Genomic DNA, 56973 nt, shown 5'->3' on the forward strand with positions numbered 1-56973 from the left:
AGACCGAGCGCCGCCCGCGCGGCGCATCGCGGCACAAGGCCGCTCCTACATTTGTTGCAACGTGCCGAACCTGTCAGGCCATGGTTGCCAGCCTTGTTGGCACGACGCGGTTTCGGCGTGGGCACCACTGCCGCTCCGCACGACTTGAGGCATGCACCAAGGCAGGCGCCGCCTCACTCCCAGGAACAATTGGCCCGAAACAGATGTAGGAGCGGCCTTGTGCCGCGATGCGCCGCGCGGGCGGCGCTCGATCTCATAGGCGCCAGAGAATCTTCGGCGAACACCTCTGAGACACAACGCAACCCCAAGGCGAACACCTCGCACACAACCCAATCCCAAGACAGGCACCAACCAGCCCTGACACCTATATAAAGCAGCCCCAAAAACAAAAGCGGGAGACCTACCGGTCTCCCCGCTTCATATATCTATATAGAAAGCATCACAACACCCCAGCAACCCGAAGCCGCTGCACCGCCTCTCCATCCAACCCCAGCACCTCCCCCAGCACCACCTCGGTATGCTCCCCCAGCAACGGCGGCGCCTGCCGATACTCCACCGGCGTCTCCGACAACCGGATCGGGCTGGCCACCTGCGGCACGCTGCCCGCCAACGGATGAGGAACATTCACTGCCAGCCCACGGGCCAGCACCTGCGGATCCTGGAACATCTGCGCCAGGTCGTTGATCGGCCCACACGGCACGCCCGCCTTCTCAAGCTCACTCACCCACTCGGCCGTGGTCTTGAACACCGTGGCCTGGCGAATCAGCGGAATCAGCTCGGCGCGATTGGCCACCCGCTGTTTATTGGTGGCAAAGCGTGGGTCATCCGCCCAGTGCGCCTGCCCGGCCACTTCCGCGAACTTGCGGAACTGCCCGTCATTGCCCACGGTAAGAATGAAGTTGCCATCAGCCGTCGGGAAATCCTGGTACGGCACAATGTTCGGGTGCGCATTGCCCAACCGGCGAGGCGCGGTACCGGTTGTGAGGTAGTTCATGGCCTGGTTGGCCAGGCAGGCCACCTGTACATCCAGCAACGCCATGTCGATGTGCTGGCCAATACCAGCCTGGTCACGATGCGCCAGGGCCGCCAGGATCGCCACGGTGGAATACAGCCCGGTGAGGATGTCGGTCAGCGCCACACCAACCTTCATCGGCCCGGCACCCTCCTCTCCCTCCGGGCGACCGGTCAGGCTCATCAGCCCACCCAGCCCCTGGATCATGAAGTCGTAGCCGGCACGCTTGGCATACGGCCCGGTCTGGCCGAAGCCGGTGATCGAGCAGTAGATGAGCTTGGGATTGACCGCCTTCAGGCTCTGATAGTCCAGCCCATAGGCCGCCAGTCCGCCTACCTTGAAGTTCTCGATGACGATATCCGACTTCGCCGCCAGCTCACGCACCAGGCGCTGGCCTTCCGGCTGGGTGAAGTCGATGGTCACCGAGCGCTTGTTGCGGTTGGCCGACAGGTAGTAGGCCGCCTCGCTGGTGTTCTCGCCCTGGGCGTCGCGCAGGAAAGGCGGCCCCCAGGAACGGGTGTCGTCACCCGCCCCCGGACGCTCGACCTTGATCACATCGGCGCCAAGGTCGGCCAGGATCTGGCCAGACCAAGGGCCGGCCAGCACCCGGGAAAGATCCAGCACCCGCAGATGGGAAAGCGCGCCCATGGCCTGGCTCCTCTATTAATAGAACGCCTGGATGCCGGTCTGCGCACGCCCCAGGATCAGCGCGTGCACGTCATGGGTCCCTTCGTAGGTGTTGACCACCTCGAGGTTGACCAGGTGGCGGGCCACTCCGAACTCGTCGGAGATGCCATTGCCGCCCAGCATGTCGCGGGCCAGACGGGCGATATCCAGGGCCTTGCCGCAGGAGTTGCGCTTCATGATCGAGGTGATTTCCACCGCCGCGGTGCCTTCGTCCTTCATCCGCCCCAGGCGCAGGCAGCCTTGCAGGGCCAGGGTGATCTCGGTCTGCATGTCGGCCAGCTTCTTCTGGATCAGCTGGTTGGCAGCCAGCGGGCGGCCGAACTGCTGGCGGTCCAGGGTGTACTGGCGCGCGGTGTGCCAGCAGGCCTCGGCGGCGCCCAGGGCGCCCCAGGAGATGCCATAGCGGGCCGAGTTCAGGCAGGTGAACGGACCTTTGAGGCCACGCACGTCCGGGAAGATGTTCTCTTCCGGCACGAACACGTTGTCCATGACGATCTCACCGGTGATCGAGGCGCGCAGGCCAACCTTGCCATGGATGGCCGGCGCGCTGAGGCCGTCCCAGCCTTTCTCCAGCACGAAGCCGCGGATATCGCCAGCATCGTCCTTGGCCCAGACCACGAACACATCGGCGATCGGGCTATTGGTGATCCACATCTTGCTGCCGGTCAGGCGATAGCCACCGTCGACCTTGCGGGCGCGGGTGATCATCGAGCCCGGGTCGGAACCATGGTTGGGCTCGGTCAGGCCGAAGCAGCCGATCCACTCGCCGCTGGCCAGCTTCGGCAGGTACTTCTGCTTCTGCGCCTCTGTACCGAACTCGTTGATCGGCACCATCACCAGCGACGACTGCACGCTCATCATCGAGCGGTAGCCGGAGTCGATGCGCTCCACCTCGCGGGCGATCAGGCCGTAGCACACGTAGTTCAGGCCGCTGCCGCCGTACTGCTCGGGAATGGTCGCGCCGAGCAGGCCGACTTCACCCATCTCGCGGAAGATCGCCGGGTCTGTCTGCTCGTGGCGGAACGCCTCCAGCACACGGGGTGCCAGCTTGTCCTGGGCGAACTGATAGGCGCTGTCGCGAACCATGCGCTCTTCTTCAGTGAGCTGCTGATCCAGCAGCAGCGGGTCGATCCAGTTGAAGCTTGCCTTGCCAGCCATGTGCGGATTCCTCGAAAGATGGGAACGAATTGTTGTGCTGGATTGATCCTAGGCCTGATCGGCCTGCGGGACAAACGAGGATTGCGCACGGTTTAGTGATATTTTCTCACTTCGTAATCATCAAAATGCCCTGTTCAACGCCCTACAAGTGAGGTTGACGTACATGCGCCGTAAGATCCCCAGCACCACCGCCCTGGTTTGCTTCGAGGCGGCCGCGCGTCACGAGAGCTTCACCAAGGCCGCCCAGGAACTGGCCCTGACCCAGGGCGCCGTCTGCCGGCAGATCGGTGGCCTTGAGGCCTTCCTCAATGTCGAACTGTTCCGCCGCTCGCGCCGGGGCGTGAAACTGACCGAAGCCGGGCTCTCCTACAGCCGCCAGGTGGCTGCGCAGCTGGATGCGGTGGAGCGCGACACGCTTTCGGTGATGCGCCAGCAGGGCGCCAACGTGATCGAACTGGCGGTGGTACCGACCTTCGGCACGCAATGGCTGCTGCCGCGCCTGAAGGACTTCCAGCAGCGCCACCCCGAAGTCACGGTCAACCTGACCAACCGCACCCGCCCCTTCCTGTTCGCCGACACGCCCTTCGACGCCGCCATCTATTTCGGCGACGCCGACTGGTCCGGAACCCAGTCCCACCGACTGATGGGCGAGAACCCCGTGCCGGTGTGCAGCCCCGCGTTGCTGGACGGACAAGCCAGCCTCGACGCCCGGCGCATCGCCGAATTGCCCCTGCTGCAGCAGACCACGCGCCCCTATGCCTGGCGGCAATGGTTCGACGGCCTGGGCATGAGCGTCGAGCGCGACATGACTGGCCCGCGCTACGAACTGTTCTCCATGCTGGCCCAGGCCGCCATGCACGACATGGGCATCGCGCTGATTCCGCCGTTCCTGATCCAGCGCGAGTTGCAGGAATGTCGATTGCTGGTCGCTAACAGGCATGCCCTGTCTAGCGACAAGGCCTACCATCTGATGATCCCTGAGCGAAAGGTGGAGTCCGCTTCGCTGCGGGCGTTTCGCGACTGGCTGGTGGCGCAGGCACAGCAGTACACCGCCACCAGCTGAGGCCATAAAGCGACAACCTGACTCCGTAGTCAATTATTTTGAACACCTACAGATATATGGATTTGTCGCAAATTCGTAATCTGTTCCGTTTACCGGAAAAACCATAGCAACCCTAGTGACTGCGCGGGTTTGCGGCTTATTTTGCGACATTCACAACGCCGCGAACGAAAACGGCCGAATTTTTTTCATTTTTTCCCCTAAGCTGCGAATAGCGCGTACTTGACGGGCCCGATCGGAATCGTTGCGACATACGGTCACAGGGTGACTTGTAGTTTTAAGTTCGTTTCGCTTCAGAACCTGTTGAAGGCCCCTGGGTTCGTCTGCAAAATGCCTCTCCCGCCTCGAACCAGGCGGAGTCGTGCTCTACGGCCGCCCAGCCGCACCACCCGAAGTGCGCTGGTTTCCATAAAGACAATAAAGGTCACCGCAGGAGACATAGTCGTGCACATTGGTGTTCCTCTCGAGACGCAGACGGGTGAGACAAGGGTCGCCGCGACCCCGGAAACCATCAAGAAACTGGTAGGCCAGGGCCATCAGGTCACCGTGCAACGGGGGGCAGGGCTCAAAGCCAGCATTCCGGACAGTGCCTATGAAGCCGTGGGCGCCACCCTGGGTGAAGCCACCGACGCCTTCGGCGCGCAGCTGGTACTCAAGGTGGTCGCGCCCGATGATCAGGAACTGGCGCTGATCAACAGCACCAGCCTGTTGGCGGGCATGCTCAACCCCTTCAACAACGAACTGATCGGCAAGATGGCCGAACGCGGCATCACCGCCTTCGCCCTGGAAGCCGCGCCACGCACCTCGCGGGCCCAGAGCCTCGACGTGCTGTCGTCCCAGGCCAACATCGCCGGCTACAAGGCCGTGCTGCTGGCGGCCCACCACTACCCACGCTTCATGCCCATGCTGATGACCGCCGCAGGCACGGTGAAAGCCGCCCGCGTGCTGATCCTCGGCGCCGGCGTCGCCGGCCTGCAGGCCATCGCCACGGCCAAGCGCCTGGGTGCGGTGATCGAAGCGTCGGACGTGCGCCCGGCGGTGAAGGAGCAGATCGAATCGCTGGGGGCCAAGTTCATCGACGTGCCCTACGAGACCGATGAAGAACGCGAATGCGCCGAAGGCGTCGGCGGCTATGCCCGGCCGATGCCGGCCAGCTGGATGCAGCGTCAGGCCCAGGCCGTGCACGAGCGCGCCAGGCAGGCCGATATCGTCATCACCACTGCGCTGATTCCCGGGCGCAAGGCGCCGACCCTGCTCAGCGCCGAGACCGTGGCGCAGATGAAGCCCGGCTCGGTGGTCATCGACCTTGCCGCGGCCCAGGGCGGCAACTGCCCGCTGACCGTGGCCGATCAGGTCGTCATGCACAACGGCGTGACCCTCGTCGGCCCGACCAACCTGCCGGCCCAGGTCGGCGCCGATGCCTCGGCGCTGTACGCGCGCAACCTGCTGGACTTCATGAAGCTGCTGTTCGACAAGGACGGCAACCTGGTCATCAACCTCGAAGACGACATCGTCGCCGCGTGCCTGATGTGCCGCGACGGCCAGGTCGTGCGCAAGAACGGCTGAGGAGCACGACAATGGAAGACATGCTGATTTCCCACGGCATCTACAACCTGATCATCTTCGTGCTGGCCATCTACGTGGGCTACCACGTGGTGTGGAACGTCACCCCGGCCCTGCACACGCCGCTGATGGCGGTCACCAACGCCATTTCCGCGATCGTCATCGTCGGCGCCATGCTGGCCGCGGCGCTGACGGTCACCCCGGCCGGCAAGGTCATGGGCACCCTGGCCGTGGCGCTTGCCGCGGTCAACGTGTTCGGTGGCTTCCTGGTCACCCGCCGCATGCTGGAAATGTTCAAGAAGAAAACCAAGAGCGAGGGGCAGAAGTAAGCATGAGCATGAATCTGGTAACGCTTCTGTACCTGGTCGCCTCGGTCTGCTTCATCCAGGCGCTCAAGGGACTCTCGCATCCGACTACCTCACGCCGCGGCAACCTGTTCGGCATGATCGGCATGGGTATCGCCATCCTCACCACGGTCGGCCTGATCTACAAGCTTGGCGCGGAGCTTGCGACCGCCGGCATCGGCTACGTCATCGTCGGCCTGCTGGTCGGCGGCAGCGCCGGCTCGATCATGGCCAAGCGCGTCGAGATGACCAAGATGCCCGAGCTGGTCGCCTTCATGCACAGCATGATCGGCCTGGCCGCGGTGTTCATCGCCATCGCTGCCGTGCTGGAGCCGCAATCGCTGGGTATCGTCGCCGCCATCAGCGACCCGATCCCCACCGGCAATCGCCTGGAGCTGTTCCTTGGCGCGGCCATCGGTGCCGTCACCTTCTCGGGCTCGGTGATCGCCTTCGGCAAGCTGTCGGGCAAGTACAAGTTCCGCCTGTTCCAGGGCGCACCGGTACAGTTCGCCGGCCAGCACAAGCTGAACCTGATCCTGGGCCTGGCGACCATCGCCCTGGGGCTGCTGTTCACCTTCACCGGCCACTACAGCGCCTTTACCCTCATGCTGGCCCTGGCCTTCGTCATGGGCGTGCTGATCATCATCCCGATCGGCGGGGCCGACATGCCGGTGGTGGTGTCGATGCTCAACAGCTACTCGGGCTGGGCGGCGGCGGGTATCGGCTTCTCGCTGAACAACTCGATGCTGATCATCGCAGGTTCCCTGGTGGGCTCCAGCGGTGCGATCCTCTCGTACATCATGTGCAAGGCGATGAACCGTTCGTTCTTCAACGTCATCCTCGGCGGCTTCGGCGGCGATACCGATGTCGGCGCGGCGCAGGGTTCGAAGGAGCAGCGCCCGGTGAAGTCCGGCTCGGCCGACGACGCCACCTTCCTCCTGAGCAACGCCGACAGCGTGATCATCGTCCCCGGCTATGGCCTGGCGGTGGCCCGCGCCCAGCACGCACTCAAGGAGCTGACCGAGAAGCTGACCCACAACGGGGTGACCGTGAAGTACGCGATCCACCCGGTGGCGGGGCGCATGCCTGGGCACATGAACGTGCTGCTGGCCGAGGCCGAGGTGCCGTACGACCAGGTGTTCGAGATGGAGGACATCAACGCCGAGTTCGGCCAGGCCGACGTGGTGCTGGTGCTGGGCGCCAACGACGTGGTCAACCCGGCGGCGAAGAACGATCCGAAGTCGCCGATCGCCGGCATGCCGATCCTCGAAGCCTTCAAGGCCAAGACCATCATCGTCAACAAACGCTCCATGGCCAGTGGCTATGCGGGTCTGGACAACGAACTGTTCTATCTGGACAAGACCATGATGGTGTTCGGTGACGCCAAGAAAGTCATCGAGGACATGGTCAAGGCGGTGGAGTAATAGCAGGAGCGATGCTTTGTGGGAGCGGGCTTGCCCCGCGATGATGGCTTGAATGCAGCATCGCCATCGCGGGGCAAGCCCACTCCCACGAAACCGCTGCTGTCGAACAAACCCCGGGAAGTCATTCCCGGGGTTTGTCGTATTTACCTGATCCAGATCAACGGCTCTACTTCCGGCCTTCGCCTACGACCATGGTCGCGGGACGGTTCCGGGTGAAATCTCTAGACTGCGCTTCCAGTAGCTTCAGTAGCCTGAGATAACAATCCATGTACCGTGATCGTATCCGCTTGTCCTCCCTGCACAGCAAGGTTATGAGTGCGGCTGACGCCGCTGGCCTGATCCAGGACGGCATGACCGTCGGCATGAGCGGTTTCACCCGCGCCGGCGAAGCCAAGGCCGTGCCCCACGCACTGGCCGAACGTGCAAAACAGTCGCCGCTGAAGATCAGCCTGATGACCGGCGCCAGCCTGGGCAACGACCTGGACAAGCAACTGACCGAGGCCGGCGTGCTGGCCCGGCGCATGCCGTTCCAGGTCGACAGCACCCTGCGCAAGGCCATCAACGACGGCAAGGTGATGTTCATCGACCAGCACCTGTCGGAAACCGTCGAGCAGCTGCGCAACAAACAGCTCACCCTGCCGGACATCGCGGTCATCGAAGCGGTGGCGATCACCGAGCAAGGCCATATCGTGCCGACCACCTCCGTCGGCAACTCGGCCAGTTTCGCGATCTTCGCCAAGCAGGTCATCGTCGAGATCAACCTGTCGCACCATGCCAACCTCGAAGGCCTGCACGACATCTACATCCCGACCTACCGCCCGACCCGCACGCCGATCCCGCTGGTGAAGGTCGACGACCGCATCGGCAGCACCGCGATCCCGATCGACCCGGCCAAGATCGTCGGCATCGTCATCAGTGATCAGCCGGACTCGCCGTCCACCGTGCTGCCACCTGACCACGAGACCCAGGGCATTGCCGACCACCTGATCGCCTTCCTCAAGGGCGAGGTGGACGCCGGGCGCATGAGCAACAACCTCGGCCCGCTGCAGGCCGGCATCGGCAGCATCGCCAACGCGGTGATGTGCGGCCTGATCGAGTCGCCGTTCGAAAACCTGACCATGTACTCCGAAGTGCTGCAGGACTCGACCTTCGACCTGATCGACGCCGGCAAGCTGAGCTTCGCCTCGGGCAGCTCGATCACCCTGTCGAGCCGCCGCAACGCCGACGTGTTCGGCAACCTGGAGCGCTACAAGGACAAGCTGGTGCTGCGTCCGCAGGAGATCTCCAACCACCCTGAAGTGGTGCGTCGCCTGGGGATCATCGGCATCAACACGGCGCTGGAGTTCGACATCTACGGCAACGTCAACTCCACCCACGTCTGCGGCACCAAGATGATGAACGGCATCGGTGGCTCGGGCGACTTCGCCCGCAACGCGCACCTGGCGATCTTCGTCACCAAGTCGATCGCCAAGGGCGGCGCGATTTCCAGCGTGGTGCCGATGGTCAGCCACGTCGACCACACCGAGCACGACGTGGACATCCTGGTGACCGAGGTGGGCCTGGCCGACCTGCGTGGCCTGGCTCCGCGCGAGCGCGCCCGGGTGATCATCGACAACTGCGTGCACCCGGACTACCGCGCAGCGCTGAACGATTACTTCGAGCGCGCCTGCCAGCGTGGCGGGCATACCCCGCATATCCTGCGCGAAGCCTTGAGCTGGCATGAGAACCTGGAAGAGACCGGGCGGATGCTGGTCGGTTGATCATCTTCACGGTTTGAAATTGCCGGGGGCGCTTTGCGCCCCTTTTCGCGGCACAAGGCCGCTCCTACAGAAGACCACGATCCCCTGTAGGAGCGGCCTTGTGCCGCGAAAAGGCTGCATGAGATCTACAAGGTCTGCACCAGCCCAGGACTCGGCACCTGCAACAGGTACTCGATCAACGCCTCCACCGGTAACGGCCGGCTTACCAGGAACCCCTGCACCTGGTCGCAACCGAACGCCCGCAGCAGCGCCAGCTGCTCCTCGCTCTCCACCCCTTCGGCCACCACCTCCAGGTTGAGGTTGTGCGCCAGGTTGATCATCGCGTGCACCAGCTTGGCGTTCTCCTCGCGCTGCTCCATGCCGCCGACGAAACTGCGATCGACCTTGAGCAAGGTGATCGGCAGGCTGTTCAGGTGCACGAACGACGAGAAGCCGGTCCCGAAGTCATCCAGCGAGAAACGCACCCCCAGGCGCCCCAGGGCGTCCATGGTCTGGCGCACCAGCTCGTTGCGCCGCATCACCGCGGTCTCGGTCAGTTCGAACTCCAGCCAGCGGGCATCGACGCCGTGCTCGACGATCAGCCGGCTCAGGGTGGCCAGCAGCTGGCTGTCCTGGAACTGGCGAAAGCTCAGGTTTACCGCCATGTGCAGCGGCGCCAGGCCGCGCTCGCGCAGGGCCTGCATGTCGCTCAGCGCCCGGGAGATCACCCAGTAGCCCAGCGGCACGATCAACCCGCTCTGCTCGGCCAACGGCACGAATTCGCTGGGCGCGAGCAGGCCGCGCTCGGGATGGTTCCAGCGCACCAGCGCCTCGAGCCCGACGATGCGACCGTCGGCGAGGTTGAGCCGCGGTTGATAGTGCAGCTCCAGCTCGTCGCGGCGCAGGGCGCGGCGCAGCTCGCTCTCAAGGTCAGCCAGGCTGCGGGCGTTGCGGTTGATTCGCTCGTTGAACACATGGAAGGTGCAGCCCTGGCTGCTCTTGGCCTGGCGCATGGCGATGTGCGCGTGCCACATCAGCGGGTCGGCGCCGGCCTGGGCGCGGGCATGGGCGATCCCCAGGCTGCAACCGAGCAGCAGGCTCTCGCCGTCGATCCAGTAGGGCTCGGTGAGCGCTTCGGTGATGCGCTCGGCCATCCACTCGGCGCGATTGGGGTCGCGCCGGGTGTCGATCAACAGGGCAAACTCGTCGCTGCCCAGGCGTGCCAGCTGGTCGCTCGCTTCCAACTGGTGTTTCAACCGACCGACCACCTGCAGGATCAGCCGGTCGCCACCCTGGTGGCCGAGGGCGTCGTTGACGTGGCGGAAGTTGTCCAGGTCGAGGTGGCCGAGCGCCAGGCCGCGGCCTTCGTTCTCCGCCAGGCGCGCGGTCAGCAGGGCCTGGAAGCCCTGGCGGTTGGCGATACCGGTCAGCGGATCCTGTTCGGCCAGGCGCTGCAGGGTGGCCACCAGCACGCCGCGCTCGCGCACATGACGCAGCGAGCGACGCAGGGTGTCGGTGGTCAGCTGCGCCAGCACCAGCCAGTCGCTGACGCCCAGCGGCGCGCTGGCCGGCTCCTGCTCCAGCAGCAGGATGGTCGGCAGCTCGCAACGCCCCGGCGCCGGCTGCAGCTCGGGGGTGGCCAGCACCACGGCCTGGCGGTCATTGGCGAACAAGCTGTCAACCGCTGCCCAGTTGGGCGCGGTCAGCAGCACGACGCTACCGTCCATCGGCTGCAGGCACTCGCGCAGGTGCACGGCCCACTCCGGCTCATCAGCCAACAGCAGCAAACGCAGGGGTTCGACAGGCGTGGACAAGCGGGCTCCTTAGACATGGGCGGTGGAACGGCGAGCGCGGGCAATCCTACCCGATTAATTGGAAATGATTTTCACTTTTAGTCGTTGCCCTTCCCTGGCCGCCATCCCGACGCAATCTGACGTGCATCCTGCGCGAAAGTAGCAGATGCGGCAAATCCGATTCGCGCCCTGCATCACAACGTCAGACGGTCGCGCATTAACAGCCCCATGCCTGCTAGAATGCGCGGCTATTTTCTGGTTACCCCCGGTTTCTAGCATGTCCCGACTCAATCCCCGGCAACAGGAAGCCCGAGACTACGTCGGCGGCCCTCTTTTGGTGCTCGCCGGTGCAGGCTCCGGCAAGACCAGCGTGATCACGCGCAAGATTGCCCACCTGATCCAGAACTGCGGCATCCGTGCCCAGTACATCGTGGCGATGACCTTCACCAACAAGGCCGCGCGCGAGATGAAGGAGCGGGTCGGCACCCTGCTGCGCCCGGGGGAAGGCCGGGGCCTGACGGTGTGCACCTTCCACAACCTGGGCCTGAACATCATCCGCAAGGAACACGAGCGCCTGGGCTACAAGCCGGGCTTCTCGATCTTCGATGAATCCGACATCAAGGCGTTGCTGTCGGACATCATGCAGAAGGAATACTCCGGCGACGACGGCATCGACGAGATCAAGAACATGATCGGTGCCTGGAAGAACGACCTGATCCTGCCGCCCGAGGCCCTGGAAAAGGCACGCAACCCGCGCGAGCAGACCGCGGCCATCGTCTACACCCACTACCAGCGCACGCTCAAGGCGTTCAACGCGGTGGACTTCGATGACCTGATCCTGCAGCCGGTCAAGCTGTTCCAGGAACACCCCGACGTGCTCGAACGCTGGCAGAACCGCGTACGCTACCTGCTGGTGGACGAATACCAGGACACCAACGCCAGCCAATACCTGCTGGTGAAGATGCTGATCGGCATGCGCAACCAGTTCACCGTGGTCGGCGACGATGACCAGTCGATCTACGCCTGGCGCGGCGCCCGCCCCGAGAACCTGATGCTGCTCAAGGAGGACTATCCCTCCCTGAAGATCGTCATGCTCGAGCAGAACTACCGCTCCACCAGCCGCATCCTGCGCTGCGCCAACGTGCTGATCGCCAACAATCCCCACGCCTTCGAGAAGGAGCTGTGGAGCGAGATGGGCGTCGGCGACGAGATCCGCGTGATCCGCTGCAAGAACGAGGAAGCCGAGGCCGAGCGCGTGGCCATGGAAATCCTCACCCTGCACCTGCGCACCAACCGCCCGTACAGTGACTTCGCCATCCTTTACCGGGGCAACTACCAAGCCAAGCTGATCGAACTGAAGCTGCAGCACCACCAGGTGCCGTACCGCCTCTCCGGCGGCAACAGCTTCTTCGGCCGCCAGGAGGTCAAGGACCTGATGGCCTACCTGCGCCTGCTGGTGAATCCGGACGACGACAACGCCTACCTGCGGGTGATCAACGTGCCGCGCCGCGAAATCGGCTCGACCACCCTCGAGAAGCTCGGCAACTATTCCACCGAGCGCGGCATCTCGATGTACGCCGCCAGCGAGGAGCTGGGCCTGGGCGAGCACCTGGATGCCCGCTACACCGAGCGCCTGCAGCGCTTCAAGCACTGGCTCGACGGGGTGCGCCACAAGGTCGCCCTGGAAGATCCGATCGCCGCGCTGCACGAGATGATCCGCGACATCGACTACGAGAACTGGATCCGCCAGCAGACCGCCAGCGACAAGGCCGCGGAGTTCCGCATCAGCAACGTCTGGTTCCTGGTCGAAGCGCTGAAGAACACCCTCGAGAAGGATGAAGAGGGTGACATGACCATCGAGGATGCCATCGGCAAGCTGGTGCTGCGCGACATGCTCGAGCGCCAGCAGGAAGAGGAAGAGAACGCCGAAGGGGTGCAGATGATGACCCTGCACGCCTCCAAGGGCCTGGAGTTCCCCTACGTGTTCATCATGGGCATGGAGGAGGAGATCCTCCCCCACCGCTCGAGCATCGAGGCCGACACCATCGAAGAGGAACGCCGCCTGGCCTACGTGGGCATCACCCGCGCGCGCCAGACCCTGGCCTTCACCTTCGCCGCCAAGCGCAAGCAGTACGGCGAGATCATCGACTGCACCCCGAGCCGGTTCCTCGACGAACTGCCGCCGGACGACCTGGCCTGGGAAGGCCTGGACGATGCGCCCGTGGAAGTGAAAGCCGCGCGCGGCAACAACGCCCTGGCCGATATCCGGGCGATGCTCAAACGCTGATCAACCATTACTCTTAAACTTTGCCGCTTCTTGCGGCCACGGTGGCTTGTATGGCCGATTTGTGAGCTCAAATTCGAGTGCCAGGGTTCGGCACACAAGGCGCCGCGACGAGTCGTAGCCCAGCTACGGCGAGGAGCGGCAACGCAGTGTGACGAAGGCTGGCGCCGAAGTTGGGCTTACAAATCGGCCATACAGGCCACTATCTACATCGAGGAAAAAACAGTGGAAGCACTGCAGCAGAAGATTCGCGAAGAAGGCATCGTGCTTTCCGACCAGGTTCTCAAAGTCGACGCGTTTCTCAACCACCAGATCGACCCGGCGCTGATGCAGCTGATCGGTGACGAGTTCGCCCGCCTGTTCGCCGATTCGGGCGTGACCAAGATCGTCACCATCGAAGCCTCCGGCATCGCCCCGGCGGTAATGACCGGCCTGAAGCTCGGCGTGCCGGTGATCTTCGCCCGCAAGCACCAGTCGCTGACCCTGACCGAGAACCTGCTGACTGCCTCGGTGTACTCCTTCACCAAGCAGACCGAGAACACCGTGGCCATCTCGCCGCGCCATCTCAACAGCAGCGACCGCGTGCTGGTGATCGACGACTTCCTGGCCAACGGCAAGGCGTCCCAGGCGCTGATCTCGATCATCAAGCAGGCCGGCGCCACCGTGGCCGGCCTGGGCATCGTCATCGAGAAGTCGTTCCAGGGCGGCCGTGCCGAGCTGGACAGCCAGGGTTACCGCGTCGAATCGCTGGCCCGGGTCAAGTCGCTTGAAGGCGGCGTGGTCACCTTCATCGAGTAAAGCCTTGCGCGTACCCTGTAGGAGCGGCCTTGTGCCGCGAAAGGGGCGCGCAGCGGCCCCAGCATTTCAGCGTTCATGCACAGATCGCCGGGGCCGCTTTGCGGCCCTTTCGCGGCACAAGGCCGCTCCTACAGGGGGCCAGGAATGCCCGTCATTGCCGCGTGGCCTGAAGCGCCGCCAACAGCAACCGCTGATACAACTCCTCCTTCAACCCCTGTGGCTCACCCAGCCCCATCCTCGCCAACGCTGCCCCATACCCCTCGGGCCCCGGCGCATCCAATGCCGCCTTGCCCAACTCCAGAACCTCGCTCAGCTTGAACTTGCTCTTCAACCAGTTCAGCGCCCGCAACAGATCCCGCTCCTCTGCCGTGAAGTCAGTGCCCAGCGGATACTCAGGGAACAGCCGCGCATGCCGTGCCCGAATAGCCTCGAGCCGCTCAGGCGTGTTGTCCATGAACCGCGCATCCAGCTCGAAGTCCTTGGCCAGCTTGCCCGCCGCCTTGGCCTGCTCCATCAGCTCGCGCTGAAAACGTGAGTCACTGATCGCCAGCAACCGTGCGATCACCTCGCTGTCGGTCTGCCCACGCAAGTCGGCGATGCCGTACTCGGTGATCACGATGTCCCGCAGGTGCCGGGGAATGGTGCAGTGGCCGTAGGTCCAGTAGAGGTTGGAGGTGACCTCGCCACCGGCCTCGCGCCAGCTGCGCAGCAACAGGATCGAGCGACCGCCTTCCAGCGCATGTCCCTGGGCGACGAAGTTGTATTGCCCGCCCACGCCGCTGAGTACCCGGCCATCCTCGAGCTGGTCGGCAACCCCCGCACCCAGCAGGGTCATGCCGAATACTGTGTTGATGAAGCGCGCATCCCGCCGCTGGCGACGCTTGCGCTCCTCCTGGCCATAGAGCTCGTTGATGAAGCTGATGGCGCTCATGGCGAACCGTGCGCGCTGCTCCAACGGCATCTCGCGCAGGCGCTGGTAGAACGCCCGTGGCCCGAGGAAGAACCCGCCATGGATCAGCACCCCCTGCTCGTCGGCAGGGCGGCGCACCACCCCGGCGTCGGCCAGTGCCAGCAGGCCATTGACGAACATCTCGCTGCAGCCGTACAGCCCCTGGGCGAAGGTATCCAGACCCCCTTCCCGCTCGATCAGCGCCTGCCATGGGCCGATATCCAGCTCATCGAGCAGCGCACGATAGCCCTCGTTGTCGCCCTGGCGCGCCAGCAGTGCCGCCGTGATCGCATCACCCATGGCACCGATGCCGATCTGCAGGGTGCCGCCGTCACGCACCAGGGCGCTGGCATGCAGGCCGATGCAGTGGTCCTGGGTGTTCACCGGCATGTTCGGCGTGGAGAACAGCCGACGTTGTTCGGGCTGGTCGATCAGCAGGTCGAACTGCTCCAGGCCCAGCTCCGAGTCCCCAGGCATGTAGGGCAGTTCGTCGTGGACCTGGCCGAGTACCAGGATGGTCTCGCCGGCGGCTCGGCGCCGGGCGACCATCGGCAGCAGGTCAAGGGTGATGTCGGGATTGCAGGCCAGGCTCAGGTGGTCGGGCCGCTCGGGCGTAGCCGCCACCAGTTGCGCAACCAGGTTCAGGCCCTTGGCGTTGATGTCGCGGGCAGCGTGGCTGTAGTTGCTGCTGACGTAGTCCTGCTGCGCCGCCTCGCTGTGCAGCAGACTGCCGGGCTGCATGAAGAACTGCTCGACACGGATGTTAGGCGGGAGTCGGTTGGCACGCAGGTCGGCCAGGTAGGTGAGCTCTTCGTAGTCGGCGAATACACGCTCGATGAAGGGTTCGAGGAAACGACGCTGCAGACCGTCGCCCAGCGCGGGGCGGCCAAGGGACAGGGCGGTGTAGATCGTCAGCCGACGCTCGGGGAGATCGCGAACCCGCGCGTACAGCGCGTTGACGAAGGCATTGGGTTTGCCCAGGCCAAGCGGCAGGCCCACATGGATATGGCTCGGCAAGCTAGCCAGGACGTGCTCGACGGCCTGCTCGATTGAACAACGGTGCATCTGGGCCTCCTGAATTGTCCGCGGGCTCAGGGGTTGGACATGAATACAAACGGTTTGGTTGCTTGGCTAGGTTCCTTCCCAAACAAGCGTGGGTTTTACTCTGTCCGCTCGGAGCGCTGCGGAAACTCTCTAAGGCCTTGAGTTTACTCAGATCTTAGAATATAGGGTTTTTGCCCTTCTTGGATCTCAAACAGCACCACAACATCCTTGAACCCTTCAGGCTTGATCATGGGAGTACCAAAGGCATCTTTCTTATACTCGACCCCGTAAGTCCATTTTCTGATATCCGCAAAGACGAAGTAGATATGGCCTTTTCCTCCGGCCTTGTCAATCTGAGCGGAGTACTCATTGGCGTGCCCAGTAGTCGTTGCATAATAGAATCCACGCCCTTGAGAGGCTCTGAATGAATAATTCAGACTCAATCCGCGTTCCAATGAGCCCCTATGGATTTCTTCACTGGCGTGAAAGCCAAGAAATGTTAAAGTGCTCGACATCTTGTCAGGCCCACTGGGCACTGCGACCTGCTTGGTTTGAACCGCACCACCTAGAGGTAGTCTAGATGTACCAGACAAAACCCTAGAGAAATACGGTCGAGCCATGCTGAAAACGAACTCAAATAGACCATGGCCACTTGGGTCGCAACGAGTGACTGGATTTCCCTGACAGTAAGCATATGCGTTCTCCCCCCCTAAATCGAATGGGCTCATAGAATCTGAACTATTGAATCGCATCAGTATTGGATTAAATGCACGATAGCCATTACCCAAAAGATAATACCCGGTTATCGGTTCTAATCGCTCCCCATTAAAACCGAGGGTAATCGTCAGCTCAGGATGGTAGCCGTAAGGTGAATAGGCAACGCTCTGCAGCGAACAGCAGGGGTTGACTCTAGTCAGCGTCGAACGCTGCTGAGCCACGGCCAATAATGTACTAACTCTTTTGTCGACCATCATGATGCACCCTCTGCCACGGCTGGGTGCATTATTATCATGACCACACTTGGAGCAGAGTACTGGTAAAAATACCAGGAATCGGCCTATAGGACTCCAGGTGCAAAAACAAAGCCCGCCAGGATAGGCGGGCCTTGTGTATTCCATCTATGGCTTACAGCCCGGACATCTTCTTGATCGCACCCTTCAGGTCTTCATCCGAGCAATCGGCGCAGGTGCCCTTCGGCGGCATGGCGTTGATCCCGGTGATAGCCTTGGCCAGGATGCCGTCAAGGCCGCCCTGGTGATCGGCACGCTCTTTCCACGCCGCGGTGTCGCCGATCTTCGGCGCGTTCAGCAGGCCGGTGCCATGGCAGGCGTTGCAGTGCTTGGCGATGATCTCGTCCGGGGTCTTGGCACCGCCGCCGCCGGCAGTGGCGGCCACTTCCATGCCCTTGCATTCCTGGCCCTGGACGCACACCTGGCCAACCGGCTCGAGGCGCTTGGCGATGTCGTCGTTGGTTGCAGCGGTTGCGCTCATTGCCCAAAGGGCGAATACGGCTGCTGGTATGGCCAGCATCTTCTTGATTTGGTTCACGCGAACACCCTCATGGTGGCTAATCACGCCCGCGGCCACGGAATTGCGAGCGTTGAAAAGTATAGCGGGAACCCGGAAGGCGTGAAACGACCACACTCAGGGAAAGGGTATTGGCGAATCAATGCACTGCGCTGGATCAAAAGTTCGACGGGGTCGCCGCGCTGATCAAACGTGCCGGCTCCTCGAACGGGTTGCGAAAGCGGTGTGGACGGGTGCTTTCGAAGTAATAGCTGTCGCCGGCTTCGAGAATGAAGATCTCGGTACCGACCACCAGCTCCAGGCGGCCTTCGAGCAGGATGCCGGTCTCTTCGCCGTCGTGGGTGAGCATTTCCGCGCCAGTGTCGGCACCCGGCGGGTAGACCTCGGTGAGGAAGGCGATGGCCCGGTTGGGATGCGACTTGCCGACCAGTTTCATGGTCACCGCGCCGTCGGAGATGTCGATCAGCTCGTGGGCCTTGTAGACGATCTGGGTCGGGCTTTCCGGCGCCAGCTCCACCGAGAAGAACTCGACCATGGACATGGGGATACCGCTGAGCACCTTGCGCAGGGAGCTGATTGACGGGCTCACGCTGTTCTTCTCGATCATCGAGATGGTGCTGTTGGTCACCCCCGCGCGCTTGGCGAGTTCACGCTGGGACAGGCCCTTGAGCTTGCGGATGGCTTGCAGTCGTTCACCGACGTCCAAAGCTGGAGCCTCCTGAATCGGTCGAGATGGGGGTAGTGTGAACGATATGATGGCAATGCCGTTCAGTATTTACAACACACAGCCCCGCAGCCTGTCCGCTTCAGCGCCTTATTCGCCGATATAGTCCAGTGGCACGCGTTTGAGATTGCAGAAAATCTGGTACGGAATGGTCCCGGCCTGCATCGCCACGTCGCTGGCCAGGACTTGCTTGCCCCACAGCTCCACCGGGCTGCCGACGGTGGCCTCGGGCACCTCGGTGAGGTCGACGCAGAGCATGTCCATCGACACCCTGCCGATCAGCTGGGTGCGCTTGCCGGCCACCACCACCGGGGTGCCGGTGGGCGCCTGGCGTGGGTAGCCGTCGGCATAGCCCATGGCGACAACGCCCACGCGGGTCGGGCGCGGACTGAGGAACTTGGCGCCGTAGCCCACCGGTTCGCCGGCCGGCAGCTCGCGCACGCTAATGATCCGCGATTGCAGGGTCATCACCGGTTGCAGGCGGGCCGCTTCGGCCTGCGCCACCTCGAACGGCGTGGCGCCGTAGAGCATGATGCCCGGGCGCACCCAGTCGCTCTTGATGCTCGGCCAGCCCAGCACGGCCGGTGAGTTGCGCAGGCTGCACTCGGCAGCCAGGCCCTGGCGTGCGGCCTCGAACACGGCGACCTGCTGCTCGGTGGCGGCGGCATCGAGCTCGTCGGCGCGGGCGAAGTGACTCATAAGCACGATGCGCGACACCTTGCCGCTGGCCAGCAGGCGCTGGTAGGCGTCGTGGTAGTCCTTGGGGTGCACACCGACGCGGTGCATGCCGGTATCCATCTTCAGCCAGATGGTCAGCGGCTTGCGCACCGAGGTCTGCTCGAGCGCTTCCAGCTGCCACAGCGAATGCACCACGCACCACAGGTCGTGCTCGGCGATCAGCGCCAGCTCGCTGGCCTCGAAGAAACCTTCGAGCAGCAGCAGCGGTGCCTTGATGCCCGCCGCGCGCAGCTCCAGGGCTTCCTCGATGCAGGCCACGGCAAAACCGTCGGCCTCGGGCTCGAGCGCCAGGGCGCAACGCACCGCGCCATGGCCGTAGGCGTCGGCCTTGACCACGGCCAGGGCCTTGGCGCCGGTCAGCTCACGGGCCAGACGGTAGTTGTGACGGAGGGCTTGGAGGTCGATCAGGGCACGGGCGGGACGCATGGCGGCAGCCTTCTGGCAGTTCTGGTTATCGATAAAGCCCCGGCGCGGCAGATGGGGGTAGGTACCCACCGCGCCGGGGTGAGGGAACAGGTCAATCGGTGTGAACTTCTTCGCGGGTAAACCCGCTCCCACAGGGGGCAGCACAAACCTGTGGGAGCGGGTTTACCCGCGAAAGGGCCGGCGCAGACGCCCGCTTACTGGTGCGCAGGCGCCGGCTGGCCATGCTTGGCGATCTCGCGGCTGTTGCCATAACGCGAGATGTCCAGGCCTTCGGCACTGATCTGCGGCTTCTTGCGCGCGATCAGGTCCGCCAGCAGGCGACCGGAACCGCAGGCCATGGTCCAGCCCAGGGTGCCGTGACCGGTGTTGAGGAACAGGTTACGGAACTTGGTCGCCCCGACGATCGGGGTGCCGTCCGGGGTGGCCGGGCGCAGGCCGGTCCAGAAGCTCGCCTGGCTCAGGTCGCCGCCGCGAGGATAAAGGTCGTTGACGATCATCTCCAGTGTTTCGCGCCGACGCGGGTTCAGCGACAGGTCAAAACCGGCGATCTCGGCCATGCCGCCGACACGGATGCGGTCGTCGAAACGGGTGATGGCGACCTTGTAGGTCTCGTCCAGGATGGTCGAGGTCGGCGCCATGTCGCCGTTGGTGATCGGCACGGTCAGTGAGTAGCCCTTGAGCGGGTAGACCGGGGCCTTGATGCCCAGCGGCTTGAGCAGCTGCGGCGAGTAGCTGCCCAGGGCCAGCACGTAGCGGTCGGCGGTTTCCAGCTTGCCGTCGATCCACACGCCGTTGATGCGGTCGCCGGCGACGTCCAGGCGCTGGATGTCCTGGCCGAAGCGGAACTCGACGCCCAGCTTGATGGCCATCTCGGCGAGCTTGGTGGTGAACAGCTGGCAGTCGCCGGTCTGGTCGTTGGGCAGGCGCAGGGCACCGGCGAGGATGTCCTTCACCCCGGCCAGGGCCGGTTCGACGCGGGCGATGCCGTCGCGGTCGAGCAGCTCGTATGGCACGCCGGATTGTTCCAACACGGCGATGTCCTTGGCCGCGGCGTCGACCTGGGCCTGGGTGCGGAACAGCTGGGTAGTGCCCAGGCTGCGGTTTTCGTAGGCAATGCCGGTTTCGGCGCGCAGCTCGTCGAGGCAGTCGCGGCTGTACTCGGACAGGCGCACCATGCGCTCCTTGTTCACCGCATAACGGCTGGCGGTGCAGTTGCGCAGCATCTGCGCCATCCACAGGTACTGGTCGACGTCGCCGGTCAGCTTGATGGCCAGGGGCGCGTGGCGCTCCAGCAGCCACTTGATGGCCTTGAGCGGCACGCCCGGGGCGGCCCAGGGCGAGGCATAGCCGGGCGAGATCTGGCCTGCGTTGGCGAAGCTGGTTTCCATGGCCACCGCCGGCTGGCGATCGACCACCGTGACCTCGAAACCTTGCCGGGCCAGATAGTAGGCACTGGCGGTACCGATCACACCGCTACCAAGTACCAGAACTCGCATCGTTGTATCCCTCGCACGCGGCTCGCCGCAGTCTTTTGTTGAAATGGCATGGATGCGCGCAGTATATGAATCTCAAGCCAGTGCTATTCACTATATAAGCAGCTATATTTGGCGAGAATTCTCGGCAAAATCGCCTTTCACGGAGGGGCATCCCCTATGAGAACCCAGCACCAGAGCAAACGTGAACTGGACAAGATCGACCGCAACATCCTGCGGATCCTGCAGAATGACGGGCGTATTTCCTTCACCGAACTGGGCGAGAAGGTCGGGCTGTCCACCACCCCTTGCACCGAGCGCGTACGGCGCCTGGAGCGCGAGGGGATCATCATGGGCTACAACGCCCGACTCAATCCGCAGCACCTGAAGGGCAGCCTGCTGGTGTTCGTCGAGATCAGCCTGGACTACAAGTCCGGCGACACCTTCGAGGAATTCCGCCGCGCCGTGCTCAAGCTGCCCCATGTGCTGGAATGCCACCTGGTGTCGGGCGACTTCGACTACCTGGTGAAGGCGCGGATCTCGGAGATGGCCTCGTACCGCAAGCTGCTCGGCGACATCCTGCTCAAGCTGCCCCATGTGCGCGAATCGAAGAGCTACATCGTGATGGAAGAAGTGAAAGAGAGCCTGTGCCTGCCGATCCCGGACTGACCCCTCAGACCAGCACCTGACGGGTCGTGGCGATGAACTGGTGGACCAGTTGCTCGGCCGCAGGCTCGATAGGCTGCGCCGGCCCTCGGCCACGGGGGCAGGCCAGGCGCGGGGTGGTGCCGAACAGTCGGCAGATCATCGGGCGCTCTTCATAGACCGTGCAGCCGTTCGGCCCCAGGTGCACGCAGTCCAGGCGCTCCAGGGCGGCGTCCTGCTCGGCCTGGGTCTTGCGCGGCAGGCGGGCCATCTCCTCGGCGGACGTGGTGACCGGGCCGCAGCAATCGTGGCAGCCGGGCTCGCACTCGAACGAGGGAATGAGTTCGCGCAGGAAGTGGATCTTGTGGCGGTTGCAGGACATGACCGAGGACAGTGCGATGAATGAGGTTGAATTATAAGCCCAATCGCGGGGCAAGCCGGCTCCCACGCCAGTACGTAAGCGTGGGAGCGGCGGTGCGCCGATGCGACTTGCCCCGCGATTGGGCAGTTGCCTATCCTTCCCCCTTTCGTCCCAACCCAGGAATCACCCCATGGTCCACAGCGCGCAGCACGCCGCCTCTTACTACGCCGCCAGCAGCGCGCCACACCCAGACCATCCGTTTCTGCAAGGCGAGCACAGCGCCGACGTATGCATCGTCGGCGGCGGCTACTCGGGCCTGAACACCGCCATCGAACTGGCCGAGCGCGGTTTCTCGGTGATCCTTCTGGAAGCCCGCAAGCTCGGCTGGGGCGCCAGCGGCCGCAACGGCGGCCAGCTTATCCGCGGCGTCGGCCACGGCCTGGAGCAGTTTCTCCCGGTGCTCGGTGAAGACGGTGTTCGCAGCCTGAAGCTCATGGGCCTGGAGGCCGTGGAGATCGTCCGCGACCGCGTCGAGCGCCATGGCATCGACTGCGACCTGACCTGGGGCTACTGCGACCTGGCCAACAAACCCGCCGAACTGCAAGGCTTCGCCGAGGACGCCGAGGAACTGCGCAGTCTGGGCTATCGCCACGAACTGCGCCTGGTGCAGCCCGGCGACATGCACTCGGTGGTGGGCTCCGACCGCTATGTTGGTGGCCTGGTCGACATGGGTTCGGGCCACCTGCACCCGCTCAACCTGGCACTCGGCGAAGCCGCCGTGGCCAGCCGCCTGGGCGTTGGCCTGTACGAGCAGTCTGAAGTAACCCGCATCGAGTACGGCTCCGAGGTGAAGGTGCACACCGCCCAGGGCCGGGTGCGCGCCAAGACCCTGGTGCTGTGCTGCAACGCCTACCACAACGACCTCAACCGCGAGCTGGGCGGCAAGGTGCTGCCCGCCGGCAGCTACATCATCGCCACCGAGCCCCTGGGCGAAGAGCGCGCCCGCCAGTTGCTGCCGCAGAACATGGCGGTGTGCGACCAGCGCGTGGCGCTGGACTACTACCGGCTGTCCGCCGACCACCGATTGCTGTTCGGCGGCGCCTGCCACTACTCAGGCCGGGATCCGCAGGACATCGCCGCCTACATGCGACCGAAGATGCTCCAGGTGTTCCCGCAACTGGCCGATGTGCGCATCGACTACCAGTGGGGCGGCATGATCGGCATCGGCGCCAACCGCCTGCCACAGATCGGCCGCCTGGCCAGCCAGCCAAACGTCTACTACGCCCAGGCCTATTCCGGCCATGGGCTCAACGCCACCCACCTGGCCGGGCGCCTGCTCGGCGAGGCCATCAGCGGCCAACAGGGTGGTCGTTTCGACCTGTTCGCCAAGGTGCCGCACACCACCTTCCCCGGCGGCAAGCTGCTGCGCTCGCCGCTGCTGGCGCTGGGGATGCTTTGGTACCGGCTCAAAGAACTGGTTTGAGTCGAATTCAGCACGCCCCTGTAGGAGCGGCCTTGTGCCGCGAAAGGGCCGCAGCGCGGCCCCAGGGTCTCGAATCAGACTGAAGATGGCCGGGGCTGCTGTGCAGCCCTTTCGCGGCACAAGGCCGCTCCTACAGGAGATCGGCTCAATCCTTCCAGAAGGGTTTGCGCCCTTCCTGTCGCGCCTGTTCCCAAGTCAGCCCGATATCGCGCAACTGCCGATCATCCAGTTGCAGCAGCGCCCTGCGGGTCCGCCAGCGATGCAGCATCAGGCCCCAACGACTCAAGCCAGCCGGCGCATTGAATACCCTGGGCCGCTGACCAGCCTCGAGTTCACCAGGCAACAGTTGCAAGCGCACATCGCTCAAGCCACCCATCACTGCGTTCTCCCATCAGTTGATACCGTGGAGAAAGCATGCGCGCTCGCACCTTCGACAATACAGACCCAACAATGACTTATTATTCCCATACAGAATTGGCGAAAAGTCGGCTGAATGAAGTATTTTCCAGCCATCTGTATCGGTCATCGACCCGCAAAACGCGCAGGAGTATGCCGTGACGCTCTACCTCAACCTCGCCGAACTGCTCGGCTCGCGTATCGAGCAAGGCCTCTACCGCCCCGGCCAGCGCCTGCCCTCGGTGCGCGCCCTGAGCGTCGAGCACGGCGTCAGCCTGAGCACCGTACAGCAGGCCTACCGCCTGCTGGAGGACAACGGCCTGGTATCGCCACGGCCCAAGTCCGGCTATTTCGTCGCCGAGGATCGCCAGCTCCCGGCCCTGCCCGACATCAGTCGCCCGGCCCAGCGGCCTGTGGATATCTCCCAGTGGGAACAGGTGCTGGAGCTGGTCCGCGCCACCCCGCGCCCGGATGTGATCCAGCTCGGTCGCGGCATGCCCGACGTCGACAGCCCCACCCTCAAACCTCTGCTGCGCAGCCTGGCGCAGATCAGCCGGCGCATGGACATGCCTGGCCTGTACTACGACAACATCCACGGCAACGCACAGTTGCGCGAGCAGATCGCCCGACTGATGCTCGACTCCGGCTGCCGCCTGGGCCCAGCCGACCTGGTGGTAACCACCGGCTGCCACGAAGCGCTGTCGTGCAGCATTCGCGCGGTGTGCCAGCCCGGCGACATCGTCGCGGTCGATTCGCCCAGCTTCCACGGCGCCATGCAGACGCTGAAGGGCCTGGGCATGAAAGCCCTGGAGATCCCCACCGACCCGATCACCGGCATCAGCCTGGAGGCCCTGGAGCTGGCCCTGGAACAGTGGCCGATCAAGCTCATCCAGATCACCCCCAGCTGCAACAACCCGATGGGCTACATCATGCCTGAGGCGCGCAAGAAGGCCCTGCTGACCCTCGCCCAGCGCTACGACGTGGCGATCCTCGAAGACGATGTGTATGGCGACCTGGCCTACACCTATCCACGTCCGCGCACCATCAAGTCGTTCGACGACGATGGCCGCGTGCTGCTCTGCAGTTCATTCTCCAAGACCCTGGCCCCTGGCCTGCGGGTCGGCTGGGTAGCCCCGGGGCGCTACCTGGAGCGGGTGCTGCACATGAAGTACATCAGCACCGGTAGCACCGCCTGCCAACCGCAGCTGGCGATCGCCGACTTCATCGCCGAAGGCCATTACCAGCCGCACCTGCGGCGCATGCGCAGCCAGTACCAGCGCGGCCGCGACCAGATGTGCGACTGGGTGACCCGCCACTTCCCGCCGGGCACCCGCGCCAGCAGGCCCCAAGGGGGCTTCATGCTGTGGGTTGAATTGCCGGAAAGTTTCGATACGCTGCGCCTGAACCGCGCTTTACTGGAGCAAGGCGTGCAGATTGCCGTGGGCAGCATCTTCTCGGCCTCGGGCAAGTACCGCAACTGCCTGCGCATGAACTTCGCCGCCCGGCCCACGGCGCAGATCGAAGCCGCCGTGCGCAAGGTCGGTGAAACCGCCCTTCGTCTACTGGAGGCCGAGCACGGCGGCGGGTAACTTTGCGCCGCCTTCCACGGTCCAACCCCATAAGCCCTTGCTGCACAGGACGATCCACCCTTGAGACTCCAGCGAGCCCTGCCTCTGCTGCTGGCGCTCGGCCTGTTTGGCTGCGCCAGCGTCGGTACACCGCGTGAAGTCAGCCAGGCATTACCGGCAGCCGACTCGGCGTTCGGTCGCTCGGTGCAGCGCCAGGCCGCGCCTTACGAGGGGCGCTCGGGCTTCCGTCTGCTGCCCAACAGCAACGAGGCGTTCCGCGCCCGCGCCGAGCTGATCCGCAACGCCCGGACAAGCATCGACCTGCAGTACTACATCGTCCACGACGGCCTCAGTACCCGCGCCCTGGTCCACGAACTGCTGCGCGCCGCCGACCGCGGCGTGCGTGTGCGCATCCTGCTCGACGACACCACCAGCGACGGCCTGGACAGCCTGATGGGCACCCTCGCCGCCCACCCGAACATCCACATCCGCGTGTTCAACCCGCTGCACCTGGGGCGCAGCACCGGCGTCACCCGCGCGGTAGGGCGACTGTTCAACCTGTCGCGCCAGCACCGGCGCATGCACAACAAGCTGTTCCTGGTGGACAACAGCATGGCCATCGTCGGCGGTCGCAACCTGGGCGACGAGTACTTCGACGCCGAGCCCAACCTCAACTTCACCGACATCGACCTGCTGGGCGTGGGCCCGGTAGCCGAGCAGCTCGGCCACAGTTTCGACCAGTACTGGAACAGCGCCCTGAGCCGCCCCATCGGCGATTTCCTCTGGCGCCAGCCCGATGCCGACGACCTGTTCGCCAGCCGCCAGCGCCTGGAGGTGTCGCTGGCCGAGGCGCGGGTCGAGCGCAAGGCGCTGTACGACCGCCTGATGGCCTACCAGTCGCTGCCGCGCCTGGACGTATGGCGCAACGAGCTGATCTGGGCCCACAGCCAAGCCTTGTGGGATGCGCCAAGCAAGGTGCTGGCGGACGACGAGCCGGATCCACGATTGCTGATGAGTCGGCAATTGGCCCCGGAGCTGAACGGTGTTCACAAGGAATTGATCCTGGTCTCGGCCTACTTTGTTCCAGGCGAACCGGGGCTGCTGTACCTGACCAGCCGCGCCGACGCCGGCACCTCGGTCAAGCTGCTGACCAACGCCCTCGAAGCCACCGACGTACCGGCCGTGCACGGTGGCTACGCGCCCTACCGCCGTGCCCTGCTCGAGCATGGCGTGCAACTGTACGAGCTGCGTCGCCAGCCCGGCGCCCCTCGGCCACGCCTGGGCTTGCATGGCAGCTCCGATTCGAGCCTGCACAGCAAGGCCATGGTGTTCGACCGGCGCAAGACCTTCATCGGTTCGTTCAACTTCGACCCGCGCTCGGTGCTGTGGAATACCGAGGTCGGGGTGCTGGTGGACAGCCCGGAGCTGGCCGAATACACCCGCGACCTGGCCGTGCAGGGCATGGCGCCGGCGCTGAGCTACGAGGTGAAGCTGGTGGACGGGAAACTGGCCTGGGCGACCGAGGACAATGGCCAGCGGCATATGCTGCTGACCGAGCCGGGGGGGATATGGCGACGCTTCAATGCCTGGATCAGCAAGGCGGTCGGGCTGGAGAAGATGTTGTAGCTGGGATTTCCGGGGGCGCTTTGCGCCCCTTTCGCGGCACAAGGCCGCTCCTACAGGGGACCGCGATCTTCTGTAGGAGCGGCCTTGTGCCGCGATGGGCTGCGCAGCAGCCCCAGGATGGCTCAGGCCGACGCCGGCTCGAAGGCATCCCGCCGCCGGGTCAGCACCACCAACCCCGCCGCCCCCACCGCCATCAGCAACGGCAGCGCGTGCCCGCTGATCCACTGGCTCCCCGCCCCGGCCAGCAACGGCCCAAGCAGGCAACCGATGCCCCACAGCTGCGCCACATGGGCATTGGCCCGCACCAGCTCGTCGTCCCGGTAGCGCTCGCCGATCAGTACCAGCGACAAGGTGAACAAGCCACCCGCACTGGCACCGAACAGCACCCACAGCGGCCAGATCACCGGTGTGTGCAACAGCAACGGAATCGCCAGGCTGGAAACCAGCAAGGTCAGCGCGCAACCACTGAACAGCGTGCGTCGCGACATACGGTCGGCCAGCGCGCCAATCGGCAATTGCAGTACCGCATCGCCCACCACCACGGTACTGACCATGAACAGCGCCACCTCCGTGGTGAACCCCTGTTGCAGGCAATACACCGGCAGCAGGGTGAGGATCATCGCTTCGAACGCCGCGAACAGCGCAATGGCCCATGCGATCACTGGCAAGCGCCGACAGAACCCGAACAGGTCGCGGAAAGTAACGCTACAGGCCTCGGTACTCGGTGCCCCACCTCGGCCCAACAGGATCAACGGCGCAACCAGCAACAGCCCGGTCGCCGCCCAGAAACCAAAGTCGTCGTCCGAACCGAGAAAGCCCAGCACCAGCGGGCCGGCCAGCTGGCTCAGGGCATAGCTGCTGCCGTACAGCGCCACCAATCGGCCACGCCACTGCTCGACCACCAACTGGTTGATCCAGCTTTCGCCGAGGATGAACACCACGGTCAGTGACATGCCGATCATCAGGCGCAGCAGCAGCCACAAGGGGTAGCTGGGCAGCAGCGCCACCAGGGCGATAGAGACCGCACCGCCCCACAAGCACAGACGCATGGCCGCAGGCACGCCGACCCAACCGGCCAGCCGACTGGCTACCGCAGCCCCCACCAGCACGCCCAGCGCCGGCATCGCCGCCATCACGCCGATGGCGAACCCGCCGTAGCCCCAGCCCTCCAGGCGCAGGGACACCAGCGGCATGCTCACACCGAGCGCGAGCCCGACACTGAGCACCGACGCCAGGACGGCAAAGTAGGTTCCCCAACGCATAGCGGCCTCCGGAAAAAATCTGGCAAAAAGCATCGCGGGGCAAGCCCGCTCCCACGACTGACGTGGGAGCGGGCTTGCCCCGCGAAAAGACGCTACCTGATTACAGCTTGATCCAGGTCGCCTTCAGCTCGGTGTACTTATCCAGCGCATGCAGCGACTTGTCACGGCCGTTGCCCGACTGCTTGAAGCCACCGAACGGCGCGGTCATGTCGCCGCCGTCGTACTGGTTGACCCAGACGCTGCCGGCGCGTACGGCACGGGCGGTCTTGTGGGCCTTGGAGATGTCAGCGGTCCAGATGCCGGCGGCCAGGCCATACGGCGTGTCGTTGGCGATGGCGATGGCTTCCTCGGCGGTGTCGAAGGTGATCACCGACAGCACCGGGCCGAAGATCTCTTCCTTGGCGATCTTCATGGCGTTGGTCACGCCGTCGAAGATGGTCGGCTCGACATAGGTGCCACCGGTCTCTTCGAGGATGCGCTTGCCACCGGCCAGCAGCTTGGCGCCGTCCTGGTGACCGGCGTCGATGTACGACAGCACGGTGTTCATCTGCTGGGTGTCGACCAGCGCACCGACGGTGGTCGCCGGATCCAGCGGGTTGCCCGGTTTCCAGGCCTTGAGGGCCTCGACCACCATGGGCAGGAACTTGTCCTTGATCGAGCGCTCGACCAGCAGGCGCGAACCCGCGGTGCAGACCTCGCCCTGGTTGAAGGCGATGGCGCTGGCGGCGGCCTCGGCGGCGGCCTGCAGGTCAGGCGCATCGGCGAAGACGATGTTCGGGCTCTTGCCGCCAGCTTCCAGCCAGACGCGCTTCATGTTCGACTCGCCCGCGTAGACCATCAGCTGCTTGGCGATCTTGGTGGAACCGGTGAACACCAGGGTGTCGACATCCATGTGCAGGGCCAGGGCCTTGCCCACGGTGTGGCCGTAGCCTGGCAGCACGTTCAGCACGCCTGCCGGGATACCGGCCTCGATGGCCAGTTGGGCGATGCGGATGGCGGTCAGCGGCGATTTTTCCGACGGTTTCAGGACGATGGAGTTACCGGTGGCCAGGGCCGGGCCCAGCTTCCAGCAGGCCATCAGCAGCGGGAAGTTCCACGGTACGATGGCACCGACCACGCCTACTGGCTCACGGGTCACCAGACCCAACTGATCGTGCGGGGTCGGGGCGACTTCGTCGTAGACTTTGTCGATGGCTTCGGCAGTCCAGTGGATGGCCTGGGCCGCGCCCGGAATGTCGATGGAGGAGGAGTCACCGATCGGCTTGCCCATGTCGAGGGTTTCGAGCAGGGCCAGTTCCTCGACGTGCTTGCGCAGCAGGTCGGCGAAGCGGATCAGCTTGGCCTTGCGCTTGGCCGGGGCCAGGCGCGACCAGACGCCGGATTCGAACACGGCGCGGGCGTTGTCGACGGCGCGGTTGGCGTCGGCCAGGTCGCAGCTGGCGACCTTGGCCAGGAAGCGTCCGTCCACCGGGCTCAGGCAGTCGAAGGTTTCACCGGATGCGGCATCGGTGTATTCGCCGTTGATGAAGGCGCGGCCTTCGATCTTCAGTTGCTGGGCACGCTGTTCCCAGTCCGCACGAGTCAGGGTGGTCATAGGAAACTCCTCTCTTGTTAAGGTGCAACGCCGCACTGAGGACTCACGGGCGCTGTCAGAAATTCTGGCCGGGCGACGAACGCACACCGGCATCCGACACCCTAAACCAGGGCGGACAAACTATCAATATATTTGACACGAATGGCCTAAACGCCTACTGATGTGCATTTTATTAAACAACAACAGGGTAATCACCATGAGCATCGCCAGTATCGTCGACTTTGCCCAGGTTCTCACCGAGGCCGAACGCTACCGCCCGGCGGCGGAGAAAATCCTCAAGGGCGAGCCTGACCAGGCTGTCTACAACCACTATTCCAGCCCTTGCGGCCAATTCGCCGCCGGCGTCTGGGAGGGCGAGGTGGGCCAGTGGACGGTGAGCTATACCGAACACGAGTACTGCGAGATCGTCCAGGGCGTGTCGGTGCTGCGCGACCAGGAAGGCAACGCCAAGACCCTGCGTGCCGGTGATCGGTTCGTCATCCCGGCCGGCTTCAAGGGCACCTGGGAAGTGCTGGAGCCCTGCCGCAAGATCTATGTGCTGTTCGAGCAGAAGTAACCTTGTGGGAGCGGGCTTGCCCCGCGATTGCCGATTCGCAGGCATAAAAAAACCCGCCACCTTGCGGTAGCGGGTTTTCTCAGGTCGCCGATCAATTACTTGATCTTGGCTTCCTTGTACACCACGTGCTTACGGACGACCGGATCGTATTTCTTGATCTCGATCTTGTCCGGGGTGGTGCGCTTGTTCTTGTCGGTGGTGTAGAAGTGGCCGGTGCCGGCACTCGAAACCAGACGGATCAATTCACGCATGACGTTCTCCTTAGAACTTTTCGCCGCGAGCGCGCAGCTCGGCCAGCACTACGTCGATACCACGCTTGTCAATGACGCGCATGCCTTTGGCGGATACGCGCAGACGCACGAAACGCTTCTCGGACTCAACCCAGAAACGGTGGTGCTGCAGGTTCGGCAGGAAACGACGACGGGTTTTGTTGTTTGCGTGGGAAATGTTGTTCCCGGTTACTGGACCCTTACCAGTAACTTGACAGACTCTCGACATGACTCAGCCCTCTAAAACCACATGCCCAACCCGGCATGGGTTGGCCGCTTAATCTCTCAGTCTTTGGCGCCAGGCGCCGTGATTCTGGAGGTCTTATCGACCGGATTCGCTGATGCGACAGGCCGAGCCCCTAGAAAAGAGCGCTGCTTTATACCAGAAAGACTACGCCGCAACAACAGAAAGTGAGCATCCACCTGCTGCAAATTGCGGGGGAGCAGCATAACGACTCGCCCGCCACACTGTCGACCGCTCGTCGCCAAGCACCTGAAAAAGAGGGTGGTCATTTCTTGTAGCGCACACTAGGGTAGGGCCATTTCCAGACTGCACCGGCAGATGGGCCACCGACCAGCCAAGGAGTCACCATGCGTGCCGCCGCCCTTTCCTTGTTTTTCACTGCCCTGTGCGCCGCCGGTCTGGCCCAGGCCGCACCACTGTCGGTGTGCACCGAAGCCAGCCCGGAGGGCTTCGACGTGGTGCAGTACAACTCGCTGACCACCACCAATGCTTCGGCTGATGTACTGATGAACCGCCTGGTCGAGTTCGACGCCGGCCTCGGCAAGGTGGTGCCGAGCCTGGCCGAAGGCTGGTCGGTATCGCCCGATGGCCTGATCTACGACTTCAAGCTGCGCCAGGGCGTGCAGTTCCACACCACGGCGTACTTCAAGCCGAGCCGCGAGCTGGACGCCGACGACGTGCTGTTCAGCTTCCAGCGCATGCTCTACCCCGCCCACGCCTGGCACAAGACCGCCCCGGGCGGCTACCCGCACGCCCAGTCGCTGCAACTGGGCAGCCTGATCAAGGCGATCGACGCCCCTGATCCGCACACCGTGCGCTTCACCCTGACCCACGCCGACGCCACCTTCCTGGCCACCCTGAGCATGGGCTTCGCCTCGATCTACTCCGCCGAGTACGCCGACAAGCTGCTCAAGGCCGGCACCCCGGACAAGCTCAACAGCCAGCCGGTGGGTACCGGGCCGTTCGTCTTCCAGCGCTTCCAGAAGGACGCCGTGGTGCGCTACCGCGCCAACCCCGACTACTTCGCCGGCAAACCGTCCGTCGACCCGCTGATCTACGCCATCACCCCGGACGCCAACGTACGCCTGCAGAAGCTCAAGCGCGGCGAGTGCCAGGTGGCCCTGTCGCCCAAGCCGCTGGACATCGCCGAAGCCGGCAAGGACGGCAACCTCAAGGTGGTCACCACGCCAGCGTTCATGACTGCCTTCGTCGCCATCAACAGCCAGCATCCGCCGCTGGACAAGCCCGAGGTGCGCCAGGCGATCAACCTGGCCTTCGACAAGGCCGCCTACCTGAAGGCGGTGTTCGAAGACACCGCCACCGCCGCCAACGGCCCTTATCCGCCGAACACCTGGAGCTACGCCAAGGACTTGCCCGGCTACGTCCTGGACCAGAAGAAGGCCAACGCGCTGCTGGCCAAGGCCGGCCTGGCCAAGGGCTTCGAGACCACGATCTGGACCCGCCCGGCGGGCAGCCTGCTCAACCCCAACCCCAGCCTCGGCGCGCAGATGCTCCAGGCGGACCTGGCCAAGGTCGGTATCAAGGCCGAGATCCGCACCATCGAATGGGGCGAGTTGATCCGCCGCGCCAAGGCCGGCGAGCACGACCTGCTGTTCATGGGCTGGGCCGGTGATAATGGCGACCCGGACAACTTCCTCAGCCCGCAGTTTGCCTGCGCGGCGGTCAAGTCCGGGACCAACTTCGCGCGCTTCTGCGACAGCCGCCTGGACCAACTGATCAATGCCGGACGCACCACCAACGACCAGAGCGTGCGCAGTCGCCTGTACCAGCAGGCGCAGACGCTGATCCAGCAGCAGGCGCTGTGGCTGCCGCTGGCGCATCCGACGGCGGCGGCGCTGCTGCACAAAGGGGTCGAGGGTTATCAGGTGAGCCCGTTCGGGCGGCAGGACTTCAGCAAGGTCTCCGTCAGCCGTTGAGGCCTTTTCGCGGGTAAACCCGCTCCCACAGGTTACGCGCAAATCCTGTGGGAGCGGGTTTACCCGCGAGAGGCCGGTGCAGCTTGCCCACGACTAACCCGCCAACCACCCATGCTCGAGCATCGACAGCGGCTCGCCATCACCGACGATGACATGGTCCATCACCCGCACATCGATCAGCGCCAGCGAGCGCTTGAGCATCAGCGTCAGATGCACGTCATCCTGGCTCGGCTCGCAATTGCCCGACGGATGGTTATGGCAGAGGATCAGTGCCGCCGCGTTGTGCAGCAATGACCGGCGCACGACCTCGCGTGGGTAGATGCTCGCGCGGTCGATGGTGCCGCGGAACAGTATTTCGAACGCCAACGGTCGATGCTTGGTATCCAGGAACAGGCAGCCGAACACCTCGCTGGACTCGTGCCGCAGCATGGACTTGAGATAACGCCTCACCGAGGCCGGGCTCTCCAGGACCGAGGCACGCTCGATGTGTTCGTCCAGATAGCGCCTGCCGATCTCCAGCAATGCCTGCAACTGCGCATACCGCACCGGCCCAAGGCCTGGCTCGCGCAGCACCTTGGTCCGGTCCGCCTCGAGAAACTGCCGAAGCCCGCCGAACTTCGCCAGCAGGCCACGGGCGAGATCGAGCACATTGCGCCCGGCAACCCCGAGCCCAGCAGCACGGCCAGCAATTCCGCGTCCGAAAGAATCGACGCCCCGCGCTGCAACAGCTTTTCCCTCGGCCGCTCCTCAGCCGGCCACTCCCTGATGTTCATTTCCCCTCCTCGCCTGCCACTACGGCCCATTTGGGCGCTGTGTTAATCTAGTTCGCTTCGAAAATGCGACGATCTGCCGCAGGCAGCTATCGTCGCCACCCGCTTTCACTGGAATAAGGCAAGGCCTATGCAGCGGTTGTATCGCAAGCGCATCGTTCTCGGCGTGGGTGGCGGCATCGCCGCCTACAAGAGCGCCGAGCTGATTCGCCGACTCCTGGAACACGGCGCGCAGGTGCGCGTGGTCATGACCCGTGGTGGCGCCGAGTTCATCACCCCGCTCACGCTGCAGGCGCTGTCCGGCCACCCGGTACACATGGACCTGCTCGACCCCGCCGCCGAAGCGGCCATGGGCCATATCGAGCTGGCCAAGTGGGCCGACCTGGTGCTGATCGCCCCGGCCACCGCCGACCTGATGGCGCGCATGGCCCAAGGCATGGCCGACGACCTGCTGACCACCCTGGTGCTGGCCACCGACGCCACCGTGGCCGTCGCCCCGGCGATGAACCAGGCCATGTGGCGCGACCCGGCCACCCAGGCCAACCTCGAGCTGCTCAAAAGTCGCGGCATCCAGGTGTTCGGCCCGGCCTCTGGCAGCCAGGCCTGTGGCGACGTCGGCCTGGGCCGCATGCTCGAAGCCACGGACCTGGCCTGGTGCGCCGCCGAGAGCTTCAAGCGCCAGGCCCTGACCGGCAAGCACGTGCTGATCACCGCCGGGCCGACGCAAGAGAACATCGACCCGGTGCGCTACATCACCAACCATAGCTCAGGGAAAATGGGCTTCGCCCTGGCCGAGGCCGCCGCCGAAGCCGGGGCCCGGGTGACCCTCGTCACCGGCCCGGTGCACCTGCAGACGCCCGACCGGGTCAACCGCATCGACGTGGTCAGCGCGCGGGACATGCTCGCGGCCTGCGAGGCGGCCATGCCCTGCGACCTGTTCATCGCCTCGGCCGCGGTCGCAGACTACCGCCCGGAAGTCGTCGCCCCACAGAAGCTCAAGAAGGATCCCACCACAGGCGACGGCATGCTGCTGCAGATGGTGCGCAATCCCGATATCCTTGCGACCATTGCCGGTCGGCCTGATCGCCCGTTCAGCGTGGGCTTCGCCGCCGAGACCGAGCACCTGCTCGACTACGCCACGCGCAAGCTCAAGGACAAGAACCTCGACCTGATCGTCGCCAATGATGTGGCCAACCCCAGCATCGGCTTCAACAGCGAGGAGAACGCCCTGACCGTGATCGACCGCCAGCAGCACCAGACCCTCTTCGCGCAGACCAGCAAGGGCAAGATCGCCCGCCAGCTGGTTGCCTTCATCGCCGAACGGCTCAACCAGGTTCAATAAGTTACATGCACGCTCTTCAAGCCAAGATCCTCGACCCACGCCTGGGCACCGAATTCCCCCTTCCGCAGTACGCCACCCCCGGCTCCGCCGGCCTGGACCTGCGCGCCCTGCTCAAGGAGGACACCGTCCTCGAGCCGGGCCAGACCCTGCTGATTCCCACCGGCCTGTCGGTGTACATCGGCGACCCGGGCCTGGCGGCCATGATCCTGCCGCGCTCGGGCCTGGGCCATAAGCACGGCATCGTGCTGGGCAACCTGGTCGGCCTGATCGACTCGGACTACCAGGGCGAGCTGATGGTCTCCTGCTGGAACCGCGGCAATACGCCGTTCACCATCACCGTCGGCGAGCGCATCGCCCAGCTGATCCTGGTGCCGGTGGTGCAGGCGCACTTCGACATCGTCGAGCAGTTCGACGAGACCCAGCGCGGTGCCGGCGGCTTCGGGCACTCCGGCACCCGCTGAGCCGACAGCAGACCGCTCGGGCCATGGATGGCGAACTCTCTGGCGAAACCGCCGTCCAAGCGTTCAGTTTGCGCTTGCCCAGAAGCCTTTGACTTATGGAGTCCCCAGAGATGAACGACATGGCCCAGCTGGTCCCCGCACTGCCCGACAGCATCTTCCGCGCCTATGACATCCGTGGTGTGGTTGGCAAGACCTTGCATGCCGAGACCGCCTACTGGATCGGTCGCGCCATCGGCGCCCAGACCCTCGCCCAGAGCGAGCCACAGATTTCGGTCGGCCGTGATGGCCGCCTGTCCGGCCCGATGCTGGTCGAGCAACTGATCAAGGGCCTGGCCGACGCCGGTTGCCAGGTCAGCGATGTCGGCCTGGTACCCACTCCGGCGCTGTACTACGCCGCCAACGTGCTGGCCGGCAAGTCGGGGGTGATGCTCACCGGCAGTCACAACCCGTCGGACTACAACGGTTTCAAGATCGTCATCGCCGGCGACACCCTGGCCAACGAGCAGATTCAGGCCCTGCTGACGCGCCTGAAGACCAACGACCTGACCCGCGGCGAAGGCCGTGTGGAAAAAGTCGAGATCCTCGACCGCTACTTCCAGCAGATCACCGCCGACGTGAAGCTGGCCAAGCGCCTGAAGGTGGTGGTCGACTGCGGCAACGGCGCCGCCGGCGTGGTCGCCCCGCAACTGATCGAGGCCCTGGGCTGCGACGTCATCCCGCTGTTCTGCGAGGTCGACGGTAACTTCCCCAACCATCACCCGGACCCGGGCAAGCCCGAGAACCTGGAAGACCTGATCGCCAAGGTGAAAGAGACCGGTGCCGACATCGGCCTGGCCTTCGACGGCGACGGCGACCGCGTCGGCGTGGTGACCAACACCGGTAGCATCGTCTATCCCGACCGCCTGCTGATGCTGTTCGCCCAGGACGTGCTGTCGCGCAACCCGGGTGCCGAGATCATCTTCGACGTCAAGTGCACCCGCCGCCTGACCCCGCTGATCGAGCAGCACGGTGGCCGTGCGTTGATGTGGAAGACCGGCCACTCGCTGATCAAGAAGAAGATGAAACAGACCGGCTCGCTGCTGGCCGGCGAGATGAGCGGACACATCTTCATCAAGGAACGCTGGTACGGTTTCGACGACGGCATTTACAGCGCCGCGCGCCTGCTGGAGATCCTCAGCAAGGCCGGGCAAGACGCCGAAAGCCTGTTCGCCGCGTTCCCCAATGATATTTCCACGCCGGAAATCAACATTGATGTGACCGACGAGGGTAAATTCAGCATCATTGATGCACTGCAACGCGACGCCGACTGGGGCGAAGCCAACCTGACCACCATTGACGGTGTGCGGGTCGACTATCCCCACGGCTGGGGCCTGGTCCGCGCCTCCAACACCACGCCGGTGCTGGTGCTGCGCTTCGAGGCCGACAGCGCGGCAGAGCTCGACCGAATCAAGGCTGTATTCCGCACGCAGTTGCTGCGGGTCCAACCCGGCCTGCAACTGCCGTTCTGACGACTATACGTTCCTTACCTGGAGCCCTGCATGACCCTCGATCGCGATGCCGCTTCCCATGTAGCCGAGGTTTTGTCCGAAGCACTGCCTTACATCCGCCGCTTCGTCGGCAAGACCCTGGTGATCAAGTACGGCGGCAACGCGATGGAGAGCGAGGAGCTCAAGACCGGCTTCGCCCGTGACATCGTGCTGATGAAGGCCGTGGGCATCAACCCGGTGGTGGTGCACGGCGGCGGGCCGCAAATCGGCGACCTGCTCAAGCGCCTGTCGATCGACAGCCACTTCATCGACGGCATGCGCGTCACCGACGCGGCGACCATGGACGTGGTGGAAATGGTCCTGGGCGGCCAGGTGAACAAGGACATCGTCAACCTGATCAACCGCCACGGCGGCAGCGCTATCGGCCTGACCGGCAAGGACGCGGAGCTGATCCGCGCCAAGAAGCTGACCGTCACCCGTCAGACCCCGGAGATGACCACCCCGGAAATCATCGACATCGGCCATGTCGGCGAGGTCGTGAGCGTCAACACCGACCTGCTGAACATGCTGGTCAAAGGCGACTTCATTCCAGTGATCGCACCGATCGGCGTGGGCGCCAACGGCGAGTCGTACAACATCAACGCCGACCTGGTGGCCGGCAAGGTGGCCGAGGCGCTGAAAGCCGAGAAGCTGATGCTGCTGACCAACATCGCCGGCCTGATGGATAAGCAGGGCGAGGTCCTCACCGGCCTGACCACCGAGCAGGTCAACGAACTGATCGCCGACGGCACCATCTACGGCGGCATGCTGCCGAAGATCAAATGCGCGCTGGACGCCGTCCAGGGCGGCGTCAACAGCTCGCACATCATCGACGGCCGCGTGCCGAATGCGGTGCTGCTGGAGATCTTCACCGACAGCGGCGTGGGCACCCTGATCACCAACCGCAAGCCACGCTGAGTGATCGGTTAGCCTGTTCTGGCCTCTTCGCGGGTAAACCCGCTCCCACAGGGATAGCACCGCCTTTGAGGGCTATGGCGATCCTGTGGGAGCGGGTTCACCCGCGAAAGGGCCGGAACAGGCGACACAAAAAAGGCGACCTTCACAAGAAGGTCGCCTTTTTCATTTCCAGGCCAGGATCAGATCCCGTACTGCGCCCGATACGCCTCTACAGCCGGCAGGTGCTGCTTGAGCTGCGGATCGTCAGCCAGGAACTCCAGCACCTGGGTCAGCGAAACGATGCTGACCACCGGGATACCGAAGTCGCGTTCCACTTCCTGGATCGCCGACAGCTCGCCATTGCCACGCTCTTCGCGGTTCAGCGCGATCAGCACGCCGGCGGCCTTGGCCTGCTGGGCGTTGATGATCTGCATGACCTCGCGGATGGCGGTACCGGCAGTGATCACGTCGTCGATGATCAGCACGTCACCGGCCAGCGGGGCGCCGACCAGGCTGCCGCCCTCGCCGTGATCCTTGGCCTCTTTGCGGTTGAAGCACCACGGCACGTCGAGCTGGTGCTGTTCGGCCAGGGCCACGGAAGTGGCCGCCGCCAGGGGAATGCCCTTGTAGGCCGGGCCGAACAGCACGTCGAAGGGGATCTTGCTGTCGACGATGGCCGCCGCGTAGCAACGCCCCAGCTGGGCCAGCGCGGAACCTGTGTTGAACAGGCCGGCATTGAAGAAGTACGGGCTGGTACGCCCCGATTTCAGAGTGAACTCACCGAAGCGCAGAACGCCGCGATCGATGGCAAAACGGATGAAGTCGCGCTGATACGGCTGCATGAAAGGTCCCGGACACCACGGATTTAGCTAAATGTGTTGAGCTCGGGTATCATACACGCACGAGATTTTTGGGGCCATTTATGCGGATCATCAGTGTGAACGTAAATGGCATTCAGGCTGCGGCCGAGCGTGGATTGCTCAGCTGGCTGCAAGCCCAGAATGCCGACGTCATCTGCCTTCAGGATACCCGCGCCTCGGCCTTTGAACTCGACGACCCAGCTTTCCAGCTCGATGGCTATTTCCTTTACGCCTGCGACGCGGAGGTGCCCACCCAAGGTGGCGTGGCACTGTACTCGCGCATGCAGCCCAAGGCAGTCATCACCGGCCTGGGCTTCGAGACAGCCGACCGCTACGGGCGTTATCTGCAAGCAGATTTCGACAAAGTCAGTATTGCCAGCCTGCTGCTGCCTTCGGGCATGAACGGCGACGAAGACTTGAACCAGAAGTTCAAGTTGATGGACGACTTCGCCAAGTACCTGGACAAGCAGCGTCGCAAGCGTCGCGAATACATCTACTGCGGCTCGTTCTACGTGGCGCAGCAGAAGCTCGACATCAAGAACTGGCGCGACAGCCAGCAGTCGGTCGGCTTCCTGCCGCCGGAACGCGCCTGGATGGACGCCATCGTCGGCGACATGGGCTATGTCGACGCCCTGCGCGAAGTCAGCCGTGAAGGCGACCAGTACAGCTGGTGGCCGGACAACGAGCAGGCCGAGATGCTCAACCTGGGTTACCGGTTCGACTACCAGATCCTCACCCCAGGCCTGCGCCGCTTCGTGCGCAACGCCCGTCTGCCGCGCCAGCCGCGCTTCTCCCAGCATGCGCCGCTGATCGTGGACTACGACTGGACGCTGACCATCTGAGTGCTGTCCAGACACGAAAAAGCCGACATTGATGTCGGCTTTTTCGTGTCTACAGGAACAGTCAGTCAGCCAATGCGGCCTGCTGCAGTTCGAAGATCTCGGTCATGCCCTTCTGCGCCAGCGCCAGCATGGCGTTGAAGTCTTCAGGCTGGAACGGCGCGCCTTCGGCGGTGCCCTGCACTTCGATGAAGCCACCGGCGCTGGTCATGACCACGTTCAGGTCGGTCTCGGCGGCGGAGTCCTCGAGGTAGTCGAGGTCGAGCACGGCCTCGCCCTGGTACATGCCCACCGACACTGCGGCGATCATGTGCTTGAGCGGGTTGCCGCCCTTGAGGCCGCCACGCTTCTTGATCACCGCCAGGGCGTCGCACAGGGCGACCATGGCGCCGGTGATCGAGGCGGTACGGGTACCGCCGTCGGCCTGGATCACGTCGCAGTCGACGTACAGGGTGATGTCGCCGAGCTTGCTCATGTCCAGCGCGGCGCGCAGGGAGCGGCCGATCAGGCGCTGGATTTCGAGGGTGCGGCCACCTTGCTTGCCGCGGCTGGCCTCACGCTGGTTACGCTCGCCGGTCGAACGCGGCAGCATGCCGTATTCGGCGGTGAGCCAGCCTTGGCCCTGACCTTTGAGGAAGCGGGGAACACCATTCTCGACGCTGACCGTGCAGATGACCTTGGTGTCACCGAACTCGACCAGTACCGATCCCTCGGCGTGCTTGGTGTAGTTGCGGGTAATGCGGATCGAGCGGAGCTGATCGGCGGCGCGACCACTTGGACGTTTCATCTGGGATACCTGTACCGGGACTTTGAATCTGCCGAGCATTATAGAGCCCGCCGCCCGCCGAAGGCACGCCTGTCGTCGTACCCGCGCAGCCTGTCGCCTTTTCCGACAGGCCAGAAGAGGGTCGGTAGCATGGGTGGATTGGGCGCCCGGGCCGCACTGCGCTACAATCCTGCGCCTTGCAGCCGACAGGCTCCCCGTTCACCTGAATACGCGAGGTACTCCCCATGGTGCATAGCATGACCGCTTTTGCTCGTGTCGAGCGCGCTGGCAGCCAAGGCACCCTGGTCTGGGAGCTGCGCTCGGTCAACCACCGCTATCTCGAACCCCACCTGCGCCTGCCCGAAGCGCTGCGCGACCTCGAAGGCGCGGTACGCGAGGGCCTGCGCCAGGGCCTGTCCCGCGGCAAGGTCGAGTGCACCTTGCGCCTGAGCGAGGACAACGCCGGCAAGCCGTTGCAGGTCGACCGCGAGCGCGCCGCGCAGCTGGTGGCCGCCGCCGAGACCGTCGCCGGCCTGATCAAGCAGCCAGCGCCGCTCAACCCGCTGGAAGTGCTGGCCTGGCCAGGCGTGCTGGTGGCCGACGCCAGCGACCCGCAGGCGCTCAATGCCGAAGCCATCGCCCTGTTCGACGAGGCGCTGGCCGAACTCAAGGCGGGCCGTGAGCGCGAAGGCGCCGAGCTGGCCCGGCTGATCAACGAACGCCTGGACAGCATGGCCGGCGAAGTCGCCACCCTGCGCACCCTGGTGCCGCAGATGCTGGCCGCGCAACGGCAGAAGGTCCTTGATCGCTTCGGCGACATGAAGGCCGAGCTCGATCCGCAGCGCCTGGAGCAGGAAATGGTCCTGCTGGCGCAGAAGAGCGATGTCGCCGAGGAGCTGGACCGCCTCAGCACCCACGTCACCGAGGTGCGCCGGGTGCTCAAGTCCGGCGGCGCCGCCGGCCGGCGCCTGGACTTCCTGATGCAGGAGCTCAACCGCGAAGCCAACACCCTCGGTTCCAAGGCCTTCGACCCGCGCAGCACGCAGGCGGCGGTCAACCTGAAGGTGCTGATCGAACAGATGCGTGAACAAGTACAGAATATCGAGTAAGGCCACCCCCACCATGAACCACAGCAGCGGCACCCTCTACATCGTTTCGGCCCCGTCCGGCGCCGGCAAGACCAGCCTGGTCACGGCCCTGATCAAGGACGACACCAACGTGCGCGTCTCGGTCTCCCACACCACCCGCGCCATGCGTCCGGGCGAGGAGCACGGGGTGAACTACCACTTCGTCGTCCACGAGGAGTTCAAGGCATTGATCGCCCAGGGCGACTTCCTCGAGCACGCCGAAGTGTTCGGCAACTTCTACGGCACGTCGCGCAGCGCGTTGCAGGAAACTCTCGACCAGGGCTTCGACCTGATCCTGGAAATCGACTGGCAAGGCGCCAAGCAGGTGCGCAAGCTGATGCCCGAGGCGCGTTCGATCTTCATCCTGCCGCCAAGCCAGGAGGCCTTGCGTCAACGGTTGGATGGCCGTGGGCAGGACAGCGAGGAGATCATCGCCGGGCGTATGAAGGAAGCGGTCAGCGAGATGGTGCACTACGACGAGTACGACTACGTCATCATCAACGATGACTTTGACGTGGCGCTGGACGAGTTGAAGGCTGTGTTCAAGGCCAACCGCCTGCTGCTGAAGAAACAGCAACAGCGCCATGGTGGCCTGCTAAAAGAACTGCTGAACTGATAGACCGAGGGGCCGCTCTGCGGCCCTTTCGCGGCACAAGGCCGCTCCTACAGGCGATCGCATCAGTCCATATTGACGCGATCCCTTGTAGGAGCGGCCTTGTGCCGCGAAAGGGGCGCAGAGCGCCCCCAGCTTCATTCCTGCAACTGAATGGTCGCCTGCTGACGCAGGGTAGCCCCCAGGAAATACGCCGGCGCCCGCAGCCGCGACAGCATCATCAGCACGATCCCCAGTGCCGAGATGATCGCCGCAATCACGAACACCAGCCCCAGCCCGCCCACATGCGAGCCGCTGCCGAAGTCCGGCGAAGCGCTGTCGATCGCCGTGCGCATGAAGATCACCGACAGGATCACCCCACCCACCAGCGGGCAGACGCCGCGCATGAAGAAGTGGCGCACGCTGTCGAACAGGCTGCGGCGGAAGTACCACACGCAGGCGAACGCGGTCAGCGAGTAGTAGAAACAGATCATCATGCCCAGCGCGGTGATGGTGTCGGCCAGCACGTTCTCGCTCAGGGTACGCATGGTCACGTAGAACAGGCCCGCGGCAATACCGGCGCAGATGGTTGCGTAACGTGGCGTCTGCGAACGCGGGCAGACCGTGGCGAAGCGCTGCGGCACGGCGCCGTAGTAACCCATGGCGAGCAAGGTGCGCGCCGGCGAGACGAAGGTCGACTGCAGCGAGGCGGCGGTGCTGGCCAGCACGGCGATGGACATCAGGATCGCCAGCGGCCCCATGACCGGGCCGGCCAGGTGGGCGAACACGTTCTCCTGGATGCGCGGATTGCCCAGGCCCAGGCCATCCTCGCTGATCCCGGCGAACTGCAGGGTGGCGATGGCGGTGAGCAGGTACAGGCCGAGAATCAGCAGCACGGTCCAGGTGGCGGCCTTGCCGGGCACTTCTTCACTGCCGACCGACTCTTCGCTGACGGTCAGGCACACGTCCCAACCCCAGAAGATGAAGATCGACAACGACAGGCCCGCAGCGAACGCCGAGAACGACTCGACGCCGAACGGGTTGAACCAGGCAAGATCGAATGCCAGCGGCGGCGGCGCGGTGGTCTCGCCGAAGGCGGCGAAGGCGAAGCCGATCAGCACCAGCAGTTGCAAGGCCACCAGGCCGTACTGCACGGTCATGGTGGTGGCCATGCCGCGACAGCAGATCCACACCGCCAGGGCAATGAACACGCAACAGGTGGTGACGTTGACCAACAGGTTGTCCGCCAGTGCCGCCAGCTCCTGGTTGCCGGTGATCTGGGCCAGGAACAGGTAGAAGAAGTCCACCGCCACGCCCGCCAGGTTGGACAGCACGATGGTGGTGGCGACCACCAGCCCCCAGCCGCCGATCCAGCCGATCATCGGGCCAAAAGCCCGGGCCGACCAGGTGAAGGAGGTGCCGCTGTCGGGCTCTGCCGAGTTCAGCTCGCGGTAACCCAGGGCCACCAGCAGCATCGGCAGGAAGCCGACGATGAACACCGCCGGCAGGTGGGCGCCGACTTCGCGCACGGTCGGGCCGAGCGCGCCGGTCAGGGTGTAGACCGGGGCGATGGTGGAAATGCCCAGCACGACGCTGGCCAGCAGGCCGAGGCGGCCCTTGGCCAGGCCCTTGCCGCGCTGGGTGTTGCCCGAGTCGGACGCCACGTCGGGTGGGCGTCCGGCTTCTGTGTAATCGCTCATGAGTATTTGCCGTAACTATTGGAATTGTTGTCACAGACCCGCCGTAGAGGGCCCGCTTCCACTCATTGAAAGCTCGCTTTGGGGGTGAGTCATCCGAGACTTTCGGGTGACGTCAGAATCGCTCCTGGCGCGCACCCTCCCGTGCAGCATGGGCAATGCAGGCCTCGCGGAACGCCTCGAACAGGCGCAGCGAAACCGGGTTTTCGGCGAAACGCCATTCAGGGTGCCACTGCACGCCGACAACAAAGCCCGGCGCATCAGGCATCGACACCGCTTCGATCAGGCCATCCGGGGCCCGTGCTTCGACACGCAGGCCCGGGGCCAGACGGTCGATGCCCTGACTGTGCAGCGAGTTGACCTCGAACCGCGCAGCCAGGCCCAGGCGCTCGAACACCCCACCCGGCTCGATGCCGACAGGGTGACGAGGGCCGTATTGCACCTCCAGGGGTGCGTCCTCAGGTTCACGGTGGTCCAGGTAGCCGGGCAATTCCTGCACCCGCTGGTGCAGGCTGCCGCCAAGGGCCACGTTCAGTTCCTGGAAGCCACGGCAGATGCACAACACCGGCACACCGGCGGCAATGGCCGCCTGCAGCAGCGGCAAGGTCAGGCGGTCACGTGCAAGATCGTGCCGGGTACCTTCCGCGCTGGGGGCGCCATTGTAATGATGCGGCTCGACATTTGAAGGCGAACCGGTAAAAAGAATGCCATCGAGCCGGGCCAGCAGCGCCTGGGTGTCGCTGCCGCCATCACGCGCCGGCAGGATCAGCGGCAGCCCGGCAAAGCCTGCGGCCTCGACATACTTGTCGCCCACCGTGTGCGACGAGTTCTTCCCCACCTGCTGGCGGCAGGCGCTGACACCGATCAAGGGGACCGCAATTGCGCTCATGGGCTTACACCGTGTGCAGGTACCAGTTGTACTCGAGGTCGGAGATCGACACTTCGAATTCGGCCAGCTCGCTCTCCTTGCAGGCCACGAAGATGTCGATGTAGTCCGGGCTGATGTATTGGTTGAGGACTTCACTGTCGTCCAGCGCGCGCAGGGCGTCGCGCAGGTTGTTCGGCAGGCTCTGTTCCAGCTGTTCGTACGAGTTGCCCTCGATTGGCGCGTCCGGCTCGACCTTGTTGGTCAAGCCGTGATGGATGCCAGCGAGGATCGCCGCGAGCATCAGGTACGGGTTGGCGTCGGCGCCGGCCACGCGGTGCTCGATGCGCACGTTCTCGCTGCTGTCGGTCGGCACGCGGACCGCCACGGTGCGGTTGTCCAGGCCCCAGCTCGGTGCGTTGGGCACGTAGAACTGGGCGCCGAAGCGGCGGTAGGAGTTGATGTTCGGGCACAGGAAGGCCATCGACGCCGGCATGGTCTCCAATACGCCGCCGATGGCGTGGCGCAGGGTGTCGCTCTGCAGCGGGTCGTCGTTGGCAAAGATGTTCTTGCCGGTCTTCTTGTCCAGCAGCGAGATGTGCACATGCAGGCCGTTGCCCGCCTGGCCCGGATAGGGCTTGGCCATGAAGGTGGAGTCCATCTCATGGTCGTAGGCGACGTTCTTGATCAGGCGCTTGAGCAGGATCGCGTAGTCGCAGGCCTTCATCGGGTCGGCGACGTGGTGCAGGTTGACCTCGAACTGCGCCGGGGCGCTTTCCTTGACGATGGCGTCGGCAGGCAGGCCTTGCTCCTTGGCGGCTTCGAGCATGTCCTGCAGGCAGTCGGCGTATTCGTCGAGGTCGTCGATCAGGTACACCTGGGTCGACTGCGGGCGCTTGCCCGAGATCGGCGAGCGCGGCGGCTGCGGACGGCCGTTGAGGTTGTCCTGGTCGATCAGGTAGAACTCCAGCTCGAACGCGGCGCAGATATCCAGGCCCAGGTCGTCGAACTTGCTCACCACCTGGCGCAGCACCTCGCGCGGGTCGGCGAAGAACGGCGCGCCGTCCAGTTCGTGCATGGTCATCAGCAACTGCGCGGTCGGGCGCTTCTGCCATGGCTCGTCGCAGAGCGTGCCGGGAATCGGGAAACAGATACGGTCGGCGTCACCGATGTCCAGGCCCAGGCCCGTGCTTTCGACGGTCGAGCCGTTGATGTCCAGGGCGAAGAGCGAGGCTGGCAGGTTGATGCCCTTCTCGTACACCTTGTGCAGGCTGGCGCGCTCGATGCGCTTGCCGCGCACCACCCCGTTCATGTCGGAGATCAGCAGGTCGACGTACTGGGTATCCGGATGGGCATCCAGGAACTCATTCATCTCGCGGGAAGAACTGGCGCACGGGGAGACCGACGTCATGGCTGTACATCCTTCGATTTGGAGCGGCGATGTGGGGAACTGCGGATGACGCCTTGGCAGGCGACGATGGTGCTGCTGTTGTTCTTTTAACTGGCCCATCGTGGGGGGCTTGTTGCCGACCGGCTGCATTGATTCCCGGGGGCCGTTCCACTATAAAATGGCCTCAACGCAACAGACATTGGCATTTTGGCAAGCAGAGCGTGCACCGATGCAATATCAGATCAACCATGCAGACCTATCACTGGTCCTGGCGCTGGAGCGCGGCCGCTCCCTGGCCAAGGCCGCCGAACTGCTCAAGGTCGACGTTTCCACGGTCTTCCGCTCGATCCGCCGGCTGGAATCGGCGCTGGGTACCGCGCTGTTCGTCAAGAGCCGCAAGGGCTACCTGCCCACCGATACCGCCCAGGCCCTGGCCGAGCAGGCCGAGCGCGCCGAACAGGCGCTGGACGCGGCGCGCATCGCCCTGACCAGCGGTGAGCAGGTGGTCAGCGGCACCGTGCGCCTGACCTGCACCGAGGCGGTGCTGCACAGCCTGCTGCTGCCGGCGCTGGCCGAGTTCATGCCCAACTACCCGGCGCTGTCGCTGGAAATGGGCACCTCCAACACCTTCGCCAACCTCAGTCGCCGCGATGCCGACATCGCCCTGCGCCTGACCAACACGCCGCCGGAACACCTGGTGGGCCGCTGCCTGGGCTCGACCTCCTACGTGGTCTGCGGCCTGCCGGTGCTGCGCGAGCGCCTGCAGGAGTCCGCCGCCAACGTGCCATGGATCGCCCCCGACGATTCCATGCAGGACCACGCCACGGTGGTCTGGCGTAACCAGCATCACCCGGGGCTGATCCCGCGCTACCAGTGCAGCGGCATGTCGACCATCGCCCAACTGGTGACCACCGGCCTGGGCGTGGCGGCACTGCCCGACTACATGGTCCACGACCTGCCCGGCGTCGAGGCGCTGAGCGGCCCGCTGCCCGGCTGCGACACCCAGTTGTGGCTGCTGACCCGACCCGATTGCCGCGCCCTGCGCTCGGTGCAGACGCTGTTCGAGGAGCTGACTCCGCGCCTGCGCGACGCAATGTTGCGTTAACGCGTCAGGGGCGGTTGTGTCGGCGATGGACGGCACGCTATTGTCGGGCATCGGCGGTTGGCTCCAGTTGTCTGGATCGGCCCTATCGCGGGGCAAGCCCGCTCCCACGAATGTGTTCCCGAAACGGGCAACGTGGGAGCGGGCTTGCCCCGCGATAGAAGCGCCACAGGCACACCCGACAAAACAGCCCTTCCCTATTGGCTGGTGATTTTTTAAACTATCGAGTCCGCCTGCCCATTCTGGGCGCACGCCTACCGCATTTGCTACTGAGGAAGACCATGGCCCGCGTAACTGTTGAAGACTGCCTGGAACACGTGGATAACCGCTTTGAGCTGGTCATGCTCTCGACCAAGCGCGCCCGCCAGCTGGCTACCGGCGGCAAAGAGCCACGCGTTGCGTGGGAAAACGACAAGCCGACCGTCGTCGCCCTGCGTGAAATCGCCGAAGGCATCGTCACGCCAGAGTTCATCGCCGCCGAAGAGATCGTCACCGAGGATCCGGTATTCGCCGCGTTCGAGGACGAGAACAACGAGGCCGTCTGATTGATGCCCAGTCGACACCGTGCGGCGCAAGGCCCTCTTCTTCAGCAAGAGGTGAAACCATGCCGGGTATAGAAGCCCTCGCCGAACGGCTGTCGACTTACCTGGGCCCCGAACAGGTCAACCTGGTTCGCCGGGCCTACTTCTACGCCGAGCAGGCCCACGATGGCCAGCGCCGCCGCAGCGGCGAGCCCTACGTGACCCACCCGCTGGCGGTCGCCAGCATCCTCGCCGACATGCACATGGACCATCAGAGCCTGATGGCGGCCATGCTGCACGACGTGATCGAAGACACCGGCATCGCCAAGGAAGCCTTGAGCCAGCAATTCGGCGAGACCGTCGCCGAGCTGGTCGACGGGGTCAGCAAGCTGACCCAGATGAACTTCGAGACCAAGGCCGAGGCGCAGGCCGAGAACTTCCAGAAGATGGCCATGGCCATGGCCCGCGATATCCGCGTGATCCTGGTCAAGCTGGCCGACCGCCTGCACAACATGCGCACCCTGGAAGTACTGTCCGGCGAAAAACGCCGGCGCATCGCCAAGGAAACCCTCGAAATCTACGCCCCCATCGCCAACCGCCTGGGGATGCACACCGTGCGCGTCGAGTTCGAGGACCTCGGCTTCAAGGCCATGCACCCGATGCGTTCGTCGCTGATCCACCGGGCGGTCAAGAGCGCGCGAGGCAACCGCAAGGAAATCGTCGCCAAGATCGAGACCTCGCTGGCCAACTGCCTGGCCGCCGACGGCATCCAGGGCGAGGTCAGCGGCCGGCAGAAACACCTCTATGGCATCTACAAGAAGATGCGCGGCAAGCGCCGCGCCTTCACCGAGATCATGGACGTGTACGCCTTCCGCATCATCGTCGACAAGGTCGACACCTGCTACCGCGTGCTCGGCGCCGTGCACAACCTGTACAAGCCGCTGCCGGGTCGGTTCAAGGACTACATCGCGATCCCCAAGGCCAACGGCTACCAGTCGTTGCACACCACGCTGTTCGGCATGCACGGCGTGCCCATCGAGATCCAGATCCGCACCCGCGAAATGGAAGAGATGGCCAACAACGGCATCGCCGCGCACTGGCTGTACAAGTCCAACGAGGAAGAGCAGCCCAAGGGCAGCCACGCCCGCGCCCGTCAGTGGGTCAAGGGCATCCTCGAGCTGCAGCAGCGTGCCGGCAACTCGCTGGAATTCATCGAGAGCGTGAAGATCGACCTGTTCCCGGACGAGGTCTACGTCTTCACCCCCAAAGGCCGGATCATGGAGCTGCCCAAGGGCTCCACCGCCGTCGACTTCGCCTACGCGGTGCACACCGACGTTGGCAACAGCTGCATCGCCTGCCGTATCAACCGCCGCCTGGCGCCGCTGTCCGAGCCACTGCAGAGCGGCTCCACCGTCGAGATCGTCAGCGCACCGGGCGCCCGGCCAAACCCGGCCTGGCTCAACTTCGTGGTCACCGGCAAGGCACGCACGCACATCCGCCACGCCCTCAAGCAGCAGCGTCGCTCCGAGTCCATCAGCCTTGGCGAGCGCCTGCTGAACAAGGTGCTGACCGGCTTCGACAGCAGCCTGGAGAAGATCCCCCAGGAACGCATCCAGTCGATCCTCGCCGAGTACCGCCTGGAACTGCTCGAGGACCTGCTCGAGGACATCGGTCTGGGCAACCGCATGGCCTACGTGGTCGCCCGCCGCCTGTTGTCCGCCGAAGGCGAGCAGCTGCCGGCGCCGGAAGGCCCGCTGGCGATCCGCGGCACCGAGGGTCTGGTGCTCAGCTACGCCAAGTGCTGCACCCCGATCCCGGGCGACCCTATCGTCGGCCATCTGTCGGCCGGCAAGGGCATGGTCGTGCACCTGGAAGACTGCCGCAACATCAGTGAAGTCCGCCACAACCCGGAGAAGTGCCTGCAGCTCTCCTGGGCCAAGGACATCACCGGCGAGTTCAACGTCGAGCTGCGCGTCGAGCTGGAGCACCAGCGCGGCCTGATCGCGCTGCTGGCCAGCAGCGTCAACGCCGCCGACGGCAACATCGAGAAAATCAGCATGGACGAACGCGACGGCCGTATCAGCGTGGTCCAACTGGTGGTCAGCGTGCACGACCGCGTGCACCTGGCCCGTGTGATCAAGAAGCTGCGCACCTTGACCGGCGTGGTCCGCATCACCCGGATGCGTGCGTAGTCCGCCAACCGCAAGGAGTCATCATGAGCAAGACCGTCATCACCAGCGACAAGGCCCCTGCCGCCATCGGCACCTACTCGCAAGCGATCAAGGCTGGCAACACCGTGTACATGTCGGGCCAGATCCCGCTCGATCCAAAGACCATGGAACTGGTCGAAGGCTTCGAAGCCCAGACCGTCCAGGTGTTCGAGAACCTGAAGTCGGTGGCCGAAGCCGCTGGCGGCTCGTTCAAGGACATCGTCAAGCTGAACATCTTCCTCACCGACCTGAGCCACTTCGCCAAGGTCAACGAAATCATGGGCCGTTACTTCGAACAGCCTTACCCAGCCCGCGCCGCCATCGGCGTAGCCGCGCTGCCGAAGGGTGCCCAGGTCGAAATGGACGCCATCCTGGTCCTCGAGTAATACCCCCGGTGACGGGCGCCACGCCCGTCACCACCCTCTCCTGCCCCAAGGTTTCCCCCATGCGCCACGCATTGCCTCTCGCGCTGGCAGCCCTGCTCCTGGGCGGCTGCGCCAGCCACAAACCCGAAGACTTCAACGGCACCTGGATCAACCAGGCCGCCATCGACGCCGCCCGCAAAGGCACCAGCCTGCGCCAGGCCCTCGACGCCCAGGGCCCGGTGTTCGAATGGAAGATCGACGTCAAGAACCAGCAGGCCAGCTTCAGCAATGGCTTCGAGGCGGCCGACGGGCGTCTGAGCGCCAACGAGAAAGACTGGCAGGTCAGCTTCGAAGGTGGCCTGGTCGAACAGCTCAAGCTCGACGGCGACGAGTTGCTGGCGATCGACCCGTCCGGTCACCAGCAAACCTTCGTGCGCAGCGAAGGCCCACAGAACACGCCGCTGGGCGGCAGCTTCGAGAAGGCGCTGTACCAGCAATACCTGGGCGGCGACTGGAAGATCGTCGAAGGCCAGGGCAAGGGCGCCGTGGTGCGCTTCAGCGACACCGGCAACGTCACCGGCCTGCCCGGCCCCGACCGCTTCGCCCTGTGCCTGGCGGGCGACTGCGCGACCATGGGCGATGGCAACGACAGCCTGTGGCTGGAGCGCAACCAGCGCGGCGCGCCGTGGATCTTCAAGCGCGACGGCGACACCCTGGAGATCTTCCAGGCGGTGAACCGCGCCCAGCCGGATGAAATGCCGCAACTGACCGCCGGTGCGCGGCAGTGGGTGCTGGAAAAGGACTGAAGCGCGCACGCCCTCTGTAGGAGCGGCCTTGCGCCGCGAAAGGGCTGCGAAGCAGCCCCAGGATTCAAGAGGCGCCGCATGGATTGCTGGGGCTGCTTCGCAGCCCTTTCGCGGCACAAGGCCGCTCCTACAAGGGGGCGCATCAAGCCTTGAAGGTTAGTTTCTTCCCTCGAGAATGGCCGCATACCCCTCTTTGTAGCTCGGGTACTGCGGCACCCACCCCAACGCCCGCGCCCGCGCATTGCTGCAGCGCTTGCTGCCGGTACGCCGCACCCGCTGCTCATCCGACCACTGGGTAACGCCCAGGTACTCGCGCAGCCAGGCCACCACCTCGGCCAGCGGCGCCGGATCGTCATCGACACCGATATAGCAGTCGTCCAGCGCAACACCCCGGGCATCGGCGCGCAGCAGGTGCGCTATCAGGCCGGCGGCATCCTCGGCATGGATACGGTTGCCGTACAACGGCGGCTCCTCGGCCACGCGGTAACCCTGGCGCACCTGGCTCAGCAACCACTCACGCCCCGGCCCATAGATGCCGGTCAGGCGCACGATCGTCGCGGGAATGCCGCTGTCCAGCGCCAGCCGCTCGGCCTCGAGCATCACCTTGCCGGAATAGCCCTCGGGCTGCGTGGCTGCCGCTTCGGCAATCCACTCACCGTCCTGCTGCGCATACACGCTGCTACTGGACACGAACACCAGGCGTCGCGGCCGCTGCCCTTTCGCCGCCAGCCATCCCAGCACATGGCGCAGACCTTCGACATAGGCCGCCTGGTAGCCGGCTTCATCGTGCTGGCTGGCCGCCACGCAATACACCAGGTAATCAGGCCCCTGCTCAGGCCAGGCGCTCGGTATCTGCGGCTCGGCCAGATCGGCGGCGATCGGCCGAACCCCTTCGGGCAGCTGATCGACCGCACGGCGCAAGCCGCTGACCTGCCAGCCTTGAGCAAGCAGTTGGCGGGCCAGGCGGCTGCCCACATCACCGCAACCCACGATCAAAGCTGAAACGTCTGACATACCAAACCTCCTAATGCGAAAGGCACAGGCTATCGGGTTAGCGCGATAAACGGCTATACCAAGGTCAAAAAAAGCAACAGTATTACTTTTGTTAACAAGAATTACTTGCAATAATGGCGGCCCTGTCTGTTCTCGGCCTGCTTCGAGGCCTTGAAGAACTCAACCCATTTCTCTTCATCAGGTCCGGCCAGCATGACACGTACTCAACCTTCCGCTTCGCCAACCCCGTCGCGCGCCTGGCGCGCCATTGCCGCGCTGATGTTCAGCCTGGTACTGGCCCCGGCAGCCATGGCCGATGAGCCTGTCGCCGCTACCCCGGCAGCCGCCGCTGCCACCGCCCCGGCCACGCCAGCTGCCGAAGGCCAGGCACCGGTTGCCGCGCCGATCGCCGCGCCTGCTGACGCAAATGCTCCGGTGGAAGGCCAGGCACCAGCCGACGAGAACGTGCAGGCGATGGTCGAAGACACCTCGCTGGGCATGGCCCACGACCTGTCACCATGGGGCATGTACAAGAACGCCGACGTGGTGGTGAAGGCCGTGATGATCGGCCTGGCCATCGCCTCGATCATCACCTGGACCATCTGGATCGCCAAGGGCTTCGAGCTGATGGGCGCCAAGCGCCGCCTGCGTGGCGAGATCGCCGCCCTGAAGCGCTCGGTGAGCCTGAAAGAGGCCAGCGAGGTGTCGAACAAGGAAGGCACCCTGGCCCACACCCTGGTGCATGACGCCCTCGAAGAGATGCGCCTGTCGGCCAACGCCCGCGAAAAGGAAGGCATCAAGGAACGCGTCAGCTTCCGCCTGGAGCGCCTGGTGGCCGCCAGCGGCCGGACCATGAGCAGCGGCACCGGCGTGCTGGCCACCATCGGTTCTACCGCGCCGTTCGTCGGCCTGTTTGGCACCGTGTGGGGCATCATGAACAGCTTCATCGGCATCGCCAAGACCCAGACCACCAACCTCGCCGTGGTCGCCCCGGGCATCGCCGAAGCCCTGCTGGCCACCGCCCTGGGCCTGGTCGCCGCGATCCCGGCCGTGGTCATCTACAACGTCTTCGCCCGCTCCATCGCCGGCTACAAGGCACAGGTGTCCGACGCCTCCGCCCAGGTCCTGCTGCTGGTCAGCCGCGATCTGGACCACCAGGGCAGCGAGCGCGCCGCCCCGCACATGGTGAAAGTGGGGTAAGCCATGGGCCTGCATCTCAACGAAGGTGGCGATGACCTCGCCGAGAACCACGAAATCAACGTCACGCCGTTCATCGACGTGATGCTGGTGCTGCTGATCATCTTCATGGTCGCGGCGCCCCTGGCCACGGTCGACATCAAGGTCGACCTGCCCGCCTCGACCGCGAAGCCCGCGCCGAGGCCCGAGAAGCCGGTGTTCGTCAGCGTCAAGGCCGACAAGAAGCTCTACCTCGGCGACGACGAGGTGGCCCAGCGCGACCAGCTTGGCGCCATGCTCGACGCCAAGACCAAGGGCGACAAGGAAACCACCATCTTCTTCCAGGCTGACAAGGGCGTCGACTACGGCGACCTGATGGAAGTGATGAACACCATGCGCGCCGCCGGCTACCTCAAGGTCGGCCTGGTCGGACTCGAGACGGCAGCCAAGAAATGACGAAAACGCGCTCAAACATGGCGCGCTACGGTGGCAGCCTGGCGATCGTGCTGGGTGTGCACGCAGTCGCCGTGCTGCTGACGCTCAACTGGTCGGTGCCCCAGGCCCTCGAGTTGCCGCCGGCAGCGATGATGGTCGAGCTGGCACCGCTGCCCGAGCCCGCGCCGCCGCCACCGCCCAAGGCCGCCCCGAAACCGCCGACGCCGGTCGAGGAACCGCCACTGCCGAAGCTGGCAGAGGCACCGAAGCCGAAGATCGCCATTCCCAAGCCGCCCAAGCCCAAGGCCAAGCCACAGCCGCCCAAGCCCGAGAAGAAGCTTGAGCCGCCGAAGGACGAACCACCGGCCAAGGACGACGTCGCGGACACGCCGCCGAGCAACACGCCACCGCAGAAGTCGGCGGCGCCACAGCCGAGCATCGCATCCAACAGCAATGCCCTGCCAAGCTGGCAGAGCGATCTGCTGCGTCACCTGGCCAAGTACAAGAAGTACCCCGAGGACGCTCGCCGTCGCGGACTGCAGGGCATCAACCGCCTGCGCTTCGTGGTCGACGCCGAAGGCAAGGTGGTCTCGTACGCGCTGGCCGGCGGTTCCGGCAGCGCGGCGCTGGACCGGGCCACGCTGGAGATGATCCGCCGTGCCGGCACGGTGCCCAAGCCTCCGGCGGAGTTGCTGAACAATGGCACGATCGAAGTCGTCGCGCCGTTCGTCTACTCGCTGGACCGACGCTGACGTTTTTGTTTCTGTCACAAAACGGCAAGTCTGATAACGTGCGTCTATCGATTGCAGCCGCTATGCTGGGGCCGCAACTTCATGGACGCACGTTATGACCCTCACCGAACTTCGCTACATCGTCACCCTCGCGCAAGAGCAGCACTTCGGCCACGCGGCCGAGCGTTGCCACGTCAGCCAGCCGACCCTGTCGGTGGGCGTGAAGAAGCTCGAGGACGAACTCGGCGTGCTGATCTTCGAGCGCAGCAAGAGCGCGGTGCGCCTCACGCCGGTCGGCGAGAGCATCGTCGCCCAGGCGCAGAAGGTACTGGAGCAGGCCCAAGGTATCCGCGAGCTGGCCCAGGCCGGCAAGAACCAGCTGACCGCGCCACTCAAGGTCGGCGCCATCTACACCGTCGGCCCCTATCTGTTCCCGCACCTGATCCCGCAGCTGCACCGCGTGGCGCCGCAGATGCCGTTGTACATCGAAGAGAACTTCACCCACGTGCTGCGCGAAAAGCTGCGCAACGGCGAACTGGACGCGGTGATCATCGCCCTGCCGTTCAACGAGGCCGACGTGCTGACCCTGCCGCTGTACGACGAGCCGTTCTGCGCGTTGATGCCAGCCGACCACCCGTGGACCGCCAAGGACACCATCGACACCGCCATGCTCAACGACAAGAGCCTGTTGCTGCTCGGCGAGGGCCACTGCTTCCGCGACCAGGTGCTCGAGGCCTGCCCGACGCTGAACAAGGGCGGCGAGGGTTCCAAGCACACCACGGTCGAGTCCAGCTCGCTGGAAACCATCCGCCACATGGTCGCCTCGGGCCTGGGCGTGTCGATCCTGCCGCTGTCGGCGGTGCACAGCCATCATTACGCGCCGGGCGTCATCGAAGTCCGTCCGCTGACCGCGCCCGCACCGTTCCGTACCGTGGCCATCGCCTGGCGCGCCAGCTTCCCGCGGCCGAAGGCCATCGAGATCCTCGCCGACTCGATCCGCCTCTGCTCGGTGGCCAAGCCGCCGGTGGAACAACCGGCCTGAACCCATGACCGAGCTGTCGAACGTCCCGGTCACCACGCTCAAGGGCGTAGGCGACGCCATGGCGGAAAAACTCGCCAAGGTCGGTCTGGAGAACCTGCAGGACCTGCTGTTCCACCTGCCGCTGCGCTACCAGGACCGCACCCGCGTGGTGCCCATCGGCCAGTTGCGTCCAGGCCAGGACGCGGTGATCGAGGGCGTGGTCAGCGGGGCCGACGTGACCATGGGCAAGCGCCGCAGCCTGGTGGTGCGCCTGGGCGACGGCAGCGGCACGCTGAGCCTGCGCTTCTACCATTTCAGCAATGCGCAGAAGGAGGGCCTCAAGCGTGGCACCCACCTGCGCTGCTATGGTGAAGCCCGCCCCGGCGCCTCGGGGCTGGAGATCTACCACCCGGAATACCGGGCGCTGAACGGCGACGAAGCACCGCCGCCGGTCGAACAGACGCTGACGCCGATCTACCCGACCACCGAAGGCCTGACCCAGCAGCGCCTGCGCCTGCTGTGCCAGCAGAGCCTCGGCCTGCTCGGCCCGCGCAGCCTGCCCGACTGGCTGCCCGACGAACTGGCCCGCGACTACCAGTTGGCGCCGCTCAGCGACGCCATCCGCTACCTGCACAACCCGCCGGCAGACGCCGACCTCGAGGAACTCGCCGAGGGCCATCACTGGGCCCAGCATCGCCTGGCCTTCGAGGAGCTGCTGACCCACCAGCTCTCGCAGCAACGCCTGCGCGAGAGCCAGCGCAGCCTGCGGGCACCGGTGCTGCCCAAGGCCAGCCGCCTGCCGGCGCAGTACCTGGCCAACCTCGGTTTCAGCCCGACCGGCGCCCAGCAGCGGGTCGGCAACGAAATTGCCTACGATCTCAGCCAGCACGAGCCGATGATGCGCCTGGTGCAAGGCGACGTAGGCGCCGGCAAGACAGTGGTCGCCGCGCTGGCCGCCCTGCAGGCTCTGGAAGCGGGTTACCAGGTCGCCCTGATGGCGCCCACCGAGATCCTCGCCGAACAGCACTACATCACCTTCAAGCGCTGGCTCGAACCGCTGGGCATCGAGGTCGCCTGGCTGGCCGGCAAGCTCAAGGGCAAGGCCCGCGCCAGCGCCCTGGAGCAGATCGCCAATGGCGCGCCCATGGTGGTCGGCACCCACGCGCTGTTCCAGGACGAGGTGCAGTTCAAGCACCTGGCCCTGGCGATCATCGACGAACAGCACCGCTTCGGCGTGCAGCAGCGCCTGGCCCTGCGCAAGAAGGGCGTCATGGGCCAGCTGTGCCCGCACCAACTGATCATGACCGCCACGCCGATCCCGCGCACCCTGGCCATGAGCGCCTATGCCGACCTCGACACCTCGGTCCTCGACGAGCTGCCGCCCGGACGTACCCCGGTGAACACCGTGCTGGTCGCCGACAGCCGCCGCTTCGAGGTGGTCGAGCGGGTCCGCGCCGCCTGTGCCGAAGGCCGCCAGGCCTACTGGGTGTGCACCCTGATTGAAGAGTCCGAAGAGCTGACCTGCCAGGCCGCCGAGAGCACCTTCGAAGAGCTGGGCAGCGCCCTCGGCGAGCTGCGCGTGGGCCTGATCCACGGGCGCATGAAGCCTGCGGAAAAGGCCGCGGTGATGGCCGAGTTCAAGGCCGGCGACCTGCAACTGCTGGTGGCCACCACGGTGATCGAGGTCGGCGTCGACGTGCCCAATGCCAGCCTGATGATCATCGAGAACCCCGAGCGCCTGGGCCTGGCCCAGCTGCACCAGCTGCGTGGCCGGGTCGGCCGGGGCAGCGCGGTGAGC

At 64.7% G+C, this 56973-nt stretch carries 50 protein-coding genes and 2 pseudogenes (1 of these 52 only partly in view); 30 read left to right on the forward strand and 22 right to left on the reverse strand.

From position 1 onward, the window contains the following. Window positions 1-439 precede the first annotated feature (439 nt). Both LU671_RS08105 and LU671_RS08110 read right to left on the reverse strand, forming a co-directional pair. Window positions 440-1660, reverse strand: a complete 1221-nt coding sequence (locus LU671_RS08105) for a CaiB/BaiF CoA transferase family protein (protein WP_232855384.1) — start codon at window positions 1658-1660, stop codon at window positions 440-442. A gap of 15 nt (window positions 1661-1675) precedes the next feature. Beyond that, a complete protein-coding gene (locus LU671_RS08110) occupies window positions 1676-2857 on the reverse strand; it encodes an acyl-CoA dehydrogenase (protein WP_028689912.1) in 1182 nt (393 codons plus the stop codon). A 163-nt stretch (window positions 2858-3020) separates the two neighbouring features. On the opposite strand from LU671_RS08110, the gene LU671_RS08115 reads away from it, so the two are divergent. From LU671_RS08115 to LU671_RS08135, 5 genes are all read left to right on the forward strand, one after another. Beyond that, window positions 3021-3920: a LysR family transcriptional regulator gene (locus LU671_RS08115; RefSeq protein WP_232855385.1), complete on the forward strand. Its 900-nt coding sequence runs from the start codon at window positions 3021-3023 to the stop codon at window positions 3918-3920. A 441-nt stretch (window positions 3921-4361) separates the two neighbouring features. Beyond that, the gene (locus tag LU671_RS08120) at window positions 4362-5483 is read left to right on the forward strand and encodes a Re/Si-specific NAD(P)(+) transhydrogenase subunit alpha (protein ID WP_232855386.1); all 1122 of its coding nucleotides are present in this window, start codon (window positions 4362-4364) and stop codon (window positions 5481-5483) included. 11 nt (window positions 5484-5494) lie between these two features. Further along, the gene (locus LU671_RS08125; protein WP_232855387.1) at window positions 5495-5809 is read left to right on the forward strand and encodes an NAD(P) transhydrogenase subunit alpha; all 315 of its coding nucleotides are present in this window, start codon (window positions 5495-5497) and stop codon (window positions 5807-5809) included. A 2-nt stretch (window positions 5810-5811) separates the two neighbouring features. Next, entirely contained in the window at window positions 5812-7248 is a 1437-nt protein-coding gene (locus tag LU671_RS08130) for an NAD(P)(+) transhydrogenase (Re/Si-specific) subunit beta (protein WP_203649439.1), read from the forward strand. A 266-nt stretch (window positions 7249-7514) separates the two neighbouring features. After that, window positions 7515-9008 carry an acetyl-CoA hydrolase/transferase family protein gene (locus tag LU671_RS08135; protein WP_050707507.1) on the forward strand — a complete coding sequence of 498 codons (1494 nt, stop codon included), beginning with the start codon at window positions 7515-7517 and terminating at the stop codon, window positions 9006-9008. 125 nt (window positions 9009-9133) lie between these two features. Here LU671_RS08135 and LU671_RS08140 read toward each other — a convergent pair whose 3' ends face one another. Next, the gene (locus LU671_RS08140) at window positions 9134-10801 is read right to left on the reverse strand and encodes a putative bifunctional diguanylate cyclase/phosphodiesterase (RefSeq protein ID WP_232855388.1); all 1668 of its coding nucleotides are present in this window, start codon (window positions 10799-10801) and stop codon (window positions 9134-9136) included. 256 nt (window positions 10802-11057) lie between these two features. Here LU671_RS08140 and rep point away from each other — a divergent pair, with 256 nt between their 5' ends. Continuing rightward, on the forward strand, window positions 11058-13067 hold the full coding sequence (gene rep, locus LU671_RS08145) for a DNA helicase Rep (RefSeq protein ID WP_050707509.1): 2010 nt from the start codon (window positions 11058-11060) through the stop codon (window positions 13065-13067). Window positions 13068-13289: 222 nt separating this feature from the next. Further along, window positions 13290-13862 (forward strand): xanthine phosphoribosyltransferase, encoded by a 573-nt coding sequence (locus tag LU671_RS08150; protein WP_011536381.1) that lies wholly within the window; start codon window positions 13290-13292, stop codon window positions 13860-13862. A gap of 151 nt (window positions 13863-14013) precedes the next feature. Here LU671_RS08150 and LU671_RS08155 read toward each other — a convergent pair whose 3' ends face one another. The 6 genes from LU671_RS08155 to dadA form a co-directional block, all read right to left on the reverse strand. Continuing rightward, window positions 14014-15876 (reverse strand): acetyl-CoA hydrolase/transferase C-terminal domain-containing protein, encoded by a 1863-nt coding sequence (locus LU671_RS08155; RefSeq protein WP_232855389.1) that lies wholly within the window; start codon window positions 15874-15876, stop codon window positions 14014-14016. A gap of 143 nt (window positions 15877-16019) precedes the next feature. Beyond that, entirely contained in the window at window positions 16020-16829 is an 810-nt protein-coding gene (locus tag LU671_RS29675) for an RHS repeat-associated core domain-containing protein (RefSeq protein WP_442964124.1), read from the reverse strand. Between the two features lie 151 nt (window positions 16830-16980). Further along, the gene (locus tag LU671_RS08165) at window positions 16981-17385 is read right to left on the reverse strand and encodes a c-type cytochrome (RefSeq protein ID WP_232855493.1); all 405 of its coding nucleotides are present in this window, start codon (window positions 17383-17385) and stop codon (window positions 16981-16983) included. A 154-nt stretch (window positions 17386-17539) separates the two neighbouring features. Next, entirely contained in the window at window positions 17540-18088 is a 549-nt protein-coding gene (locus LU671_RS08170; RefSeq protein WP_023629132.1) for a cupin domain-containing protein, read from the reverse strand. 108 nt (window positions 18089-18196) lie between these two features. Beyond that, entirely contained in the window at window positions 18197-19270 is a 1074-nt protein-coding gene (gene alr / locus LU671_RS08175; RefSeq protein ID WP_232855390.1) for an alanine racemase, read from the reverse strand. A gap of 194 nt (window positions 19271-19464) precedes the next feature. Continuing rightward, complete coding sequence (dadA, locus tag LU671_RS08180; RefSeq protein ID WP_186732204.1) at window positions 19465-20766, reverse strand: D-amino acid dehydrogenase; 1302 nt, start codon at window positions 20764-20766, stop codon at window positions 19465-19467. A 156-nt stretch (window positions 20767-20922) separates the two neighbouring features. Between dadA and dadR the strand changes: the two genes are divergently transcribed. Then, window positions 20923-21411 carry a transcriptional regulator DadR gene (gene dadR / locus LU671_RS08185; protein WP_003258963.1) on the forward strand — a complete coding sequence of 163 codons (489 nt, stop codon included), beginning with the start codon at window positions 20923-20925 and terminating at the stop codon, window positions 21409-21411. 4 nt (window positions 21412-21415) lie between these two features. Here the strand turns inward: dadR and LU671_RS08190 are convergent, their stop codons facing one another. Next, window positions 21416-21769, reverse strand: a complete 354-nt coding sequence (locus tag LU671_RS08190; RefSeq protein ID WP_186732203.1) for a YkgJ family cysteine cluster protein — start codon at window positions 21767-21769, stop codon at window positions 21416-21418. A gap of 169 nt (window positions 21770-21938) precedes the next feature. Between LU671_RS08190 and LU671_RS08195 the strand changes: the two genes are divergently transcribed. Further along, window positions 21939-23231, forward strand: a complete 1293-nt coding sequence (locus tag LU671_RS08195; RefSeq protein WP_232855391.1) for an NAD(P)/FAD-dependent oxidoreductase — start codon at window positions 21939-21941, stop codon at window positions 23229-23231. Between the two features lie 145 nt (window positions 23232-23376). On the opposite strand, the gene LU671_RS08200 is transcribed toward LU671_RS08195, so the two are convergent. After that, window positions 23377-23607 carry a DUF1127 domain-containing protein gene (locus LU671_RS08200; RefSeq protein ID WP_203649424.1) on the reverse strand — a complete coding sequence of 77 codons (231 nt, stop codon included), beginning with the start codon at window positions 23605-23607 and terminating at the stop codon, window positions 23377-23379. 178 nt (window positions 23608-23785) lie between these two features. Between LU671_RS08200 and LU671_RS08205 the strand changes: the two genes are divergently transcribed. Next, a complete protein-coding gene (locus tag LU671_RS08205; protein ID WP_203649422.1) occupies window positions 23786-25216 on the forward strand; it encodes an aminotransferase-like domain-containing protein in 1431 nt (476 codons plus the stop codon). A 60-nt stretch (window positions 25217-25276) separates the two neighbouring features. After that, window positions 25277-26821, forward strand: a complete 1545-nt coding sequence (locus tag LU671_RS08210) for a phospholipase D family protein (RefSeq protein WP_203649420.1) — start codon at window positions 25277-25279, stop codon at window positions 26819-26821. Between the two features lie 122 nt (window positions 26822-26943). Here the strand turns inward: LU671_RS08210 and LU671_RS08215 are convergent, their stop codons facing one another. Together LU671_RS08215 and LU671_RS08220 are read right to left on the reverse strand one after the other, a co-directional pair. Continuing rightward, complete coding sequence (locus LU671_RS08215) at window positions 26944-28083, reverse strand: MFS transporter (protein WP_232855392.1); 1140 nt, start codon at window positions 28081-28083, stop codon at window positions 26944-26946. Window positions 28084-28183: 100 nt separating this feature from the next. Next, entirely contained in the window at window positions 28184-29677 is a 1494-nt protein-coding gene (locus LU671_RS08220) for an aldehyde dehydrogenase (RefSeq protein ID WP_203649416.1), read from the reverse strand. A 196-nt stretch (window positions 29678-29873) separates the two neighbouring features. On the opposite strand from LU671_RS08220, the gene LU671_RS08225 reads away from it, so the two are divergent. Then, window positions 29874-30233 (forward strand): cupin domain-containing protein, encoded by a 360-nt coding sequence (locus LU671_RS08225; RefSeq protein ID WP_050707521.1) that lies wholly within the window; start codon window positions 29874-29876, stop codon window positions 30231-30233. Between the two features lie 95 nt (window positions 30234-30328). On the opposite strand, the gene rpmG is transcribed toward LU671_RS08225, so the two are convergent. Together rpmG and rpmB are read right to left on the reverse strand one after the other, a co-directional pair. Further along, window positions 30329-30484, reverse strand: a complete 156-nt coding sequence (rpmG, locus tag LU671_RS08230; protein WP_003253507.1) for a 50S ribosomal protein L33 — start codon at window positions 30482-30484, stop codon at window positions 30329-30331. A gap of 10 nt (window positions 30485-30494) precedes the next feature. Continuing rightward, the gene (gene rpmB, locus LU671_RS08235; RefSeq protein WP_003258972.1) at window positions 30495-30731 is read right to left on the reverse strand and encodes a 50S ribosomal protein L28; all 237 of its coding nucleotides are present in this window, start codon (window positions 30729-30731) and stop codon (window positions 30495-30497) included. A 362-nt stretch (window positions 30732-31093) separates the two neighbouring features. On the opposite strand from rpmB, the gene LU671_RS08240 reads away from it, so the two are divergent. Then, window positions 31094-32683, forward strand: a complete 1590-nt coding sequence (locus LU671_RS08240; protein ID WP_232855393.1) for an ABC transporter substrate-binding protein — start codon at window positions 31094-31096, stop codon at window positions 32681-32683. 93 nt (window positions 32684-32776) lie between these two features. Here the strand turns inward: LU671_RS08240 and radC are convergent. Continuing rightward, window positions 32777-33456, reverse strand: a pseudogene (radC, locus tag LU671_RS08245) (RadC family protein). Between the two features lie 127 nt (window positions 33457-33583). Between radC and coaBC the strand changes: the two are divergent. From coaBC to argB, 4 genes and pseudogenes are all read left to right on the forward strand, one after another. Beyond that, complete coding sequence (gene coaBC / locus LU671_RS08250) at window positions 33584-34795, forward strand: bifunctional phosphopantothenoylcysteine decarboxylase/phosphopantothenate--cysteine ligase CoaBC (RefSeq protein ID WP_203649404.1); 1212 nt, start codon at window positions 33584-33586, stop codon at window positions 34793-34795. A 5-nt stretch (window positions 34796-34800) separates the two neighbouring features. Next, window positions 34801-35256, forward strand: a complete 456-nt coding sequence (gene dut / locus LU671_RS08255) for a dUTP diphosphatase (protein ID WP_050707525.1) — start codon at window positions 34801-34803, stop codon at window positions 35254-35256. 134 nt (window positions 35257-35390) lie between these two features. Beyond that, a pseudogene (locus LU671_RS08260) lies at window positions 35391-36764 on the forward strand (phosphomannomutase/phosphoglucomutase); the annotation flags it as partial. A 30-nt stretch (window positions 36765-36794) separates the two neighbouring features. Next, window positions 36795-37700, forward strand: coding sequence for an acetylglutamate kinase (gene argB / locus LU671_RS08265; protein ID WP_028689938.1), 906 nt, complete (start codon window positions 36795-36797; stop codon window positions 37698-37700). A gap of 179 nt (window positions 37701-37879) precedes the next feature. On the opposite strand, the gene pyrE is transcribed toward argB, so the two are convergent. Continuing rightward, the gene (gene pyrE, locus LU671_RS08270; protein WP_232855394.1) at window positions 37880-38521 is read right to left on the reverse strand and encodes an orotate phosphoribosyltransferase; all 642 of its coding nucleotides are present in this window, start codon (window positions 38519-38521) and stop codon (window positions 37880-37882) included. Window positions 38522-38601: 80 nt separating this feature from the next. Between pyrE and LU671_RS08275 the strand changes: the two genes are divergently transcribed. After that, on the forward strand, window positions 38602-39381 hold the full coding sequence (locus LU671_RS08275) for an exodeoxyribonuclease III (protein ID WP_203649402.1): 780 nt from the start codon (window positions 38602-38604) through the stop codon (window positions 39379-39381). 61 nt (window positions 39382-39442) lie between these two features. On the opposite strand, the gene rph is transcribed toward LU671_RS08275, so the two are convergent. Beyond that, window positions 39443-40165: a ribonuclease PH gene (gene rph / locus LU671_RS08280; RefSeq protein WP_009681991.1), complete on the reverse strand. Its 723-nt coding sequence runs from the start codon at window positions 40163-40165 to the stop codon at window positions 39443-39445. A gap of 224 nt (window positions 40166-40389) precedes the next feature. On the opposite strand from rph, the gene LU671_RS08285 reads away from it, so the two are divergent. Then, window positions 40390-41253, forward strand: a complete 864-nt coding sequence (locus LU671_RS08285; RefSeq protein ID WP_186712300.1) for a YicC/YloC family endoribonuclease — start codon at window positions 40390-40392, stop codon at window positions 41251-41253. A 13-nt stretch (window positions 41254-41266) separates the two neighbouring features. Next, complete coding sequence (gene gmk / locus LU671_RS08290) at window positions 41267-41887, forward strand: guanylate kinase (protein WP_232855395.1); 621 nt, start codon at window positions 41267-41269, stop codon at window positions 41885-41887. Between the two features lie 134 nt (window positions 41888-42021). Here the strand turns inward: gmk and LU671_RS08295 are convergent, their stop codons facing one another. From LU671_RS08295 to LU671_RS08305, 3 genes are all read right to left on the reverse strand, one after another. Next, on the reverse strand, window positions 42022-43563 hold the full coding sequence (locus tag LU671_RS08295; RefSeq protein WP_203649391.1) for an APC family permease: 1542 nt from the start codon (window positions 43561-43563) through the stop codon (window positions 42022-42024). Window positions 43564-43675: 112 nt separating this feature from the next. Beyond that, window positions 43676-44449: a gamma-glutamyl-gamma-aminobutyrate hydrolase family protein gene (locus tag LU671_RS08300; RefSeq protein WP_203649389.1), complete on the reverse strand. Its 774-nt coding sequence runs from the start codon at window positions 44447-44449 to the stop codon at window positions 43676-43678. A 4-nt stretch (window positions 44450-44453) separates the two neighbouring features. Continuing rightward, a complete protein-coding gene (locus LU671_RS08305) occupies window positions 44454-45836 on the reverse strand; it encodes a glutamine synthetase family protein (protein WP_203649387.1) in 1383 nt (460 codons plus the stop codon). Between the two features lie 208 nt (window positions 45837-46044). On the opposite strand from LU671_RS08305, the gene LU671_RS08310 reads away from it, so the two are divergent. The 5 genes from LU671_RS08310 to LU671_RS08330 all read left to right on the forward strand — a co-directional run bounded on the left by LU671_RS08310 (window position 46045) and on the right by LU671_RS08330 (window position 50819). After that, entirely contained in the window at window positions 46045-46920 is an 876-nt protein-coding gene (locus LU671_RS08310; protein ID WP_203649385.1) for a LysR family transcriptional regulator, read from the forward strand. Between the two features lie 278 nt (window positions 46921-47198). Continuing rightward, the gene (rpoZ, locus tag LU671_RS08315) at window positions 47199-47462 is read left to right on the forward strand and encodes a DNA-directed RNA polymerase subunit omega (RefSeq protein ID WP_008091595.1); all 264 of its coding nucleotides are present in this window, start codon (window positions 47199-47201) and stop codon (window positions 47460-47462) included. Between the two features lie 59 nt (window positions 47463-47521). After that, window positions 47522-49630, forward strand: coding sequence for a bifunctional GTP diphosphokinase/guanosine-3',5'-bis pyrophosphate 3'-pyrophosphohydrolase (spoT, locus tag LU671_RS08320; RefSeq protein ID WP_028689950.1), 2109 nt, complete (start codon window positions 47522-47524; stop codon window positions 49628-49630). Between the two features lie 23 nt (window positions 49631-49653). Beyond that, window positions 49654-50034, forward strand: coding sequence for a RidA family protein (locus LU671_RS08325; RefSeq protein WP_028689951.1), 381 nt, complete (start codon window positions 49654-49656; stop codon window positions 50032-50034). Window positions 50035-50093: 59 nt separating this feature from the next. Beyond that, window positions 50094-50819 carry a hypothetical protein gene (locus LU671_RS08330; RefSeq protein ID WP_232855396.1) on the forward strand — a complete coding sequence of 242 codons (726 nt, stop codon included), beginning with the start codon at window positions 50094-50096 and terminating at the stop codon, window positions 50817-50819. A gap of 156 nt (window positions 50820-50975) precedes the next feature. On the opposite strand, the gene LU671_RS08335 is transcribed toward LU671_RS08330, so the two are convergent. Then, a complete protein-coding gene (locus LU671_RS08335; RefSeq protein WP_232855397.1) occupies window positions 50976-51833 on the reverse strand; it encodes an SDR family oxidoreductase in 858 nt (285 codons plus the stop codon). Window positions 51834-52025: 192 nt separating this feature from the next. Here LU671_RS08335 and exbB point away from each other — a divergent pair, with 192 nt between their 5' ends. The 5 genes from exbB to recG all read left to right on the forward strand — a co-directional run. Then, window positions 52026-53012, forward strand: a complete 987-nt coding sequence (gene exbB / locus LU671_RS08340; protein WP_203649378.1) for a tonB-system energizer ExbB — start codon at window positions 52026-52028, stop codon at window positions 53010-53012. 3 nt (window positions 53013-53015) lie between these two features. Beyond that, the gene (gene exbD, locus LU671_RS08345; protein ID WP_023632733.1) at window positions 53016-53444 is read left to right on the forward strand and encodes a TonB system transport protein ExbD; all 429 of its coding nucleotides are present in this window, start codon (window positions 53016-53018) and stop codon (window positions 53442-53444) included. Further along, complete coding sequence (locus tag LU671_RS08350) at window positions 53441-54175, forward strand: energy transducer TonB (RefSeq protein WP_028689955.1); 735 nt, start codon at window positions 53441-53443, stop codon at window positions 54173-54175. Before exbD ends, LU671_RS08350 begins: the two co-directional genes overlap by 4 nt. A 94-nt stretch (window positions 54176-54269) precedes the next feature. After that, window positions 54270-55196 carry a hydrogen peroxide-inducible genes activator gene (locus LU671_RS08355; protein WP_028689956.1) on the forward strand — a complete coding sequence of 309 codons (927 nt, stop codon included), beginning with the start codon at window positions 54270-54272 and terminating at the stop codon, window positions 55194-55196. A gap of 4 nt (window positions 55197-55200) precedes the next feature. Then, window positions 55201-56973: the 5' portion of an ATP-dependent DNA helicase RecG gene (gene recG, locus LU671_RS08360; RefSeq protein WP_203649376.1), read on the forward strand. It continues 306 nt past the right edge of the window; only the first 1773 of its 2079 coding nucleotides appear in the window; its start codon is at window positions 55201-55203; its stop codon lies off the right edge, out of view.

This window comes from Pseudomonas sp. NMI760_13 (genome assembly GCF_021283245.1).
Classification (GTDB): domain Bacteria; phylum Pseudomonadota; class Gammaproteobacteria; order Pseudomonadales; family Pseudomonadaceae; genus Aquipseudomonas; species Aquipseudomonas peradeniyensis.

Excerpts from the sequence above, each read along its gene's own strand:
- LU671_RS08335 (WP_232855397.1), bottom strand. The coding sequence starts at position 51,833 with ATGTCAGACGTTTCAGCTTTGATCGTGGGTTGCGGTGATGTGGGCAGC.
- rpmG (WP_003253507.1), bottom strand. The coding sequence starts at position 30,484 with ATGCGTGAATTGATCCGTCTGGTTTCGAGTGCCGGCACCGGCCACTTC.
- LU671_RS08295 (WP_203649391.1), bottom strand. The coding sequence starts at position 43,563 with ATGAGCGATTACACAGAAGCCGGACGCCCACCCGACGTGGCGTCCGAC.
- rph (WP_009681991.1), bottom strand. The coding sequence starts at position 40,165 with ATGAAACGTCCAAGTGGTCGCGCCGCCGATCAGCTCCGCTCGATCCGC.
- LU671_RS08225 (WP_050707521.1), top strand. The coding sequence starts at position 29,874 with ATGAGCATCGCCAGTATCGTCGACTTTGCCCAGGTTCTCACCGAGGCC.
- exbD (WP_023632733.1), top strand. The coding sequence starts at position 53,016 with ATGGGCCTGCATCTCAACGAAGGTGGCGATGACCTCGCCGAGAACCAC.
- LU671_RS08165 (WP_232855493.1), bottom strand. The coding sequence starts at position 17,385 with ATGCTGGCCATACCAGCAGCCGTATTCGCCCTTTGGGCAATGAGCGCA.
- LU671_RS08350 (WP_028689955.1), top strand. The coding sequence starts at position 53,441 with ATGACGAAAACGCGCTCAAACATGGCGCGCTACGGTGGCAGCCTGGCG.
- LU671_RS08110 (WP_028689912.1), bottom strand. The coding sequence starts at position 2,857 with ATGGCTGGCAAGGCAAGCTTCAACTGGATCGACCCGCTGCTGCTGGAT.
- exbB (WP_203649378.1), top strand. The coding sequence starts at position 52,026 with ATGACACGTACTCAACCTTCCGCTTCGCCAACCCCGTCGCGCGCCTGG.
- LU671_RS08240 (WP_232855393.1), top strand. The coding sequence starts at position 31,094 with ATGCGTGCCGCCGCCCTTTCCTTGTTTTTCACTGCCCTGTGCGCCGCC.
- pyrE (WP_232855394.1), bottom strand. The coding sequence starts at position 38,521 with ATGCAGCCGTATCAGCGCGACTTCATCCGTTTTGCCATCGATCGCGGC.
- dut (WP_050707525.1), top strand. The coding sequence starts at position 34,801 with ATGCACGCTCTTCAAGCCAAGATCCTCGACCCACGCCTGGGCACCGAA.
- LU671_RS08135 (WP_050707507.1), top strand. The coding sequence starts at position 7,515 with ATGTACCGTGATCGTATCCGCTTGTCCTCCCTGCACAGCAAGGTTATG.
- LU671_RS08220 (WP_203649416.1), bottom strand. The coding sequence starts at position 29,677 with ATGACCACCCTGACTCGTGCGGACTGGGAACAGCGTGCCCAGCAACTG.
- alr (WP_232855390.1), bottom strand. The coding sequence starts at position 19,270 with ATGCGTCCCGCCCGTGCCCTGATCGACCTCCAAGCCCTCCGTCACAAC.
- rep (WP_050707509.1), top strand. The coding sequence starts at position 11,058 with ATGTCCCGACTCAATCCCCGGCAACAGGAAGCCCGAGACTACGTCGGC.
- spoT (WP_028689950.1), top strand. The coding sequence starts at position 47,522 with ATGCCGGGTATAGAAGCCCTCGCCGAACGGCTGTCGACTTACCTGGGC.
- LU671_RS08200 (WP_203649424.1), bottom strand. The coding sequence starts at position 23,607 with ATGGGTGGCTTGAGCGATGTGCGCTTGCAACTGTTGCCTGGTGAACTC.
- rpoZ (WP_008091595.1), top strand. The coding sequence starts at position 47,199 with ATGGCCCGCGTAACTGTTGAAGACTGCCTGGAACACGTGGATAACCGC.
- coaBC (WP_203649404.1), top strand. The coding sequence starts at position 33,584 with ATGCAGCGGTTGTATCGCAAGCGCATCGTTCTCGGCGTGGGTGGCGGC.
- LU671_RS08285 (WP_186712300.1), top strand. The coding sequence starts at position 40,390 with ATGGTGCATAGCATGACCGCTTTTGCTCGTGTCGAGCGCGCTGGCAGC.
- LU671_RS08310 (WP_203649385.1), top strand. The coding sequence starts at position 46,045 with ATGCAATATCAGATCAACCATGCAGACCTATCACTGGTCCTGGCGCTG.
- LU671_RS08215 (WP_232855392.1), bottom strand. The coding sequence starts at position 28,083 with ATGCGTTGGGGAACCTACTTTGCCGTCCTGGCGTCGGTGCTCAGTGTC.
- LU671_RS08325 (WP_028689951.1), top strand. The coding sequence starts at position 49,654 with ATGAGCAAGACCGTCATCACCAGCGACAAGGCCCCTGCCGCCATCGGC.
- LU671_RS08130 (WP_203649439.1), top strand. The coding sequence starts at position 5,812 with ATGAGCATGAATCTGGTAACGCTTCTGTACCTGGTCGCCTCGGTCTGC.
- LU671_RS08155 (WP_232855389.1), bottom strand. The coding sequence starts at position 15,876 with ATGCACCGTTGTTCAATCGAGCAGGCCGTCGAGCACGTCCTGGCTAGC.
- LU671_RS08305 (WP_203649387.1), bottom strand. The coding sequence starts at position 45,836 with ATGACGTCGGTCTCCCCGTGCGCCAGTTCTTCCCGCGAGATGAATGAG.
- LU671_RS08190 (WP_186732203.1), bottom strand. The coding sequence starts at position 21,769 with ATGTCCTGCAACCGCCACAAGATCCACTTCCTGCGCGAACTCATTCCC.
- LU671_RS08195 (WP_232855391.1), top strand. The coding sequence starts at position 21,939 with ATGGTCCACAGCGCGCAGCACGCCGCCTCTTACTACGCCGCCAGCAGC.
- LU671_RS08275 (WP_203649402.1), top strand. The coding sequence starts at position 38,602 with ATGCGGATCATCAGTGTGAACGTAAATGGCATTCAGGCTGCGGCCGAG.
- LU671_RS08355 (WP_028689956.1), top strand. The coding sequence starts at position 54,270 with ATGACCCTCACCGAACTTCGCTACATCGTCACCCTCGCGCAAGAGCAG.
- LU671_RS08125 (WP_232855387.1), top strand. The coding sequence starts at position 5,495 with ATGGAAGACATGCTGATTTCCCACGGCATCTACAACCTGATCATCTTC.
- argB (WP_028689938.1), top strand. The coding sequence starts at position 36,795 with ATGACCCTCGATCGCGATGCCGCTTCCCATGTAGCCGAGGTTTTGTCC.
- LU671_RS08115 (WP_232855385.1), top strand. The coding sequence starts at position 3,021 with ATGCGCCGTAAGATCCCCAGCACCACCGCCCTGGTTTGCTTCGAGGCG.
- LU671_RS08330 (WP_232855396.1), top strand. The coding sequence starts at position 50,094 with ATGCGCCACGCATTGCCTCTCGCGCTGGCAGCCCTGCTCCTGGGCGGC.
- dadA (WP_186732204.1), bottom strand. The coding sequence starts at position 20,766 with ATGCGAGTTCTGGTACTTGGTAGCGGTGTGATCGGTACCGCCAGTGCC.
- dadR (WP_003258963.1), top strand. The coding sequence starts at position 20,923 with ATGAGAACCCAGCACCAGAGCAAACGTGAACTGGACAAGATCGACCGC.
- LU671_RS08105 (WP_232855384.1), bottom strand. The coding sequence starts at position 1,660 with ATGGGCGCGCTTTCCCATCTGCGGGTGCTGGATCTTTCCCGGGTGCTG.
- rpmB (WP_003258972.1), bottom strand. The coding sequence starts at position 30,731 with ATGTCGAGAGTCTGTCAAGTTACTGGTAAGGGTCCAGTAACCGGGAAC.
- gmk (WP_232855395.1), top strand. The coding sequence starts at position 41,267 with ATGAACCACAGCAGCGGCACCCTCTACATCGTTTCGGCCCCGTCCGGC.
- LU671_RS29675 (WP_442964124.1), bottom strand. The coding sequence starts at position 16,829 with ATGATGGTCGACAAAAGAGTTAGTACATTATTGGCCGTGGCTCAGCAG.
- LU671_RS08300 (WP_203649389.1), bottom strand. The coding sequence starts at position 44,449 with ATGAGCGCAATTGCGGTCCCCTTGATCGGTGTCAGCGCCTGCCGCCAG.